This is a genomic window from Pseudoalteromonas rubra, from assembly GCF_000967655.1.
Classification (GTDB): Bacteria; Pseudomonadota; Gammaproteobacteria; order Enterobacterales; family Alteromonadaceae; genus Pseudoalteromonas; species Pseudoalteromonas rubra_A.
Genome location: NZ_JXYA01000049.1, coordinates 1 through 42,597, shown reverse-complemented (window position 1 = coordinate 42,597; position 42,597 = coordinate 1). Strand labels below are relative to the sequence as shown.

General features: G+C 50.5%; 34 protein-coding genes and 13 tRNA genes. 26 read left to right on the top strand and 21 right to left on the bottom strand.

Features of this window, described 5'->3' with window-relative positions; genetic code table 11:
* Window positions 1–24 precede the first annotated feature (24 nt).
* The 10 genes from TW77_RS19340 to lolB all read right to left on the bottom strand — a co-directional run bounded on the left by TW77_RS19340 (window position 25) and on the right by lolB (window position 5,890).
* Window positions 25–101, bottom strand: a tRNA-Met gene (locus TW77_RS19340).
* 2 nt (window positions 102–103) lie between these two features.
* Window positions 104–178: transfer RNA gene (locus TW77_RS19335), tRNA-Gln, on the bottom strand.
* 152 nt (window positions 179–330) lie between these two features.
* Window positions 331–415: transfer RNA gene (locus TW77_RS19330), tRNA-Leu, on the bottom strand.
* Between the two features lie 123 nt (window positions 416–538).
* Window positions 539–615, bottom strand: a tRNA-Met gene (locus tag TW77_RS19325).
* Window positions 616–860: 245 nt separating this feature from the next.
* Window positions 861–1,952, bottom strand: a complete 1,092-nt coding sequence (ychF, locus tag TW77_RS19320; RefSeq protein ID WP_046006618.1) for a redox-regulated ATPase YchF — start codon at window positions 1,950–1,952, stop codon at window positions 861–863.
* A 58-nt stretch (window positions 1,953–2,010) separates the two neighbouring features.
* Window positions 2,011–2,595 carry an aminoacyl-tRNA hydrolase gene (gene pth, locus TW77_RS19315; protein WP_046006617.1) on the bottom strand — a complete coding sequence of 195 codons (585 nt, stop codon included), beginning with the start codon at window positions 2,593–2,595 and terminating at the stop codon, window positions 2,011–2,013.
* Between the two features lie 19 nt (window positions 2,596–2,614).
* Window positions 2,615–3,223, bottom strand: a complete 609-nt coding sequence (locus tag TW77_RS19310) for a 50S ribosomal protein L25/general stress protein Ctc (RefSeq protein ID WP_046006616.1) — start codon at window positions 3,221–3,223, stop codon at window positions 2,615–2,617.
* Window positions 3,224–3,422: 199 nt separating this feature from the next.
* Complete coding sequence (locus tag TW77_RS19305) at window positions 3,423–4,370, bottom strand: ribose-phosphate pyrophosphokinase (RefSeq protein ID WP_010386544.1); 948 nt, start codon at window positions 4,368–4,370, stop codon at window positions 3,423–3,425.
* A gap of 78 nt (window positions 4,371–4,448) precedes the next feature.
* Entirely contained in the window at window positions 4,449–5,306 is an 858-nt protein-coding gene (gene ispE, locus TW77_RS19300; RefSeq protein ID WP_046006615.1) for a 4-(cytidine 5'-diphospho)-2-C-methyl-D-erythritol kinase, read from the bottom strand.
* Window positions 5,303–5,890 carry a lipoprotein insertase outer membrane protein LolB gene (gene lolB, locus TW77_RS19295; protein WP_082078982.1) on the bottom strand — a complete coding sequence of 196 codons (588 nt, stop codon included), beginning with the start codon at window positions 5,888–5,890 and terminating at the stop codon, window positions 5,303–5,305. Before lolB ends, ispE begins: the two co-directional genes overlap by 4 nt.
* Window positions 5,891–5,973: 83 nt before the next feature.
* Here lolB and hemA point away from each other — a divergent pair, with 83 nt between their 5' ends.
* The 15 genes from hemA to TW77_RS19220 all read left to right on the top strand — a co-directional run bounded on the left by hemA (window position 5,974) and on the right by TW77_RS19220 (window position 20,646).
* On the top strand, window positions 5,974–7,230 hold the full coding sequence (gene hemA, locus TW77_RS19290) for a glutamyl-tRNA reductase (RefSeq protein WP_046006613.1): 1,257 nt from the start codon (window positions 5,974–5,976) through the stop codon (window positions 7,228–7,230).
* A 7-nt stretch (window positions 7,231–7,237) separates the two neighbouring features.
* Window positions 7,238–8,323, top strand: a complete 1,086-nt coding sequence (gene prfA, locus TW77_RS19285; RefSeq protein ID WP_046006612.1) for a peptide chain release factor 1 — start codon at window positions 7,238–7,240, stop codon at window positions 8,321–8,323.
* A complete protein-coding gene (gene prmC, locus TW77_RS19280) occupies window positions 8,323–9,171 on the top strand; it encodes a peptide chain release factor N(5)-glutamine methyltransferase (RefSeq protein ID WP_046006611.1) in 849 nt (282 codons plus the stop codon). Before prfA ends, prmC begins: the two co-directional genes overlap by 1 nt.
* Window positions 9,172–9,312: 141 nt before the next feature.
* A complete protein-coding gene (locus tag TW77_RS19275) occupies window positions 9,313–10,854 on the top strand; it encodes a response regulator (protein ID WP_046006610.1) in 1,542 nt (513 codons plus the stop codon).
* A gap of 29 nt (window positions 10,855–10,883) precedes the next feature.
* The gene (locus tag TW77_RS19270; RefSeq protein WP_046006609.1) at window positions 10,884–11,258 is read left to right on the top strand and encodes a SirB2 family protein; all 375 of its coding nucleotides are present in this window, start codon (window positions 10,884–10,886) and stop codon (window positions 11,256–11,258) included.
* Window positions 11,259–11,402: 144 nt separating this feature from the next.
* Window positions 11,403–12,206: a tetratricopeptide repeat protein gene (locus TW77_RS19265; protein ID WP_046006608.1), complete on the top strand. Its 804-nt coding sequence runs from the start codon at window positions 11,403–11,405 to the stop codon at window positions 12,204–12,206.
* A 110-nt stretch (window positions 12,207–12,316) separates the two neighbouring features.
* Complete coding sequence (locus TW77_RS19260) at window positions 12,317–13,567, top strand: DUF819 domain-containing protein (RefSeq protein WP_046006607.1); 1,251 nt, start codon at window positions 12,317–12,319, stop codon at window positions 13,565–13,567.
* Between the two features lie 33 nt (window positions 13,568–13,600).
* Entirely contained in the window at window positions 13,601–14,455 is an 855-nt protein-coding gene (gene kdsA / locus TW77_RS19255; RefSeq protein WP_046006606.1) for a 3-deoxy-8-phosphooctulonate synthase, read from the top strand.
* Between the two features lie 62 nt (window positions 14,456–14,517).
* A complete protein-coding gene (locus tag TW77_RS19250; RefSeq protein ID WP_046006605.1) occupies window positions 14,518–15,411 on the top strand; it encodes a transcriptional regulator GcvA in 894 nt (297 codons plus the stop codon).
* The gene (locus TW77_RS19245) at window positions 15,408–16,070 is read left to right on the top strand and encodes an alpha/beta family hydrolase (RefSeq protein ID WP_046006604.1); all 663 of its coding nucleotides are present in this window, start codon (window positions 15,408–15,410) and stop codon (window positions 16,068–16,070) included. Before TW77_RS19250 ends, TW77_RS19245 begins: the two co-directional genes overlap by 4 nt.
* Window positions 16,063–16,431: a DUF423 domain-containing protein gene (locus tag TW77_RS19240; protein ID WP_046006603.1), complete on the top strand. Its 369-nt coding sequence runs from the start codon at window positions 16,063–16,065 to the stop codon at window positions 16,429–16,431. Before TW77_RS19245 ends, TW77_RS19240 begins: the two co-directional genes overlap by 8 nt.
* A gap of 23 nt (window positions 16,432–16,454) precedes the next feature.
* Window positions 16,455–17,540, top strand: a complete 1,086-nt coding sequence (gene rlmM, locus TW77_RS19235; RefSeq protein WP_046006602.1) for a 23S rRNA (cytidine(2498)-2'-O)-methyltransferase RlmM — start codon at window positions 16,455–16,457, stop codon at window positions 17,538–17,540.
* 134 nt (window positions 17,541–17,674) lie between these two features.
* Entirely contained in the window at window positions 17,675–18,490 is an 816-nt protein-coding gene (locus tag TW77_RS19230) for an AraC family transcriptional regulator (RefSeq protein WP_046006601.1), read from the top strand.
* Between the two features lie 35 nt (window positions 18,491–18,525).
* Window positions 18,526–20,034, top strand: coding sequence for a serine hydrolase (locus TW77_RS19225; protein ID WP_046006600.1), 1,509 nt, complete (start codon window positions 18,526–18,528; stop codon window positions 20,032–20,034).
* A 99-nt stretch (window positions 20,035–20,133) separates the two neighbouring features.
* A complete protein-coding gene (locus TW77_RS19220; RefSeq protein WP_082078981.1) occupies window positions 20,134–20,646 on the top strand; it encodes an AAA family ATPase in 513 nt (170 codons plus the stop codon).
* On the opposite strand, the gene TW77_RS24465 is transcribed toward TW77_RS19220, so the two are convergent.
* Window positions 20,632–26,100, bottom strand: a complete 5,469-nt coding sequence (locus tag TW77_RS24465; RefSeq protein WP_052713279.1) for a response regulator — start codon at window positions 26,098–26,100, stop codon at window positions 20,632–20,634. The two genes, TW77_RS19220 and TW77_RS24465, sit on opposite strands and share 15 nt — an antisense overlap.
* A gap of 251 nt (window positions 26,101–26,351) precedes the next feature.
* On the opposite strand from TW77_RS24465, the gene TW77_RS19210 reads away from it, so the two are divergent.
* Window positions 26,352–27,881 (top strand): response regulator, encoded by a 1,530-nt coding sequence (locus tag TW77_RS19210; protein WP_046006598.1) that lies wholly within the window; start codon window positions 26,352–26,354, stop codon window positions 27,879–27,881.
* Window positions 27,882–27,923: 42 nt separating this feature from the next.
* Here the strand turns inward: TW77_RS19210 and cysZ are convergent, their stop codons facing one another.
* Entirely contained in the window at window positions 27,924–28,652 is a 729-nt protein-coding gene (gene cysZ / locus TW77_RS19205; protein ID WP_046006597.1) for a sulfate transporter CysZ, read from the bottom strand.
* A gap of 253 nt (window positions 28,653–28,905) precedes the next feature.
* On the opposite strand from cysZ, the gene TW77_RS19200 reads away from it, so the two are divergent.
* On the top strand, window positions 28,906–29,190 hold the full coding sequence (locus TW77_RS19200; protein WP_046006596.1) for a hypothetical protein: 285 nt from the start codon (window positions 28,906–28,908) through the stop codon (window positions 29,188–29,190).
* Window positions 29,191–29,321: 131 nt separating this feature from the next.
* On the top strand, window positions 29,322–29,924 hold the full coding sequence (locus TW77_RS19195; protein ID WP_046006595.1) for a CBS domain-containing protein: 603 nt from the start codon (window positions 29,322–29,324) through the stop codon (window positions 29,922–29,924).
* 98 nt (window positions 29,925–30,022) lie between these two features.
* On the opposite strand, the gene TW77_RS19190 is transcribed toward TW77_RS19195, so the two are convergent.
* Complete coding sequence (locus TW77_RS19190; protein ID WP_046006594.1) at window positions 30,023–30,319, bottom strand: hypothetical protein; 297 nt, start codon at window positions 30,317–30,319, stop codon at window positions 30,023–30,025.
* A 134-nt stretch (window positions 30,320–30,453) separates the two neighbouring features.
* Between TW77_RS19190 and TW77_RS19185 the strand changes: the two genes are divergently transcribed.
* The 6 genes from TW77_RS19185 (at window position 30,454) to msrB (ending at window position 38,716) form a co-directional block, all read left to right on the top strand.
* Entirely contained in the window at window positions 30,454–31,185 is a 732-nt protein-coding gene (locus tag TW77_RS19185; RefSeq protein ID WP_046006593.1) for a TrmH family RNA methyltransferase, read from the top strand.
* Between the two features lie 46 nt (window positions 31,186–31,231).
* Complete coding sequence (locus TW77_RS19180; RefSeq protein ID WP_046006592.1) at window positions 31,232–34,639, top strand: chromosome segregation SMC family protein; 3,408 nt, start codon at window positions 31,232–31,234, stop codon at window positions 34,637–34,639.
* Between the two features lie 16 nt (window positions 34,640–34,655).
* Window positions 34,656–35,384, top strand: a complete 729-nt coding sequence (gene zipA, locus TW77_RS19175; RefSeq protein WP_046006591.1) for a cell division protein ZipA — start codon at window positions 34,656–34,658, stop codon at window positions 35,382–35,384.
* Between the two features lie 81 nt (window positions 35,385–35,465).
* Window positions 35,466–37,487 (top strand): NAD-dependent DNA ligase LigA, encoded by a 2,022-nt coding sequence (gene ligA, locus TW77_RS19170; RefSeq protein WP_046006590.1) that lies wholly within the window; start codon window positions 35,466–35,468, stop codon window positions 37,485–37,487.
* Between the two features lie 116 nt (window positions 37,488–37,603).
* Window positions 37,604–38,089 carry a DUF2919 family protein gene (locus tag TW77_RS19165; RefSeq protein WP_046006589.1) on the top strand — a complete coding sequence of 162 codons (486 nt, stop codon included), beginning with the start codon at window positions 37,604–37,606 and terminating at the stop codon, window positions 38,087–38,089.
* A gap of 171 nt (window positions 38,090–38,260) precedes the next feature.
* Entirely contained in the window at window positions 38,261–38,716 is a 456-nt protein-coding gene (gene msrB, locus TW77_RS19160) for a peptide-methionine (R)-S-oxide reductase MsrB (RefSeq protein ID WP_046006588.1), read from the top strand.
* A gap of 17 nt (window positions 38,717–38,733) precedes the next feature.
* On the opposite strand, the gene TW77_RS19155 is transcribed toward msrB, so the two are convergent.
* From TW77_RS19155 to TW77_RS19120, 8 genes are all read right to left on the bottom strand, one after another.
* A complete protein-coding gene (locus tag TW77_RS19155) occupies window positions 38,734–40,368 on the bottom strand; it encodes a response regulator (protein ID WP_046006587.1) in 1,635 nt (544 codons plus the stop codon).
* Between the two features lie 416 nt (window positions 40,369–40,784).
* A tRNA-Val gene (locus tag TW77_RS19150) sits at window positions 40,785–40,860 on the bottom strand.
* 40 nt (window positions 40,861–40,900) lie between these two features.
* A tRNA-Val gene (locus tag TW77_RS19145) sits at window positions 40,901–40,976 on the bottom strand.
* 40 nt (window positions 40,977–41,016) lie between these two features.
* Window positions 41,017–41,092: transfer RNA gene (locus tag TW77_RS19140), tRNA-Val, on the bottom strand.
* A gap of 28 nt (window positions 41,093–41,120) precedes the next feature.
* Window positions 41,121–41,196: transfer RNA gene (locus tag TW77_RS19135), tRNA-Val, on the bottom strand.
* A 107-nt stretch (window positions 41,197–41,303) separates the two neighbouring features.
* Window positions 41,304–41,379 (bottom strand) — tRNA-Val (locus TW77_RS19130).
* Window positions 41,380–41,526: 147 nt separating this feature from the next.
* Window positions 41,527–41,602, bottom strand: a tRNA-Val gene (locus TW77_RS19125).
* Between the two features lie 49 nt (window positions 41,603–41,651).
* A tRNA-Val gene (locus tag TW77_RS19120) sits at window positions 41,652–41,727 on the bottom strand.
* A 599-nt stretch (window positions 41,728–42,326) separates the two neighbouring features.
* Between TW77_RS19120 and TW77_RS19115 the strand changes: the two genes are divergently transcribed.
* Window positions 42,327–42,402: transfer RNA gene (locus tag TW77_RS19115), tRNA-Ala, on the top strand.
* A 71-nt stretch (window positions 42,403–42,473) separates the two neighbouring features.
* Window positions 42,474–42,549, top strand: a tRNA-Glu gene (locus TW77_RS19110).
* The last annotated feature ends 48 nt before the right edge of the window (window positions 42,550–42,597 follow it).

Sequence of the window (42,597 nt, the reverse complement as noted above, 5' to 3'; positions counted from 1 at the left end):
ACCAATTCCGCCACTTCCGCAACGTGGTGGCTATGCCCTGATTTGAACAGGGGACCCCATCATTATGAGTGATGTGCTCTAACCAGCTGAGCTACATAGCCAATGGCTGGAGTACCAGGATTTGAACCTGGGAATGGCGGGATCAAAACCCGCTGCCTTACCGCTTGGCGATACTCCAACGAAAACTCAAACCTAAATGTTGGTCCCAGGATTTGAATCTGGGGGTGGATGAGTGAGGGGTTAAAACCTCTCTCTTCTGTCCTTACCGCTTATCCATTATGGGGCGATACTCCAACGAAAAGTCGATTATTTTAGTTCTTATCGAGAACATGGTGCGGAAGGAGAGACTTGAACTCTCACATCCGAAGATACTGGAACCTAAATCCAGCGCGTCTACCAATTCCGCCACTTCCGCACATCTTTTGCTTCTATGTGGAACCTAAATCCAGCGTCTATTTCTAAACATCTGCCCAATTCCGCCACTTCCGCATTTATTTGCAATTCAACTATACAATGAGTTTTGGTAGTAATTAAAGCATGGTGGCTATGCCCTGATTTGAACAGGGGACCCCATCATTATGAGTGATGTGCTCTAACCAGCTGAGCTACATAGCCATCTCTTTAATTTCTCATCATCGCTGATGCGGGGCGTATTATGCGTATATGCCCGTATGTCGTCAACACCTTTTTTGCAAAAAAATACCTAACACAGTTTGTTTGCAGATAAATTAAGCGAAGCGGGCTGTTTTTAGCGCAATTCAGCCAATAATTCCTCATACAGTGTAAGAGAAAGACAAAAAAAGCGCCATCAGGCGCTTTTTGTCAGACCAATAAACTTGGTCAATATTGAATGCAGTTACTTAGACATTGAACAAGAAGTTCATCACATCGCCGTCTTTAACGATGTAATCTTTACCTTCCTGGCGCATTTTACCTGCGTCTTTCGCACCGCTTTCACCTTGGTATTCAATGTAATCATTAAAACCAATGGTTTGTGCACGAATAAAGCCACGCTCAAAGTCGGTGTGGATCTTACCCGCTGCCTGTGGCGCAGTCGCACCAACAGGAATAGTCCATGCGCGCACTTCTTTAACACCTGCCGTAAAGTAGGTTTGTAGTTTCAGTAGCTCGTAACCGCCACGGATCACCAGGTTAAGCCCTGGCTCTTCCAGACCAAGGTCAGCCATGAATTCAAGCTTGTCTTCTTCTTCTAGTTCAGACAGTTCAGATTCAATTGCAGCACAGACCGGGATCACAACGGCTTCTTCCGCTGCGGCAATCTCACGTACCTGGTCTAAGAATGGGTTATTTTCGAAACCATCTTCAGTCACGTTTGCGATGTACATGGTCGGCTTAATCGTTAAGAAGTTAAGCGGCTTAATCGCAGCCAGTTCTTCTTTTGTCAGCTCCAGTGAACGCAGTGTTAACCCTTCATCCAGATGTGCTTTGACCTTTTCCAGTACTTCGTTTTGGAATTTAGCGTCTTTATCGCCACCTTTGGCTTTTTTAGCGTTACGTTGTGCTGCGCGATCGGCCGCTTCCATATCTGCTAAAACCAGCTCAGTGTTGATAACATCAATATCGTCTGCCGGGTTTACCTGGCCAGATACGTGGACGATGTTTTCGTCTTCAAAGCAGCGAACAACATGACCAATGGCATCTGTTTCGCGAATGTTTGCTAAGAACTGGTTACCCAGGCCTTCACCTTTAGATGCGCCCTTTACCAGGCCTGCGATATCAACAAACTCCATCGTGGTTGCGATGGTTTTTTGTGGATTCACAATCGCAGCCAATTGGTCCAGACGCTGATCCGGAACGGCAACTACGCCGGTGTTTGGCTCGATAGTACAAAAAGGGAAGTTCGCGGCTTCGATGCCCGCTTTGGTTAATGCATTGAATAGGGTTGACTTACCTACGTTAGGTAGGCCAACAATGCCACATTTAAAACCCATAGTTTAAAACCTTTAGTTTGCCATCAATCACAGCTGTAACGGGACGGGAGCGTCGGTGTTACGGCTTAAAAGAATGTAGTCTATTTTGTGCTTTTAACACACCGTCTTTGGCCAGAATTTCCATACAACGCACGGCTTCATCTACCACAGCATCGATTTTTTCCTGATCTGCCTGAGGGGCTTTGCCCAGCACCCAACCTGTTACTTTGTCTCTGTGTCCAGGGTGGCCAATACCTATACGCAGGCGCATAAACTCTTTGTTATTGCCCAGCTTGGCGATTATGTCTTTGAGACCATTGTGCCCACCGTGACCGCCGCCTTTTTTGATTTTGGCGACACCAGGTTCCATATCCATCTCATCATGCGCAACCAGGATCTGCTCTGGCGGGATCTTATAGAAGTTTGCCAGGCTACCTACGGCTTTACCGCTTAGGTTCATAAAGGTGGTTGGGATCAGTAGCTTAAATTCCTGATTGTTCAGGATAAGCTTGCCACTAAGGCCATGGTGTTTTGAGTCAGGTTTGAGGGGGACGTTGTAGCGCTTGGCCAGTTCTTCGATAAACCAGGCACCGGCATTGTGACGGGTGTTTGCGTATTCGGGGCCTGGATTAGCCAGGCCCACTAGCATTTGAATAGTATTCAAGGTGCTAACACCTTAGAAATTATTCAGCAGCTTCTTCAGCTGTTTCTTCAGCAGCGCCGCCTTTAGGTGCGTTTACAGTTACAACCGCTTGGTCGTGGTCTGCACCTTTAGCTAGCTCAACAGAAACTACACCAGCTGGAAGAGTGATGTCTGAAAGGTGTACAGTTGCGCCAACTTCGATAGCTGCTACGTCAACTTCTACGAACTCAGGAAGCTGAGCTGGCAGACACGTGATTTCGATTTCAGTTACGTGGTGAGCAACAGTGTTGCCGCCTTTAGTTGCTGCTTCTTCGTTCAGGAAGTGAACAGGCACTTTAGTGTGAAGCTTTTGAGAAGCGTCAACGCGTTGGAAGTCAAGGTGAGTTACCTTAGGCTTGTACGGGTGACGTTGGATGTCTTTCAGGATAGCTTCAACAGACTCACCACCGATGTTCAGAGTCAGGATGTGCGTGTAGAAACCCTCGTCTTCTTGCATCTGGATAACTTTGTTGTGCTCAAGAGTAAGCGAAACAGCGTCTTTGCCTGCACCGTAAAGGATAGCAGGAACTTTTTCTTCGCGACGTAGGCGGCGGCTCGCACCAGTACCCAGAGTTTCGCGTACTTCAGCGTTTAATACGTATTGTGACATGAGTGTCTCCAATTATTTTAGTTAATACTTCGAAGGGCTCGCGACCAAGCACTTCGGTAAATCACTGTACTCGCCATGGTTGTATCCAAAGCAAGCCCAGTAAAAAGGCGCGCTAATATACCACTAACCAGCAGCCTTGCAAACCTTTGGATATAAAAAAAGCACCCTAAGGTGCTTTTTCTTTGCCAGTGAACACGGATTAGTGTTCAAACATCGCAGAGATAGACTCTTCGTTGCTGATGCGGCGAATGGTTTCAGCCAGCATATCAGCCAGTGTCAGTACTTTGATCTTATCAACAGACTTTAGCTCGTCCGACAGCGTAATTGAGTCAGTGACAATCACTTCGTCGATCACTGAGTTGCGCAGGTTCTCTGCGGCATTACCAGACAGAACCGGGTGTGTGGCATAAGCAAATACGCGCTTAGCACCGTGCTCTTTCAGTGCAGCAGCGGCTTTACACAGCGTACCACCGGTATCAATCATATCGTCGACGATGATACAGTCACGGCCTTCCACGTCACCAATGATGTGCATGACCTGAGAAACGTTAGCCTGTGGGCGACGTTTGTCGATGATAGCCAGGTCTTTGTCATCCAGCAGTTTGGCGATTGCACGCGCACGTACGACACCACCAATATCTGGCGACACGACCACAACATCGTCAAAATCGCGCTCTTTCATGTCTTCAAGCAGCACCGGGCTACCAAACACATTGTCTACAGGCACATCGAAGAAGCCCTGGATCTGTTCAGCGTGCAGGTCTACCGTCAAAACGCGGTCAACACCAACGCTTGATAAGAAGTCCGCAACAACTTTTGCAGTGATTGGCACACGCGCAGAACGTACACGACGATCCTGACGGGCATAGCCGAAGTATGGAATAACGGCGGTAATACGACCTGCAGAAGCACGACGTAAAGCATCCACCATCACAATGAGTTCCATCAGGTTGTCATTGGTTGGTGCACAAGTGGATTGGACGATGAATACATCAGAACCACGAACATTTTCATTGATTTGAACGCTGATCTCGCCGTCGCTAAAACGGCCTACAACGGCATCACCTAATTCGATAAACAAACGTTTTGCAACTTTTTGAGCTAGCTCAGGTGTTGCGTTACCAGCGAAGAGCTTCATGTCGGGCACGGTAGGGTTCCTCAGGCACTGTAATATATATTTTGCAATGACGGCGTCTGTGACAGTGTCAAAACAGGCTAACTTAAACTATTTTACTTCATCTTTACGCCATGCAGCCAGTTGCCGATGGGCAATTGACTCGCTTGCGCTTTGGGTAACAAAGCCGGTCCAGTGAGACGGGAGTTGTTCGAGTACACGCTGTGCCGCCTGTGCTGAATCAAATTCTGCAAAGCAACATCCTCCGGTTCCCGTCATTCTGGACGGCGCATATTTTAGCAACCAGCTCAGGGTTTTTTCAACCTCGGGGTAGAGCTTTTTGACTAATGCCTGACAGTCGTTGTGTGTCTGATCAATGGTCCAGCCCTCAGGCAGCTTGGGGGTATTTCGCGGCAGCTCTGGGTGTGTGAATACTTCCACAGTGCCAACATGGACATTGGGGAAGACCACCAGATAGTGTTTTTTTGCCAGAGTATAGGGGCTCAGCTTCTCTCCAACCCCTTGCGCCAGCGCTGTTTTCCCACGTACAAAGACGGGGACATCCGCACCGAGTGATAATCCGATATCTGCAAGCTGGTCAAGTGACAAGTCACATTGCCACAATGTGTTTAAGGCAAGCAAGGTGGTTGCAGCGTCTGATGAACCGCCCCCCACGCCGCCACCCATAGGAAGCTTTTTAACCAGCTGAACATGGGCACCGAATGGTGATTTTTTATGGGGCCTGAGCGCTTCGGCAGCACGGTAAATCAAATTCTCTTGCAACGGAATGCCTGCGACATCGCCCCCGATCTCCACAATATCTTGCTTGATAAGCGAGAAAGTCAGTTCATCGCCATACTCCAGCATAGTGAACAGGGTTTCCAGTTCATGGTAGCCATCCGCACGACGGCCATTGATGTGCAAAAACAGGTTCAGTTTGGCCGGGGCTGTTAATGTCAGTGTCTTCATAAGGTCTCAAAGTGCCAGTTGCTGATACGGATCTTAATAGTGATGTCTTTGTGCGTAAGCGTTAGCCGGGTTGGTAGTGTCAGTCCGTTAACGCGTTGATAGGTTTGGTAAGCAACCTGCCAGCGCAGGCCTTGCTCGTCTTGCCAGGTGGCCTGAGTTAATTGTTGTTTATCATTATATTGATTGCCAGGCGCGTCTATATTACCGGTTAACCATTGAGGGGCCTGCGAAACAGGCAGTTGCCAGCCGCTCAGGCGGTACACCAAATCGCTGCTATCTTCACTGGTATAGGTGTTATCTTTGAGCGTCAGCACACTGTGCTGATCGAATTCTTGCAACTTGAGGACCTGAGTCCCGATAAAGGTATTGAGCGTCAGGGTTTGTTTTTGTTCACGATACTGCCAGTTAAAGTTGGCAGACTGACGCTCTTCGGGAGAGATAAAAGCCAGCTTACCTGTGGCCCGCCAGTTGTTATATTTTTCGGGACGATTTTGCTGTGCATGCTCGTCAGGGAGCGTAATACGCTGCGCACATCCGCCCAGAAACAATAAAAACATGAGCAAAATCAAATGAAACTGTTTCAAACTGAGTTCCTTACTTTCCATATTCGATTGATTTTTGGTAAAATTAGCGGCTTTAAAGCAGGGCTTGAGCAATACTGGCAGTTATGACCATCATCGCACTTGGGATCAATCACAAAACCGCGTCCGTCGAATTGAGGGAAAAAGTCGCTTTTTCTCCGCAACAGCTATCGGATGCGCTACAGCAGCTGTCTGAGTTACCGCAGTTTAATGAGTCCGTGATTGTTTCTACCTGCAATCGGACCGAAATCTATTGTAGCCTTGGGGACTCGAATTCCCAAGCGCTTCTGGGCTGGCTGGCTGAATTTCACCGGATAGAAGAGCAAGAGCTGGCCGAAAACGTCTATGTGCATCACAATCAGGATGCCGTCAATCACCTGATGCGCGTGGCCTGTGGACTGGATTCACTGGTGCTGGGCGAGCCACAGATTCTGGGTCAAATAAAGCAAGCTTATAACAGTGCCAAAGCGCATAACGGCATTCAGCCAGTGTTTGAACGCTTGTTTCAAAAAACGTTTTCTGTGGCCAAGCAAGTGCGCACCGAGACTGAAATTGGTGCCAGCGCCGTCTCTGTGGCGTATGCGGCCGTCAATCTGGCCAAGCATATTTATGGTCAACTGGAAAAAACCAATGTGTTATTAATCGGCGCGGGTGAAACCATAGAGCTGGTAGCCAAGCACCTGTCTCAGCACAACCCCAAGGCTATCACAGTAGCCAACCGCACTATTGAGCGGGCGCAAACGCTGGCAGATGAAATAAACGCCAGTGTCATTTCTTTGGCCCAGCTGCCCGAGCAATTACACCAGGCAGACATAGTGATCAGTTCTACCGCCAGCACTTTGCCCATCATAGGTAAAGGGGTGGTTGAGCAGGCCCTGAAAAAACGCAAGCATAAGCCGATGCTGTTCGTGGATATTGCGGTGCCACGTGATATCGAAAGCCAGGTCAATGATTTAGATGCGGCCTACCTTTATACGGTGGACGACCTGCAGGCGATCGTGAATGAAAACATGGCGTCGCGGGAGCAGGCAGCACGCGAAGCCCAGCATATCATTGATGACAAAACCCACGAGTTTGCACAGTGGCAACGTTCTTTGACCTCGGTGGATGTGATCCGTGACTATCGTGATTCGGCCCAGACGATTAAATTAGAGCTCGTGGAAAAGGCGTTAAATCAGCTACAATCGGGTAAGAATTCAGAAAAGGTCTTGTTAGAGCTGGCAAATAAGCTTACCAATCGACTCACTCATGCACCGACCCGGGCCATTCAGGCGGCGGCAAAAGAGGGTGATATAGAGCGCATTGCAGTATTAAAACAAGCATTAGGTATTGAGCAGGAATAAAAATTAAATGAAAGAGTCCGTCTATCGTAAGTTGGAAACGCTGGTAGAGCGCCACGAAGAAGTGGAAGCCATGCTGGGGGATCCGGAAGTTATCGGCGATCAAAATCGTTTTCGCGCGTTATCAAAAGAATACTCAGAGCTGGAAGACGTCGTGAAGGCATTTACGGCTTATCAGCAGGCGCAAGAAAACGTGGCTGCGGCTGAAGAAATGCTTAAGGAACCAGATCCTGATATGCGCGAAATGGCGCAGGAAGAATATAAAGAAGCAAAAGAACAAATCAGTGAGCTTGAAGATCAGCTCCAGATCCTGATGCTACCGAAAGACCCCAAAGACGACAACAACGTATTTTTGGAAGTCCGTGCCGGTACGGGCGGTGACGAAGCGGCTATCTTTGCCGGTGACTTGTTCCGTATGTACAGCCGTTATGCCGAAACCCAGAAGTGGCAAGTGGAAGTGGTCAGTGCCAACGAAGGTGAACACGGTGGTTACAAAGAGATCATTGCTAACATCAAAGGAGATGGGGTTTACGGAAAGCTCAAGTTTGAGTCGGGCGCACACCGTGTACAGCGTGTACCAGAGACCGAATCTCAGGGCCGTGTTCACACTTCAGCGTGTACCGTAGCAGTCATGGCAGAGATCCCGGAAGCGGAAGCCATCGAAATTAACCCAGCCGACCTGAAAGTCGACACCTTCCGTGCCTCGGGCGCCGGTGGTCAGCACGTTAACAAAACCGACTCTGCCATTCGTATTACCCACATCCCAACGGGCGTTGTGGTTGAATGTCAGGACGAGCGTTCGCAGCACAAAAACCGCGCTAAAGCGCTGTCGGTACTGGGCGCGCGCTTGCAACAGGCAGAAGATGAAAAACGTCAGGCTGCTGAGGCAAGCGAACGTCGTAACCTGGTAGGTAGCGGTGACCGCTCTGAGCGGATCCGGACTTACAACTATCCACAGGGCCGTATTACGGATCACCGTATTAACCTGACGCTTTATCGTCTGAATGAAGTTGTAGCCGGTGATCTGGGTGCGGTTATCGACCCGTTAGTATTGGAGTATCAGGCTGACTTGTTGGCAGCCATGGGCGACGACTAATGACGCAACATTCAACCCTTGCCCAGGCGATTGCCTGGGCGAGCGGGCAACTTCAGAGCAGTTCAGAGTCAGCGAAACTCGATGCCGAAGTGCTGCTTTTGCATATCCTTCAGAAAAACCGTAGCTATTTATTTGCCTGGCCCGAAGCTGAACTAAACGCCGAGCAACAGCAGCGTTTTGCAACCCTGGTCGAACGTCGACAAGCGGGTGAGCCAGTTGCCCACCTTACCGGAGAGCGGGAATTCTGGAGCCTGCCTTTATACGTCAATAACAGTACACTGATCCCTCGTCCGGATACCGAAACCCTGGTTGAGCAGGCGCTTGCATTGCCTTTGTCTGCGCAGGCCAAAGTGCTCGACCTGGGCACCGGGACGGGCGCCATTGTGCTGGCACTGGCATCGGAGCAGCCCGGCTGGCAACTAATTGGTGTCGACTTCTCACATGATGCGGTAGCACTGGCAGAGAAAAACCGTCAGCGCCTTGGCTTTGAACATGTTGAGATCTACCACAGTGACTGGTTTTCAGCATTAGCAGATCAGCGTTTTGATCTGATTGTCAGCAATCCGCCTTATATCTGTGAGCAAGATGAACACCTGAGCCAGGGCGATGTGCGTTTTGAGCCATTATCGGCTTTGGTGGCCCCGGAGCAAGGTTATGCCGATATCCGTCATATCATTGAGCAGGCTCAGGCCTATCTGGCGCCAGATGGCTATCTGATGTTTGAGCACGGTTATCAGCAAGCTGCTGGCGTTCAGCAGATTTTTGCACAAATGAACTATCGCAATATACTTACAATAAAAGATATGGCAGGCTGTGATAGGGTGACGATGGCGCAAAAGCCGCAATAATCCCACCTGGTTAAATCGCAGCAGTATGCCTAGCCTGGACTTCTGTTCTGGATAAACATGCGCATACAGTGTCGGCTTTAAGTCCGCCAGCGGAGCATTGCTGGCGAGATATATGTATATAAGAGTGTTAAGGACTCTCCAATGGATGATTTTTTGTTTTCAGACGATCCGGGTGAAGTAGAAGTACAGGAAAAAAGTGGCACCTGGAAGGTCATCATTGTTGATGATGAACCAGAAGTGCATGCGGTAACTAAACTCGCGCTCAGCGACTTTGAATTTCAGAAAAAGCGCCTGGAATTTCTCAGCGCCTATTCCGGTGAGGAAGCAAAAAAGGTGGTTATGGACCACCCCGATGCAGCCATTGTACTGCTTGATGTGGTGATGGAAACGGATGATGCGGGCCTGCGAGTCGCGCAGTTTATTCGTGAAACAGCAAAGAATAACAACATTCGCATTATTTTGCGTACCGGCCAGCCTGGCCAGGCACCGGAGCGTCAGGTTATCGTCAATTATGATATCAATGACTACAAGTCCAAAACAGAACTGACGGCGCAAAAGCTGTTTACTGTGGTGATGTCGAGTCTGCGCTCTTACCGGGATATCTTGTCCATTGATCAATCTCGCCAGGGGCTGGAAAAAATCATCACAGCCTCACGTAATATCTTTGCCTCACACTCCATTGATCAATTTATAGAAGGCGTTATCCAGCAGCTTACCTCGTTACTGGGGACTGTGGATGAAGCCATTTATGCCACCTCTTTGGTGGCCAGTAACGACCCCAGTGACAGCAGCGATAAACTGGTGGTGTTTACCGGTCGGGGCGAATTTGCCAGAAGCGAAGGCAAACCAATAGAAGAGGTACTGGCGCCGGAACAAATGGAAGCCTGCCGGCAGGCCTTGCAGGACCGCGGGATTGTCTACAAGGACAACTACCTGTTTGCTTACTGCTCCAGCGAATATAATCACGCGTCTATGTTGTTTGTATCAGGGATCCCTGAGTTTTTGACCGACACACAAAAACACCTGATCAAAATATTCTCGCAAAACGTACAACTGGCTTATGAAAATGTTCAGCTGCAGGCGGAAATTGAAGACACCCAGCAGGAGCTGGTATATCGCCTGAGTGAAGCGCTGGAGCAACGCTCGACTGAATCGGGTAATCACGTAAAACGTGTGGCTAACATCTGTTATGTGCTGGCCAAGCGCTATGGGCTGAGTTATCGCGAAGCCGAGTTGGTGCGACTGGCGTCTCCACTGCACGATGTGGGCAATGTGGGCATTCCCGATGCCATTTTGAACAAACCCAATAAGCTTGCGGACGAAGAGTGGGAGGTGATGAAGTCTCATACTCAAAAAGGCTATCAGATCCTGCGCGATTCACGCCGTGAAATCGTCAATGCTGGCGCTATGATCGCCCGTGACCACCACGAGCGCTGGGATGGCAGCGGCTACCCGAGCGGTAAAAAAGGCGAAGAAATCCATATTTTTGGTCGTATTGCAGCGATTGCGGATGTGTACGACTCAATGCGTCATGAACGCTGTTACCGTCCGGCTTATAATCTGGAAGAAGTGGTAGCAGAAATTAACAGCCAAAAGGGCAAGCATTTTGACCCCAAACTGGTTGATGTGTTTAATGACGCAATTGATGAGCTGGAGCAGATCCTGGCTCGCCTGGAAGATTAATTTAATCGTTTATTTATTAAGGGGCAATTTTGGACTACATGGCACTTAAACACACGCATGTGATGTTTGCAGTTTTGAGTATTATTTTGTTTTACACCCGGGCAATCTCGCGCCTGGCTAGTGGTAAACTGGCAGCCAACAAAGGGGTATTCATCGCCAGCCACAGTATCGATACTGTGCTGCTTATCTCGGCGGTGTCACTGGCGGTGATGGCCAGTCTCAATCCGGCGCAGCAGCCCTGGTTGATGGAAAAAATTATCCTGGTTATTGCCTACATTGCACTGGGTTTTGTAATTGCAAAATCAACCACCAAAGCCAAACAGGCAGGCGCTCTGGTGCTAGCCACACTGACCTTACTGGCTGTTGGCTACCTCGCCAGCGCCAAAAATGCCCTGATATTATAATGCTCAGGCCGGGCAGCCTTGCTGCCCGCTAACCTCCCGCAACCGGGCCTTGCTGCCCGCGCATAAAAATCCCCTTGGGAATGTGTTGAAAAATGTTACACTAGTCCATTATGACTATAGACAGTAGAAAATAGTTCGTTATTTATGACTGATATCTGGTTCGATGAACACGACACAAGTACGGATCATTTCTCGACGCCTGCCTTGTTACGTTGTATCTGGGCTGAGCCACACTGGGATGCGCAGGCCGATACCTCACACACGCTATGTTTGCTGGCCGAGCTGGAGCAGGCTGTTGACGACATTTGTCATCAAAATGATGATAAGCACAAGTGTGTGGATGCACTGCTCGATACGTTTTATACCCAATGGTTGTTTAGCGGCACGGACCAAAAAGTGCCGGAGCATTTGCTAAACAACGTCTGCTATGTGTTAAAAATGCGCAGCGGCACCAGCATGGCGCTGGCCTTGATCTTAGTGCACTTACTGGAGCGCGCTAAGCTGACCGCAAGTCTGGCCATCAACCAGGGAGATGTGCTGGTTCACATCGCACTGAGTGACGAGGAAGGTTATATCATAGATCCCAGCTCTGGCCACCAGTCCTGGTATGTGATCCCGGAAAATGGCGATGATAAAGAGCAGGAGCCCATGGAGCTGGTATTTGGTGAAGAAGCCTTCAAGCTTTACCTTGCCCAGCAAAAATGGTCGTTTATTGCTGCCGAAAAATTTGGTCATGCACTGAGCTGCGTTGAAATGCTGATGGAATTACTGGGTGATGATCCTTATGAGCGTCGCGACAGGGGCTATTTGCTAAATCAACTTAACTGCCCGAAAATGGCCAAAGACGATCTACAGTTCTTTGTGGATGAATGTCCGGACGACCCGACCATAGAGCTCATTCAAAATCAAATCGCAGAGCTGGCCGATCACAATAATATCCTGCATTAAGTGAGGCCAGCAGGCACTGCATGTTAGGGAGCTTCGCCGTTTTGTTCACTTGCATACCCGGCATGGCTTCCCAAGCGGTTTTTGTATAATCAAGGAAACAGAGAGATCCCATGCAAGAGAGTAGTGTACTCATTACCAATAATGCCGTTGTGCTTGGCCTGTTAGCCATCATTCTGGGTTTTGTATTCTATACCTCCAATCTGAAAACCGGGTTCTGGGCCAAGTTTTATCGCTATGTGCCGGCCCTGTTAATGTGCTACTTCCTGCCTTCCCTATTGAATACCTTCGGTATTGTAGATGGTAGCGGTAATGATGTGTATACGGTTGCTAAGTACTTTTTACTGCCAGCCTGTCTGGTGTTGTTGACCTTAAGTATCGATCTTAAGTCCATTATGGGGCTCGGCAAGCGCGCCATCATTATGTTTCTGACCGGTACGGTTGGCGTGGTGCTTGGCGGGCCGATAGCATTGCTGATCACGGCCACTTTTATGCCGGAATTACTCGGTGTAGCCGGGCCAGAAGCCGTCTGGCGTGGAATGGCGGCACTGGCCGGTAGCTGGATTGGCGGTGGTGCCAACATGGTGGCGATGAAGGAAATTTACGGCGCCGGGGGCGAGATCTTCACTATTATGGTGACCGTGGACATAGTGGTTGCCAACCTGTGGATGGCTGGCCTGTTATTTTTGGCCGCCAGACATAAAGACATCGATGCACGAACCGGTGCTGACACGGCCTCGATTGAGCGCCTGATTGACAAAGTACAGGCCTTTGAAGCCGAGCACGCAAGACGGCCTGAATTAAAAGACTTAATGCTGCTGATCGCCTTTGCCTTTGGTGCAACCGGCCTGGCGCATTTTGCCGCCGATCTGCTGGTGCCTTACTTTGCCAGTAATTTCCCTGAGCTGAAGAAGTTTTCTCTGCATTCCAAACTGTTCTGGATCATCGTCCTGGTCACCACCATCGGCCTGGCGCTGTCTTTCACCAAAGCCCGCAACTTTGAGGCGGTAGGTGCGTCCAAAGTGGGTAGTAGCTTTTTATACATCCTGGTGGCAACCATAGGCTTGCACATGGATATCACTAAAATCGTCGAGGCCCCCAAGTATGTGGTCATTGGTCTGATCTGGATGGCAGTGCATGTGGGGTTATTATTTTTGGTGGCTAAACTCATTAAAGCGCCCGTGTTTTACGTGGCGGTTGGCAGCAAGGCCAATATTGGTGGCGCGGCGTCTGCGCCTGTGGTTGCGTCAGCGTTCCACCCGGCGCTGGCACCGGTGGGCGTACTTTTAGCCGTATTGGGCTATGCGCTGGGCACCTACGCGGCCTGGCTATGCGGACAACTTTTACGTGTGATTGGCAGTTAGCGCTGCCAGTTAGCGACTATTTTAGGAAAAACAATGAATACACAGATTATCAAAGTAGCAGACATCGAAGTTGCTAACGACAAACCTTTTGTGCTGTTTGGTGGCATGAATGTGCTGGAGTCTCGCGACCTGGCCATGCGTATTGCCGAGCACTATGTTGAAGTGACCAGCAAGCTGGGCATTCCTTATGTGTTTAAAGCCTCGTTCGACAAAGCCAACCGTTCTTCTATTAACTCATACCGTGGTCCGGGTATGGAAGAAGGGCTTAAAATCTTTGAAGAAATCAAAAGCACCTTTAACGTGCCGCTTATTACCGACGTGCATGAGCCACATCAGGCGGCACCGGTTGCAGAAGTGGTTGATGTGATCCAGCTTCCGGCCTTTTTGGCGCGTCAGACTGACCTGGTGGTGGCCATGGCAAAAACCGGCAATGTGATTAACGTGAAGAAACCTCAGTTTCTGGCACCACACGAGATGCGCCACATCATCAAAAAGATGAGCGAAGCGGGCAACGAGCAAGTGATCTTGTGTGAACGTGGTACCAGCTTTGGTTATAACAACCTGGTGGTCGACATGCTGGGTATGGATGACATGAAGCACATGGCACCGGTGATCTTTGATGCCACGCATGCCCTGCAGCGCCCGGGTGGCCGCAGCGATTCGGCCGATGGTCGTCGTGCGCAGGCGGCTGAGCTGGCTCGCAGCGGCATGGCCCTGGGTCTGGCAGGCTTGTTTATTGAAGCGCACCCCAATCCAAACGAAGCCAAGTGCGATGGTCCTTGTGCACTGCCGCTGGCAAAGCTTGAAGGCTATTTGCAACAGATGAAAGCTGTGGACGATTTGGTCAAGAGCTTTGCACCGTTAGATACCAGCGCTGCCGATCTGTAACATGACACTTACTGGCGGAGGAGACTCCGCCATTTTTATCAGCCTGGTTTGGAATTCCCGCCATGTCACGACGATTACCCCCATTAAATGCACTGAAAGCTTTTGAGGCCGCAGCCCGGCATCTGAGTTTTACCAAGGCCGCAGAAGAGCTGTTTGTCACTCAGGCGGCCATCAGCCACCAGATCAAAATTCTGGAAGAGCACCTCGGGGTTAAACTCTTTTTACGTAAAAACCGCTCCTTGCTGTTAACGGAAGAAGGGCAGGGTTATTTCCTGGATATCAAGGAGCTGTTTTCTCAGCTCATCGATGCCACCGAAAGGCTATTAGCACGTGGTGCAAAAGGGTCGCTTACAGTGAGCCTGACGCCCAGTTTTGCCATTCAGTGGCTGGTGCCCAGGCTGAGTCTGTTTAATGAATTGCACCCCGACATTGATGTGCGAATAAAAGCACAGGATCTGGATGAAAACTCATTAACCGATGACGTGGACGTAGCCATTTATTATGGCCGGGGTAACTGGAGCGGCGTACAAACCCACAAGCTGCATACCGAATACCTGGTGCCCATGTGTAGCCCTTTGCTGCTCAATGGTCCAAAACCGCTGGATCAGCCCAGCGACCTGGCGAATCACACCCTGCTGCACGATACTACCCGACGTGCCTGGAAAGCCTGGCTTAAAACCGCTGGGGTGCGCAACGTGCCGGCTAACACCGGACCAATTTTCAGTCACTCGTCTATGGTGACTCAGGCAGCGGTGCATGGTCAGGGGATCGCACTGGGCAACAGCGTATTGGCTAAACCCGACCTGGACGCGGGCCGTTTGATCATTCCATTTAGCCATCACCTGGAAAGTAAAAATGCTTACTATCTGGTGTGTCGTGAATCTCAGGCTGAATTAGGTAAAATAGTGTCCTTCAAAAACTGGATGCTGGAAATGGTAGAACAGGAACAACAATGACGCACAGCGAAGTAAAGATTGATATCGAGTGGCATCAGGCTGGTGCACCTCTGGCGCAACTTATCCTGGCCCATGGCGCAGGAGCGGGCCGCGACAGCGACTTTATGCAGGACATGGCAAACCGCGTGAGCGCGTTGGGAGTCACCGTCGGGCTGTTTGATTTTGGCTATATGCAGATGGCAAAGGCACTGGATAAACGTCGCCCGCCGGAGCGTGCCCCTAAACTGCTGGCCCATTATCGCGATGTGCTGAGCGCGCAGCTCGACGACTTACCTGTGTTTATCGGTGGTAAGTCTATGGGCGGGCGTATGGCATCTATGCTGGTCTGTGAAGACGATATTCAGGTACAGGGCGTGTTTGCGCTGGGTTATCCGTTCCACCCACCGGGCAAACCTGAGAAACTGCGTACCGAGCACTTTGCCGATATCCCTTGCCCGTTTGTGGTGCTGCAAGGAGAGCGCGATACGTTTGGTAATCACGCCGAGGTAACCGCTTTGGCAGCGCAAGCCGAAGATCAGGGTTGGCCTGAGCTGGTATGGCTTAAAGATGGCGACCATTCGTTGAAGCCGCGCAAAGCCAGCGGCCTGACAGAAGCGCAAAACCGCCAGCTGGCAGCAGAGGCCATTGCCGCTAAAATTGCGGAGATACTCAATGGCTAAGCTATTCTTACTGCTGGGCGGGGCATTTTGTATGCTGTCGGTCATGCTGGGGGCCTTTGCCGCCCATGGCCTGAAAAGCCGTTTGAACGACTATGCCATTGGCATATTTAAAACCGGCGCTGAATATCAGATGACCCACGGTCTGGCACTGCTGGCCGTGGCCTTGCTCCTGAAATGGGGCGTGAAAGTGCAGCTCTCGGGCTATTTATTTGCGACCGGGATTGTCCTGTTCAGCGGTAGCTTGTACTTGCTGGCGCTGACCGGTGCCAAGTGGCTGGGACCGATTACGCCACTGGGCGGACTGTGTTTTATTCTTGGCTGGGCCTGGCTGCTGTTTCAGGTTGCCCGCCAGCCCTTTTAATTGATTAGAGACTTTTTATCACTATGTCTAGTGTGGTTATTTATTGCCGAAGCGGCTTTGAAAGCGATGCGGCGGCCGAAATTACGCATCACGCCGCGTTACATAATGTCGCCGGTTACGTGAAAGCTAAGCCCAATACGGGCTATGTGACCTTTGAGTGTTTTGACCCGGCTCAGAGTGAGCTGCTACTCAAGCAGGTTGATTTTTCCAGCCTGGTGTTTGCCCGCCAGTGGTTTGCGGGTGTGCTGTTAAGCAAAATGCCCGTTGAAGACCGCGTATCTGAGATAAAACAGGTGGTTGGGGGTTTCCCTTTGTGTGGCGATCTGCGGGTAGAAACCCCGGATACCAATGAAGGCAAAGAGCTGTCGAAGTTCTGTAAAAAATTCTCGACGCCACTGGCCAAAGCGCTGGAGAAGCAAAATAAGCTGACCCGCGACCACAAAGCCCATAAACCGGTGCTGCATGTGCTGTTTCTGGCTAACGATACCGCCTACGTCGGTTACTCATTCAGTCATAACAACTCGCCGTTCTTTATGGGGATCCCGAGGCTGAAAATGCCGGCCGATGCCCCGAGTCGCTCAACGCTGAAGCTGGATGAAGCCTTCAATGTGTTTGTTGGTAAAGAAAACGAGCCTGAACGGGTTCGCTCTGGCATGCGCGGCGTGGATCTGGGCGCCTGTCCGGGTGGCTGGACCTATCAGCTGGTACGCCGCGGGTTGTTTGTGGCGGCAATCGACAATGGCCCGATGAACGATGATTTGATGGAAACCGGGCAGGTAAAGCACTTCCGTGAAGACGGCTTTAAATATCGCCCCGAAAAGCGCAACATCGACTGGCTGGTGTGTGACATGGTCGAAAAACCAACCCGCGTCAGCGAGCTGATGGTCGACTGGATAGTCAACGGCTTTGTCCGTGAGTTGATCTTTAACCTCAAACTGCCCATGAAGAAGCGCTTTGATACGGTTTATGAGTGTTTAACGCTGATCCGCGATGAGTTGAAAAAGTACGGCGTAGGCTACGAGCTACAGGCCAAACACCTCTACCACGACCGCGAAGAAGTAACAGTGCACATTCAGGTGCTGAAAGTCCCGCAAAACCTCTACAGCTAAGCATTGTTTCGGTGGCTGCCAGGTATGGTAGCCGCCATCACTATACGTGATGCTTTTTCCCGCAATATTTTCTTACGCTCTTGTTTTTACACTTTGCTGTTATTTAAATAAAATCAGCAGCAAAGGAGTAACTGATGACAAGACTACTGCAGCACACTGTGTCTCCTCAGCTAAAGGCAACGCTGAGCTATTATACGCCAGGCAGCATGATGCCAGCACATCGACACGATCATGCACAGTTATCCGTGCTGCTCAGTGGTGGCTTGCGTGAGCAAACTGAGCAGTCGGCTTTCGATATAGCAACGCCGGGATTATGTTTTAAGCCGCTGCATATTTTGCACAGTGATCAGTACGGTGCTCAAGGAACGCTGATCTTCTCGTTTTCCTTGTCACCTGAGCTGCTTACCCGGTTTGATAAAATAACTTCACCTCGATATCAATGGCAGTCTCGGCTGACTGCAGGTCCCCGGGCAGGGCAGGCATCTTATTTACAGGCGTTGTATCATGGTCAGTTAGATACGTTGCACGACCTTTTTTGGGACACACTGAGTGAATGTGGTATCCCTCAACATACCGTCAGAGAGCGGCAGCGACCCGATTGGCTGGTGCGAGCTAAAAAGTTGCTGGAAGAGGCCGAACAGCCAGTGTCACTTAGCGAACTGGCAACACAGCAAGGGATCCATCCGGTGTACTTTTCCCGTGCATTTAAACAATACTTTCATATTTCTGCCAGCGCTTATCAACAACAGCTGCAGCTGAGCAAAGCACTGCGCTCGATGACTCAAGGTCTGCCCCTGAGTGATAGTGCATTTCATGCAGGCTTTTCCGATCAGAGTCATATGAGCAGAGCTATGAAGAGTAGATTAGGTCTGTCACCCGGGAAACTTCAAAAGTTGTTTCAGGCAAAGCAGGTTAAATCTGTTCAATACAGTACTAAATCAGCAAGCTAGGATATGCACACAATAATAACCATCCGGAAATCATTATGAAATTACACGCACTACTCACTTTGGCTTGTGCACTGACGCTGAATCCTCTCTGTGCATTGGCAGCCACACCGCAACAGGCTGCAGATTATATCGCCGATTATATCGAGCGTACACCGGAGCTTGGCCCGGGACTTGGTATGGTGGTGGTTAATCAGGATAAGGTGTTGCTCAATAAAGTATGGGGGAAGCGCAGGGCTGGTACCAATTTACCTGTCACGCCACAGACACCGCTTTACATTGCTTCTCAGACAAAAGCCTATATGGGGCTGGTTGCCGCTCACCTGCATCATCAAAAGGTGCTTGATCTGTACGCACCTCTTAGTCAGTTTTGGCCTGCCAGCAGTTTTCCCGAAGGAGTTGATGCCAAACAGTGGCGTTTAATTGATTTGCTCTCTCACCAGGTACCTGTCAGTGCGGATTTTGTAACGGAAATGGAAGCCTATATGACGCAAGTAGCGGTCGATGACTATCCGTGGCTTATTAAACGGTATGGTAAAAAACGCGATGAAGGATTTGAGTATGACAATCTTGGTTACAATATTTACGGGGCAATCTTACAACAGGTAACTGGTCGCAGCTGGCAGGACTGGCTGGCAAAGGTGCTTTTTAAGCCATTTATTATGCCACACAGTTCAGCCCGTACATCAGACTTTGCGGCTGACGAGGTTGCCTGGAACCATATCTGGCAGGGAAGTGAAGCAGGGTGGAAACCGGTACCGCCTAAAACTGATGCAATGATGCACTCTGCCGGTGGCATAGTCACTTCTACCTCAGACATAGCAAAATGGTTGCAACTGAATTTGTCCGCGGGTCAGGGCAATATTTCGGCTGCGGATCTGGCGCTGTCACATCAGCAGGCGGTAGCGCTTGACCCACAAGCGCGCAATGTTTACCGGATCCCCTGTCAAGGTTATTCACTTGGATGGAATATCTGCACCTTTAAAGGTTACTCTGTGCTGATCCATGGTGGTGGCTATACCGGCTCACGTTCTTTGATGGCCATTGTGCCAGAGCTAAAAATAGGGTTGGCGACTTTTTCGAACTCAGACAACATGACTGGTCGTTATACCATTCAGACGATTAAGCAGTATTTGTTGTATTTGCTGGATGCACCTGAATATAAAGCCGCTGAGCGGGAAAATCTGAGCACCTATCAGGACAAAGTCGCCAAACTGCTTAATCGACGTCAACAACGTCTGAATGATGCCGAGCAAGCTGAACACTGGCAGCAGTGGCGTTATGCGCCTTCAAAAAAAGAGCTAGCAAACTATGCCGGGCACTATCGCGGCGACAATGCCTATCTGGATCTGACATTGACAGTAAACAAGGACCACCTGAGCGGGCACAGTTTTGACTATCGCTTTACGCTCAAGCCAGCTACTCAATCTCGGTTTGCGCTCTACGATGTGCCGTTAGCTCAACCTCAGCTTGTCGAATTTAAACTGAATGAAGAAGGGAAGCCTGTCAGCCTGGAATGGGCTGGTCGGGTTTATCAGCGTCAGTAGTCAAAACGAGCGTGTTGCGGTTTGATGCCACAGTAATTGACCCAGGTGTGTAATGTGTTAAAACTGACCTTTCGATGACATTACTACAGGGACGGCACAGTGGCGCAACACGGCACACTCTATTATTTATGCGGCAAGATGGGCGCGGGTAAATCCACCCTGTCGCGCAAGCTGGCTCAGGAGCATCAGGCGGTGATGTTGTCTGAGGATGACTGGCTGGCGGCGCATTACCCGGGCCAAATCCAAACTTTTGATGATTACATCGAGAAGTCCCGGTTAATCAAACCTTTTATTAAAGCGCATGTGCAAAGTCTGTTGCGGCAGGGGCTGAATGTGGTGATGGATTTTCCGGCCAACACTTGTCGACAGCGTGCCTGGTTTGTGGAGCTGAGCGAAGCGGTACGAGCTACGCATCAGCTCTATTATTTGGATGTCAGTGATGAGCAATGCCTTTCCCAGCTGGCAAAGCGTCGTGTTGAACAGCCTGCGCGGGCACACTTTGATAATGAAGTGGTGTTTTATCAGGTGAGCCAGTATTTTGAGCCACCTGAGGAAAGTGAAAACCTGACTTTAGTACAAGTAACGGACGTCAGCGGCTCAGGCCTCCAGTGAGGATGCCAGCTGTTGCTCAAGTGTCGTCAAAGTCTCACCTGCGCCATCAAAATCAAAATCTTCAATCTGGGTAAACAGCTGCTCAGCGAGTGGCTGCTGGGGTGTGCCGCTTAGCGCCTCCAGTAATGTATCAGCCTGGTCACTGGCATCCATATCTGAATCACTGATCAGGACTTTGAGCTGTGCAAGTAAGGCCGTTATATCAATGTCCTTATGTGCGCTTGCTGAGTGACTTGTTTCGTCGCTATGTTCAATGATTTGCTGCTCATTCAGTGCCTGCGAAATTGCATCAATCAGCGCATTCAGGCTGGTTAGCAACTCGTCCATTATGGCCTGTATCGGTGCATTGTTGGCACAGGCTGTTTCTAATTCACCAGCCAGTTGGGCCACCAAAACAGCCCCGATATTACCGGCGCTGCCTTTGAGTGTATGGGCGCACCGCATTGGACCCTGTGGATCTGTGTCGGTATGTGTCTGGGCCTCGGCAAAGGCCTGTTCAAATTGTGCCTGTTTCTCACAAAATCGCCCCAACAGTTTTTTGTACAGGGCTGTGTCGCCTTCGCTGATGGCGAGCCCCGCCTGGGTATCCAGCCCGGCTATCGCAGCTAAGTTCTCCGATGCATCCGTTGATGCTGGCAATGGCTGTTCGCTGGTGGTGGAACTATTCGCTGGCTGTGCCGGGACAATCCAGCGGGCGAGCGTAGCAAACATTTTGCGCGGGTTCAGGGGTTTTTCGATAATGTCATTCATGCCGCATTCCAGCGCTTTTTGACGATTATCCAGCATCACACTGGCGGTCATGGCGATGACCGGCAGGTCCTGCCATTTGGGTTGCTGGCGGATAGCTTCGGTAGCGCTGTAACCGTCCATCACCGGCATCTGGCAGTCCATCAGTACGCCATCATAGTGGCGCTGTTGCAGCATCTCCAGTGCCTGCTGACCCTGTTCGGCTACATCGACCCGAATGCCGTTTTTCTCCAGTAAGGCCATGGCCAGCTCCTGGTTCAGGTCATTGTCTTCAACCAGCAGTAAATGCGCACCGGCGACCGCGTGAGATGGCTCCTCGGTATTCGTCTCGCGGTGTTCTCCGATATTTGGGTCGCCAAACAGGCTGAGCAGGCAGGCAGCAAGTGGCTTGGGGAAAACCGGTTTACTAAGGGTATAGCTGACATCGGCTTCTGCGCTGTCGCCGCTATGGTTTAGCAGGACGACGGGCAGCGTTGCACGCAGTGAGTCGGGTAAGATAGCCAGGCAGCGACTGTCTGCCAGAATACACTGGGCACTTTTGATGGCTGGCGCATCCGGGTCGAAGGCGTCCCGGCCGATGACCTCGGCGCTGACTCCAAAAACATGCAGGTAGCGTTTGAGCGTGCTTGCGGCATACTGGTTGTCATCGAGGATCACCGCATGTTGCATGGATAGTTCAGGTAAACGGGTATCGCTGTTGTCACACAATTTCACAACGATATCAAAGGCAAAGGTACTGCCTTCACCGGCAATACTCTGGCAGCTGATCTGGCCACCCATCAGCTCCACCAGTTTTTTGCAAATCGCCAGCCCCAGCCCGGTACCGCCGTACTTGCGGGTTGTTGAGGTATCTGCCTGGCTAAAAGATTTAAAGAGTTTCTGCTGTTGTTCATCGGTCATGCCGATGCCGGTGTCTATGACCGCAAACGCCAGTGTCAGCGTCTCTTTGTCGCCCGCCTGCGGCGACACATCAATGATCACATCGCCGCCCTGGTCGGTAAACTTAATCGCATTACTGCCCAGGTTTAGCAGCACCTGTGAGATCCGCAGCGGATCGCCTGTCAGGCGCGGTGGGATCCCCGGGTCAAGCATCACACACAGCTCTATGTCTTTTTCCCGAGCTTTAATGGCGAGCAGGTCAATGCTCTGGGTCAGGGTTTCTTCCAGGTCAAACTCAATGGCTTCAATATCGAGCCGGCCCGCCTCAATTTTAGAAAAGTCGAGAATGTCGTTAATGATCCCAAGGAGCGACTCGGCACTGCGATTGATTTTCTCGACATAATTGCGCTGCTGACGGTTCAGGGCGGTTTGCAGGGCCAGGTAGCTCATGCCTATGATGGCATTCATGGGGGTGCGAATTTCATGGGACATATTGGATAAAAAGTCGGACTTGGCCTGGGTGGCACTTTCGGCTTTATCTTTGGCTTTTTGCAGCGCCACTTGAAGGGCTTTGGCATCGCTGATATCCATATGAATACCAAACACTTCCTTGCCTCCCGGACCATGTTTAGCGACCACGCTGCGGCCAATACTGAGGATCCATTTCCAGCTGCCATCGGCACACTTCATACGCATTTCATGGCGAAAGGTATCGCTGTCACCGCGCGCATGGGCCAGTAAGGCATCTTCGGTTGCACTCAGGTCTTCCGGATGAATGAGCTGATGCCAGCGGCTAATGCTTGGGCCGTATCTTTGTTCCAGCTCGTCGCACTGATAGCCCAGCATTTCTGACCACACATCGTTGGTGATCAGCTGGCCACTGCTGATATCCCACTCCCAGGTACCGGCATTGGCCCCCGACATGGCCAGCTCCAGCCGTTGCTCCGCCTCTTTGAGTTCACCATAAGACAAGGTATTGGCCAAAGCCACCGCCAGGTGATTGGCGACAACCCGTAAGATTGCACGCTGAGCCCGGGTCAGCGCGTGCTCATGGTTAAATTGTAGGGTAAACACACCGAGCACTTCGCCGTCGACCACCAGCGGGGCACAAAACACACTTTGCGTGGCCGTGCCGTGCAGGTTATCGGCGGCCGCTAATGCCAGTTTCTGCCAGTCCTGTGGGCTGGCGGCATACACGGGGGTGGCTTCTTTGACACAGTACACATCGGCACCCCGGCTGGTGCTCAGTTTGCTGATCAGCGCTGAAAACGGCTCGTCATCTTGCACGGCGTAGATGTAGTCTATGTACTGTTGCTCACGATGATAAATGCCCACCGCACAAAACTCGCAGGGCAGAGTTTGCTTAAGGTGCTGATAAATGGTTTCACAAATGACCTTCATGTCATAGGTGGCAGCTACTTCTTTACCCACTTCGCCCAGTACCACCAGCTCCTGAGTACGCTGCGCCACTTTTTGTTCCAGCTTTAAGCTGGCCAGACGCAGCCTGCGCTCTCTGATATGTACTATGGTAACAATCGCAATAATAAGGACCGCGGGTAATAAAATTTTAAACCACAGGGTTTCATACCAGGCGGGCAGTGAAATGATAGGTAAGCCAATTGGTGTATCATTCCACACACCATGGTTATTGCTGCCCAGCACTTGCAGTACATACTCGCCCGGTGGCAATGAGCGGTAACTGGCGCGAGGTGTATCTGTGATTGCACTCCAGTCGGCATCGTGCCCCAGCAACTTGTAACGATAGCGGTTATCTTCCGTGGCATGATAATCCAGGGCGGCAAAATAGACCGCCAGGTTTCTGTCTCTGTGGGTAAACTCAATGCCGTTATCAAGCTTATCGATGCGTACCCCATCGCGCTCAGCATAGGTGAAAACCAAAGGCGGCGCAGAGATATTGACGTAGACCGTCAGCGGATTAAACCCGGTGATGCCATCTATGCTGCCAAATAAAATTTGTTCGTCATAGGTCACAAAAGAGCGTGCCAGAAAGTGGTTATTCCCCAGTCCGTCGTGGGTGGTAAACTGATGAAAAATACCACTGAGCGGGTCGAGCTGAAACACTCCACCCGAGGTGGCCAGCCACAATAATCCCAGCTCGTCGGCAACGATGGATTTAACGGCAAAATTGGCTTGTGAGGTGGTGTTACTGAACCGCACAAACCGTTTTTCATCCAGTGCATAGCGGGTCACGCCATTATTGCTGGCAAACCACAGGTAGCGGCCGCTCTGAATACCTTGATTAATATGACGGCCATCCAGGCTGGTGGCGGTATTGTCGGGCAGATAGTGCTGTGTTTGGGTTAAATCCGGGCTAAGACGAAACAGACCGTCCCCGTCGCTGCCTATCCAGACTTGCGAATCACTGTCGATCAGTATAAAAGTCGGATCGGTATTGGGCACGAAGTGCTGAACTTCACCGCTAGGCGGGTGCCAGCGTGTGACCCTGCGCTCACCGGCAACGATCAGCCACACCCATCCCTGTGCATCAAAATTGACATAATCAACGGGGGAGCCGTCCCGCACGCCTTCAGGCATAAAGGGCGTTAAAGTGCGGTTTAGCTCATCAACCTTAAACAGCCCAAAATTAGTTCCTGCATAGAGCTGGCCATCGGCATCCCGATTTAGGTGATGCACTCTGAGCCGGTAGTCACCGGTTAGCTCCTCGGGCGAGGCAAATGGAATAAATTGCCCGTGTCCATCAAAATGCACCAGGCCCCGACCGGTGCCAAGCCACACCCCCCCTTCAATGGCCTTTGCCATACTCAGCACCTGATTAAATAACCCGGAGAGCTGCTGATCTTCTAAAAAGTGGTGCCAGGCTTTAAAAGCAGGCGGGTGGGGGAATACTTTAATGACTCCGGAGTAGCGCGTCGCCGCCCACATCAGCCCGGTCTGATCAATTAAAACCTGGCGAACATCGCGGTTTTGCAGTAATGCCAGCTTACCGTCCTGTGCCGTGGGAATAAATTTCTCCTGTAGAGGAGAGAAGCGGTAGATACCGGCAAAGGTCGACAGCAGAATATCGCCCTGATGGTGCAGCAGGCTGGATACACTGGGCAGGCTCTGTTCATTGAGCTGATAGGTATGAAAGCGCTGAGTATCCGGATCAAAGCGGCCAAAGCTGGTACGGGTGGCCACCCAGAGTCGGCCATCGGCGGCAACGGAGACCTGCCGGACTTCCGGGTGGTCGAGTGACTGTGGCGCAACCTTAAATGCACTGAACTGGCCACTTTGGCGGTCAAGCCGGTAGAGCCCATCCGAGGTGGCGCACCAGATATTACCGGCTTGATCTTCGGCAATACTCCATACCCGGTTGTTGCCCAGGCTGGTGGGGTTATTCGGCTCGTGGGTAAAACGCTCGAATCCGCGACCATCGGCTTTGAGACGATTGAGCCCGCCACCATTGGTGCCAACCCACAGGCTGCCATCCTGGCTTTCGAATAGCGCCTGCACTTTGTCCGCCCCCAGCGACTGCGCATTTGCCGGGTCATGACGAAAATGCTGAAACCCTTGCTGAGCGCCCAAAAACAGATTCAGGCCACCGCCCCAGGTACCGGCCCACAACCGGCCACGAGTGTCGAACAGCAACACACTGACACTGTCGGCAGACAGCGAGCTGGGATCGCCCGGAACGTGTCTGAAATTACTAAACTGATAGCCATCGTAGCGTTTTATGCCATCGGCACTGCCAAACCACATAAAGCCCTGCTGATCTTTGCTGACGGCATAGATCTGCGGGGTATTCAGGCCGTTATAGGTGGCGATATTTTCAATTTTGAGCGTGGTGGCCAGCACTTTTTGTGTCAATACAGCACATAACAGCCATATCACCGCTAAACTAACAGTGAGTGCTAAGCCCCGGCGCCGTGGTCGGGTTGTGCATAAGACAGAAATGACTGGCATAACGTTGGCCTGTTGGCGGGTTTATTGATTCGTTGTACAAAGGTTAGACAGATATTAGAAACCTGTGCACAATAACAGCAAATAAATTTTCCGGCGCTGTAACCCCTTAACTGTGCCAGGCCCGATTTTGGGACGGCTGGCTTTAGGAGAGAAGAATGGACAATGGCAGTGCAGTAACCACTATGACTATCCTGGTTGTTGAACCGCACGAGACCATACGCTCCATGGTGGCCAATATCGTCACCGGACTTGGACGAGTTAATGTGTTGCAAAGCCCCAATGGTGCCGACGCCCTCGACAAGCTGCAATATCAGGATATCCACCTCATAATTGCCGACTGGATGCTGCCCAAGCTGGCGGGGATCGACTTGTTAAAAGAAGTGCGAAAGAATCCGCGCACGGCGGCTATCCCGTTTGTGATGACCGCTACGTCGATACAACAATCTCAGGTCCTGCAGGCCATTAAATGTGGTGTGTCTGAATATGTGGTTAAGCCGTTTTCCAGCAAAATTATGCTGGAGCGACTGCGCCGTGCGCTCAACAAACCGGTCAGGCCATATCACGGCGAAGTGGCTGAAGAAGAAGCGGTGGTGGAGCAGCCTATTCAGGTGCTGGTGGTCGATGATGTGGCAGACAACATCAAGATCATCGGTGATGTGCTGCGCAAGGAATATAAGGTGAAAGCGGCGCTAAGCGGTGCCAAGGCATTGCAGATCTGCGCCGCAGAGCCGCAACCCGATCTGGTCCTGCTGGATATCATGATGCCAGGCATGGACGGGCTGGAAGTCTGCCGGCGTCTAAAAGATGACCCCCACACCCAGCATATTACGGTGATTTTTTTAACCGCGCTGGAGCAAACGGAGCACGTAGTGCGAGGGCTGGAACTTGGGGCGGTCGACTATATAACAAAGCCCGCTAACCCGTCGGTGGTTAAATCGAGGGTACGTGCGCATTGTCGCAACATTGAATCGAACCGCCTGATGCGTGCGCAGATTGATGCCATGATCGACAATGCCAGATTGCGCGACGAATTTGACAGCCTAACGCAGACTAACCTGGCAAAACCCGTGTCGGATATTCGCAGTTCAACGGCGCTGCTGGCACGGCATATTAAAGAGCCGGAGCGGGCACGGCGTTATCTCAATTTTATTCAGCACAGCTGTTTGCGGCTTCAACATGCCATGGACAGCATGTCGGCCATGGCTAAAATCGAAGCGAATGAGTATCAGCTAAATCCCATCAGCCACCCGATACACAAAATCATTGAAGCCGTGCTGGAAGATTTGGCCCCGTTGGTTGAAGCCTCAAAAATCCAGCTGCGCACTGTGGTCTCTAAAGATTTACTGTTTTTTGGTGAACCGGCCTTGTGTTACACCTTATTCCACAACCTTATCAGCAATGCGCTGGAAGCGGTTAAGACCAAGCCCCTGGTGACCATCAGTGCACAGCCTGCGGAGCAACAGCTGACGGTGATCATTCAAAACCCCGATCCGGTGCCGGACGGTGTCAGAACCCGTTTTTTCGAGAAATTTGTGACTTTTGGTAAGCCTGACCGCGCTGGTGTTGGTACTTACACCGCCAAATTGCTCACAGAAGCGCAGCAGGGACAGATAGATTTTAATACCGATGAGCAGCGCGGCACCGAGGTCACGGTCAGTCTGCCGTTAGGAGAAAAAGCCAGTTAGCCTGGCGGGCAGCACCTGAGCCCGGCAGGCTGGCATCAGCGGTTAGCTGCGAAATTGTGTGCGATAATTCTCTACCCACAATTTGGTTGCACCACACACTGCCGCTGGCATCACAATCAGGTTAACAATCGGAATGCTGGTCAGCACCATAACCGCAAACCCAAAGCCATAGGACAGCCCCTGGTGTGCTTTTAAGGTGTCTTTCATCTCTTTAAAAGAGATTTTGTGGTTATCAAAGGGATAGTCGTTATATTGCACGTTATACATCCAGCACGAAAACAACACCCAGAGTATCTGGCCAATGAAAGGCAGCATCCACAGCAGGATGAAAAAGCCAATGGCGCGTGGCAGATAGTAAACCAGCTTGCTCCATTCGCGGCCCAGCATACGGGGCACATCTTTCACCAAATCGGCAAAGCCATCGTCGTTAATTGGCTGTCCGGTCAGATGCAGTTCGACTTTTTCAGATAGCAAGCCATTAAACGGCGCTGCAATAAAGTTGGTGATCACCGTAAACACCATGCTGTAACTGAATAAAATGACTAAGATGGCAATGGGCCACATCAGCCATTCCAGCCAGCTTAGCCAGTCCGGCAGTAAGCCATTCAGGTAGGCAAAGCCCTGTGTCAGCCAGTCATACAGGAAAAATAACGAGCCGCCAAATAGCAACACATTGATAAGCAGTGGAATAAACACAAAGCGTTTTAGTCCTTTCTGGCTTAACAGTGAAAAGCCAGCGACAAAATACTCCATACCTTTGGTCAGTTGCATTGAAATACCTCTGTACTGAAAGTTCTGTCCTCATTATAAAACTGCACAACGCAAAAAGGGCAGTCTAATCAGTAACAAATTGTACATACCATGCCATCTTCTTGTGTTTTCGAGGGTTTCTGGAAGCGCCGACACAACACGTCAGTCATGAGCTAAAGCAAGGGAAAATTAATTTTCAGATTATTGCACTTTGTTGGTTGAAACCATACCAGCTTGCCTATACATTGAAAATATCGGCTTTGGGAGTTTGTTCATGCAATCGCGTTACTGGGTTTTAGTATTGTGCCTTATGGTGTCACTGACAGTGAACGCCAGCGGCGGCAATGTGTCAGTACATACCACGCAATTGAGCCAATTTCTGACTGACAACGATGACGATGATAACGGTAAACTCGACAGCGATCCGGTCATTGTTTTATACAGTGTGCACGATGAAGCCACAGTGCTGCCATTGTGTTTGCGCGCCGAAGCTTGCACCCATTACCCCACTCTTACCTATTACCAGCAGGGGATCCGTGCCCCGCCTGTTTTGTCTTAAGTTCACTTTAAAACTTTAATAGTTATTTTTGTGCGCCTGTCATTTTAAGGCGGCGCGCGTTGTGTGCTTAAAGTCATGGCGAGCCTTGATACAGGCTAACCACTGACGCGACTCTGAAGTAGAGGTGCAATATGAATACGTTTAACCGACTGAATACGCTGGATGTAACCACCGAGCTGGCCGTGCAAGCCAATCCCTTGTCCGTAACTGGTGATAACGACGGGCTTGATCGCCTGACGGTTTTGGCACAAAAGTATATGCATAACCTGGATGGTCAGACAGCCATTTATCTGGACCCGGACACCAGCATTGACGATGCCACGCTGGTGCTAAATAAAACCCATGTAGCGTCTATGTTTGTGGCACAAAAAGGGCAGTTACAGGGGATTATCTCTCAGGCTCGGCTGGGCAGCCGACATATATTAAAAGAAGCACAGTTACGCGGATGTCAGCGTAATGAGCTGGTGGTGAGCGATGTGATGTTGCCGTTGCAAACCCTCAAGCAGGTTAATCTGAACAAATTACGAGATGCAAGCGCCGGGGATGTGCTGGTGACTATGGAATCGCATGGTCTGGATTATCTGCTGGTGACTGAGCCAGAGACTAACCAGATCTGCGGGTATTTTGATTTGGTCGAGCTGATTAAAGTAGGTGGTCGTCCGGTAAATCAGCTGCGCCCCGCGGAGCATTTTAACGACATTGTGGTGTCTGTACTGCACCACGCAGAGCGCTGATATCCATTGGCAGCGTACTGCCCAACCGATTTATTTCCTAAAGTTAATGTAAATTAACGCCAAGGCACCTGAGGGTGCCTTTTTTATCGCAAGCTCTGTTACTCTGGAAATTTTACGCCATGGCGCTTGGCGTACCAGTAGCACAAGGGCAGCTCAATCAGGGTAAAGGTTATGACCGTAAACCAGGCCCAGTTAACCTCAAACAAGACCAAAGAAAAAGCCAATCCGGAACCATAATAGACCGAACCGACTATTGCGAGTGACACCAAAGTGGCGATCAGATCCTGAATGGACACCTTTTTCAGGTCACTGCCAGCGTAACGCGGGTAAATGACAAAATAGGCCAAACACAAAATAATGACGTTGAGCAGGATAACCTGAAGTTCAATGGACATAAATACAGCTTATAGATACGAATGAGTGACTATTTTACGGCCCACAAAGGGACTTTGGCAAGCAAGCGGGTGGATGGCGCTGCCTTTTCCCTGCTATTGCGGTTATACTTTGCAGGTAAACCAATGAGGTAGGTATGCTGTCGAAAAATCAACAAAAGCTGCTCCGTGCGCTGGCGCAAAAAAAATATCGTAAACAATATGGCCAATACCTGGTACAGGGGGCCAAAAATGTGCAGGAGCTGCTGAGCGCTGGCAAGCCGGTGAAACAGATCTTTGCCACTGCCGAGTTTATTGCCGACCACCAGTTGCTGTTGAATAATCATGAAGTAGTGACGTGTGATGAGGCCGAGCTGAGTAAAGTCAGTACTCTGGTCAGTAACAATGCGGCCATTGCCATTGCTGAGACAGAGCCGCAAGCTGAGTTGAATACCCAAGGGCTGGTCCTGGCGCTGGACGGCGTATCCGACCCCGGCAACCTGGGCACCATTATTCGTGTTGCGGACTGGTATGGTTTGCGCCAGATTGTGCTAAGCGAGCACTGTGCCGACCACCTAAACCCCAAAGTGATCAGTGCAACTATGGGCTCTTTTGCCCGGGTTGATGTGATCAGAACCGATTTATGCGCGTTGCTAAAAACCTACGATGGGCCAATTTACGGGGCTTTCCTGGAAGGTCAAAGCGTGCATACTACGTCGTTTACAGCGCAAGGTATTTTGGTGATGGGCAGCGAGTCGCACGGGATCAGTGATGCGGTGGCACAGCATATCAACCAGCCTGTCACCATTCCGGCATTTGGCGGCGCGGAGTCGTTGAATGTGGCGATGGCCACGGGGATCATCCTCGATAACATCAAGCGCCACGGTTAAGGTGGTGGCTTTGAACCTGTGTGATTGCACTTAAGCTTTTGTTTCTATGCGCCTGAGTAGCATTAAACTGGCCGGCTTTAAATCTTTTGTCGAGCCTACCAAAATCCCTTTCCCGGAGCCGATGACCTGTGTTGTTGGTCCCAACGGGTGTGGTAAATCTAACGTGATTGATGCGGTGCGCTGGGTATTGGGTGAAAGCTCTGCCAAAAACCTCCGTGGCGATGCCATGACCGACGTGATCTTTAACGGTTCAACCCACCGCAAACCCGTCTCTCAGGCTTCCGTTGAGCTGCTGTTCGATAATACTCAAGGGCGTTTGCCCGGGTCTATGGCCGACCGTACCCAGGTTGCGATAAAACGTTTGGTGACTCGCGATGGCCAGTCGCTGTATTTTCTCAATGGCAGTAAATGTCGCAAACGTGACATCACCGATATCTTTCTTGGCACCGGCCTTGGCCCGCGCAGTTATGCCATCATAGAGCAGGGGATGATCTCGCGACTGATCGAGAGTAAACCGCAGGAACTGCGTATTTTTTTGGAAGAAGCCGCGGGGGTGTCCAAGTATAAAGAGCGTCGCCGGGAAACCCAGACGCGGATCAAAAGCACCCGGGAGAACCTGGAACGATTGCTGGATATGCGTCAGGAGCTGCAAAATCAGCTCGACAGACTGGCCAAACAGGCCGAAGCCGCACGCCAGTACCGAGATCTCAAGGCCCAGGAGCGTACCCTGAAAGGCCAGCTGGCGGTGTTAAAGTGGCAGGAACTACATGCCAAACAACAGGAAAAAACCACTCAGATCGCTAAGCTGAACGAGCAGCTGACCTTTTTAGAGCAGGCCCACGGCGGTCATGACGATGTACTGGCAAGCTTTGAGCAGCAGGTGACCCACTTCAGTGATGCGCAGGCAGCATTACAACAGCAGCTGCACAGTACACAAACCCAGCTAACCCGCATTGAACAACAAAAGATCCACCTGAGTGAGAAACGTCGTGAACTGGCAGATAAACATACCCAGTTGAATGAAGAAATTGCGCAGGCTCAGGCGCTTTATGAACAACAACAGCAGCATTGTGCAGAGCTCGTAGAGCTGTGTGAAGCGCATCAGGAAGCAACTCAAATCAGTGCCGAAAAGCTCGCTGAAGCTGAGCTGCTCATTGATGAGAAAATGCAGCAGTTACAAACATATGAAGCAAGCAGCCAGACGGCACAACGGGCGCTGGAAAAAGTACGCCAGCATACTCAGCAGTGTCAGCTGGCCTTGCAACGCCTGACACAACAACAACAGCATCAGAGCCAGCGGCAGGCGCAACTGGTGCAGCAACAAGCCCAGCACAGTGCGCAAAACCCGGCTGAGATGCTCGCCGAGCAACAAAAGGCGCATCAGGAGCTGGTTCATGCAATGGCCATTTCGCAACAAGAAAATCAGCGTCTGAGCGCAGAACTGCAACGCCTGAGCGAAGCCAGAACAGCACTACAGAATAAATGTCAGGCGCAACAAGTCAGGCTCGGGCAGGCGCAGGCTCAGGTTCAGGCGCTGGAAAAACTTACCCGTGCCCAGCAAGGCGACAGCCAGGATGCGCCAGGCGAGCCACTGCTTAGTGTACTGAGAGCTGAGCCAGGGCTTGAAGCGATTGTAGAGCGTGCAATGTTTGGGCTGGGGTCATTGCGGATCACTGAACAAGACTACGCCAGCCGTATCTGGCCTGCGCCTGAGGGCGAAAAAACGCCGGGCAGTGTGGCAACGCTTGTGCAGTCCGAGATTTACCCGGACTTTCTTAACCAGATTGAATGGCTGGGGCAGGCTCGCCATTTTAGCGCCCGTGGGGCGTTTTTTGCCGCTATCGATGACGAAGGCACCCTGTATGGTGGCAACTGGCAGGCGCAGGAGGAAGATGCACAGTCGGGTAGCCTGCTTGCCCATTACAGCGAACTGCGCGGTCACAAGACTGCATTGCCACAAATCGAAGCACAGCTGAGTGAGCTGGAAGCGTCACTGACGCCTTTGGAGAGCGCTGTGACAACGTGCTCACAACAGCTTGAAGCGAATAAGCAAGCAGTCCATGAGGCGGCTAAACAGGTGGCCAGCAGCCAGACCCGGGTCGACATGTTACTCGCTCAGCAAGCCAGCTGGCAGCAACAAAGCAGTCAGCTTGAGCGCAGCCAGCGCGAGCTGGACGAGCAGGGTGAATTGCTGGTGGCGCAGCTTGAAGAAAGCGAGCAGGCCCTGTGGCAGGCAGAAGAAGCACAAGAGCAGTTGCAACAGCAAATGAACCAGGCGGGCGAAGCACTCGAAGCACTCAAGCGGGCACATCAACAGCAGCAACAGCAGCAGCGTGATATTCAGCAACAGCACCATCAGGCCAAAATGAAGCTCCAGCAGGCGCAAAGTGACGCACAACTGGGTCAGACCAAACTCAGCCATCTGGCGCAAAGTTTGAAGCTGGGCACTGAAGCGCTGGATCAGGTGCAGCAGCAACTAAGCAGCTGCGATGAGCCCGGAGTTGAGCTGGAACAACAGCAAACCGAGCTGCTGATCCGTCATACTGAACTGGAGCAGGCTGCAAAGGAAACGGCAGCAAAGCTGAGTGACGCAAAACAGCAACTCGCCGACAAACAGCTGGCACTCAAAGATGCCCAGGCAAAAAGCACCCAGCTTAAAGAGCAACGCCAGCAGTTAGCACTTCAGGAGCAAAGTCTGATGGTCAAGGCGCAGGCCGTGCTTGAACCTTTAACAGAGCTTCGTCAGACACTTAAAGACGTATTAGCGCAGTTACCGGAAGATGCACAGGCCAGCAGTCATCAGGGCAAGCTGACCCGGATTGGACAGCTGCTGAGTTTGCTCGGTGCCGTTAACCTGGCGGCGATTGAAGAATTTGATGAGGCGCAGCAGCGCAAGCGTTACCTTGATGAACAGCTGGATGACCTCAGTGCAGCACTAGAAACGCTCGAAGGCGCCATTCGTAAGATTGACCGCGAAACACGCAGCCGCTTTAAAACCACCTTTGATCAGGTTAATCAGGGGCTGGCAGAGCTGTTTCCCAAAGTATTTGGCGGCGGTAGCGCCTATCTGGAACTGACCAGTGATGACCTGTTGGAGAGTGGGGTAAGCATCATGGCAAGACCACCGGGTAAGAAAAACTCGACAATTCATCTGTTAAGTGGTGGAGAAAAAGCCCTGACCGCATTATCATTGGTATTTTCAATATTTAGACTAAATCCAGCCCCGTTTTGTATGCTGGATGAAGTAGATGCACCGCTGGACGATGCGAACGTTGGACGCTTCTGCCGACTGGTCGAAGAAATGTCGCAAACGGTGCAGTTTATTTACATCAGCCACAACAAGGTCGCAATGGAAATGGCGGGCCGGCTGACGGGGGTAACCATGGCGGAACCCGGGGTTTCACGTATGGTTGCCGTAGACATAGAACAAGCAGTGCAAATGGCGCATGCATAATAAGTAAAGGTGAGCAATGGCCACAGAATTAAGATGGGCATTAATCGTGATCAGTGCACTGATCATTGGTGGATTATTGATACATGGCTTATGGTCGGTGAGAAAAAAAGAGAACCAGGACACCGATAACCCCGCAGCCAACAAGAAACCCGCAGCTGCGTCTCAGCCGCAGCGCGAGGAAGAGCCACAGCTGGATGAAATGAGCTTTTCAGCCGTCGATGAAGACAAAGAGTCTGCACTGGCCCAAAGTCAAAGCGAAGCGGCAGAAATACCTGCAGACTCTGCTGAGCAACAGGAAGAAGCACCGCAGGAGGCTGCTTCACAGGAAGCAGCGCCGCAGGACTTTATTATTCTCCATATCGAGATGCCAGAAGGCCTGACAATGGCGGGCTCTAAGCTGTTGCCATGTGTATTGAGTCTTGGCTTTAAGTACTCGGATGAAGGCTTTTTCAATCGTCATGTCGAGTCATCCGGCAATGGCCCGGTCTTGTTCCGGTTAGTGAATATGTATAACCCGGGCACGTTCGATATCGATAATATGGAGCAGTTCAGCACCGGTGGCGTCAGCCTGTTTATGACGTTGCCGTGCGAAGGCGACAGCATGGCGGCGTTCAATATGCTGCACAGCGCCGCGAAAAAGCTTGCCGATGAATTTGGTGCCAGTGTGCTGGACAGCAGTCGTGAGCCACTCACTGTGAATACCACCCGTGCCTATGTTGAAAAGGTGCGTGAATATACCGTTTAAGCGTTAATACTGCCTGCGGGCATAGACGCGACAGAGCCACGGACTTAGGTCCGTGGCTTTTTGTGTTATTAAGAGGTTGTAATGTCAGAAACTATCAGCAAACAAATCAATGAATTAAGACAGCAGTTGGAAAGTTATAACTACCAGTACTATGTCTTGGATCAGCCCACGGTACCCGATGCCGAATATGACCGGGTAATGCGCGCTCTGATTGAGCTGGAAACCCAGCATCCTGACTATCTAACCCCGGATTCGCCCTCACAAAAAGTGGGTGGTGCTGCGCTAAGCAAATTTGAGCAGGTAACGCATCAGGTGCCTATGTTGTCTCTGGACAATGCGTTCGATGAGGCTGAGTTCAATGCCTTTAATCGTCGCATTAAAGAGCGCCTGCTGCACAACGACGAGCTGGATTTTTGTTGCGAGCCAAAGCTGGATGGGCTGGCCGTGTCGATTCTCTACCGTGATGGGGTGCTGGTTCAGGCCGCAACTCGCGGTGATGGTCAGGTAGGTGAAAATATCACCGAAAACGTGAAAACCATACGTAATATTCCGCTGCGTTTGCGTGGTGACAATATTCCGGCTGAGCTGGAAGTACGTGGTGAAGTTTTTATGGACAAGGCCGGATTTGCACGACTGAACGAAACCGCAGCAAAGCGCGATGAAAAAACCTTTGCGAACCCGCGCAATGCGGCGGCGGGCAGCCTGCGTCAGCTGGACCCTAAAATTACTGCCAAACGTCCACTGATGTTTTACGCCTATTCAATGGGCGTAGTGCAGGGCGCTGAGCTGGCTGATACCCATTATGCGCAGTTGCAGCAGTTAAAAGACTGGGGCTTGCCTATGTGCCCGCAAACTAAGCGGGTAACGGGTGCCAGCGCGGCTTATCAATACTACGAAGCCATTATGGCCGAGCGCGACGCGTTGCTGTATGAAATTGATGGCGTGGTTATCAAGGTTGATAATAAACCGTTTCAGGAGCAGCTGGGCTTTGTTGCGCGTGCTCCGCGCTGGGCCATTGCATTTAAATTCCCGGCTCAGGAAGAATTAACGCAGTTGCTGGATGTGGAGTTTCAGGTGGGCCGGACCGGCGCCATCACGCCAGTTGCACGGCTGGAGCCGGTGTTTGTTGGCGGCGTGACCGTCTCGAATGCGACTTTACACAATCGTGACGAAATCGACCGTCTGGGTGTCAAAGTCGGTGATACCGTGATCATCCGACGCGCTGGTGATGTGATCCCACAGATCACTCAGGTGGTGCTGGAAAAAAGGCCTGATGATGCGCGCGATATCACTTTCCCGGATACCTGTCCGGTATGTGATTCCCACGTTGAGCGTGTGGAAGGTGAAGCCGTTGCGCGTTGCACCGGTGGCCTGGTGTGCCGCGCACAACGCAAAGAAGCGATTAAACACTTTGCGTCGCGTAAGGCGTTGGACATCGACGGCCTGGGCGACAAGATTGTTGAGCAACTGGTTGAGCGGGAACTGATCACCACGCCGGCGGAATTATTTACCCTGCGTCAGGGCCATTTTGAGTCACTGGAGCGCATGGGCCCTAAATCAGCCAAGAACCTGGTGGGCGCGCTTGAAGAGGCCAAACAAACGACCTTGGCCAAGTTTTTATATGCCCTTGGGATCCGCGAAGTGGGCGAAGCCACGGCACAAAACCTGGCAAATCACTATCTGACGCTTGAAAAGGTGATGAATGCCTCCATTGAGAGTTTACAGGAAGTAAGTGATGTGGGTGTTGTGGTTGCTCAGCATATTCACGCGTTTTTCAGTGAACCACACAATCAAAAAGTGGTGAGCGATCTACTTGAGCAAGGGTTGCACTGGCCTGAAATTGCTGCAAAAGCAGAAAGTGAGCAGCCACTTGCTGGCCTGACTTACGTATTGACGGGTACGCTGAGCCAGCTTAACCGCAACGACGCTAAAGCGCGATTACAGGCACTGGGAGCTAAAGTGTCCGGGAGTGTCTCTAAGAACACGCACGCACTGGTGGCAGGCGAAAAAGCAGGCTCTAAGCTAACCAAGGCGCAGGATCTGGGGATCGATATCCTGGATGAAGCAGCACTGATTGCATTGCTTGACTCACATCAGGGGTAATACCAATTTCACTTAATACCTGTTCAATTTGAAGGAGCAAATAGAACACTTAATCAAGCAAATTGGTATAAACAATAGGCGGGCTGATTAGCCCGCCATCAAATGAGAGAAGTGGTATGAGCAAGTTACAGGCGGGGTACGGGCCCGAGTACTGGGATAAATACGGGGTATATCGCACGCCTGTTGGATTTAATCTGACCTTACTGGTGTTGCTCAGACCCTTGTTCCTGTGGCTGGTTTCAGCCTTGACCTGGCGTCCAGACCTGGATCTCATGTCCTTATTTTTCCATTCAAAGCAGCATTTTTTTGTGGCAGTGATGATAGCCAGTCTGGCCCTGATCCCAACGGTATTGTTTTCCTTGCGCAGGCCAACCAGCTCACCTAAGTTAGCCCGCTACTGGCGTCATATGCGCTGGCCATTGCTGATAGCCGCCAGTCTGGATCTGGCCTGGTTGGGGATGCAAATTGTTCAGGCACACTATCAATTCTCTTTCTATTTAGCCATTCAGGCTGTACTGGTCTGCTGGGTTATTTTGTATTTGCTCAAAAGTCGATACTTAACGTGTTTTTTTGGGGATTGGCCGGAACCAGAAAATAATTGACTTGACGCTGGAGGGCAGACAACTAAACATAAGGGCGATTGTGGTTTTCATATTGGCGTAAAAATATCACGCTAGTCTGATCCGGACTGGCTTGTGTCACTCTATAACAATAAGACAAAATGCTTGTGTTTGCCGATATGGAGTCACCCAATATCAACCGGAGAAAGAGACATGTTAACTTGGCGAGATATTCTGCAGTTCGCAGACAACGGCAACCCACAGCCACCCAGGCGGGTTGAAAAAAACCTGATGCAGTGGCAGGCGCTGCTTGAACCTTCCGTATTTCATATCACACGTAACCGGGGCACTGAGCGTCCGTTCAGCTCGCAAAGCTGTAGTGTATTTTCACCGGGTAAATACCACTGTGCCTGCTGTGACCAACTGTTGTTTGATGCAGAAGAAAAGTATGACAGTGGCTCTGGTTGGCCTGCATTTACTCAACCTTACAGCGCTGACTCTGTGGCCTATAAACTGGACAGATCGCACGGTATGGACAGGGTAGAGATAGTGTGTAATGTGTGTGATGCCCACCTGGGCCATGTGTTTCCGGATGGCCCTAAGCCCAGCGGCTTGCGCTATTGTGTGAACGCACTGGCGCTGAAAAAGCACGAAGAAGGCACGCATTGAGTAGCACTTCTGCCTGATTAAGGCTTAAAATCCAGGTTCATTTCTGCAAGCTGTGCCTGCAGTTTCTCAAATCGCTCCTGCTGTTCAGGCTCTAGGTGCGCGGCGCTGAGTGTTTTGTAGCATTTGGCAGCCAGATTTGAGTTGAACGTGGTGGCTTTCTTCCCTGTTGCGTCGGCAAGACACTGAAGCAAATTGAGCGCAATACTGGCGTTTTTGGGCATGACCCGAAATGCCTGTGTAAAGGCTTCTAGTGCGACATCCAACTGCCCCTTCTGAAATTGCTTTACGGCATGATTGTTTAACTCTTTTGGTCCCATAGTGATATTGCGACGTTCATCCTGCTGTTGTTGTAGCAGGTGCATAAAGGCGGGATCGTTTTGTTGCTGGTGACGTTCGCAGTGCGTGATGATCTGACCAAATAAGGCCTCTACTTTGTGCTGAAACCCTAGCTCATGAAATGCTTTTGCTTTATCTAATGCGGCATCAACCGAGCGGATCTGAGGCTCATCTTCCAGTTGCTCCATCAGTTGTCGCGCTTTGCTGTGCTCATCTTTAAGATAATGCAGCCGCGCGTTCAGCACATCAATTTGAGTCTGGTTATTCGCATTGGGAAACTGCTTTTTGAGATCGCTCAGATATTGTTGGGTTTGCCGGGTGAGGCGGGTGATCTGATCGTGTTGATCTGTGCTCAGTGCAAAATCAATTCCGGCGCGGGCGGCGTTTAAATAGACCTCAGGGCTGTCGTGCATCGAAAACCGCGCAAAATTGGCGATTTCTTTTTGTGCGTTGTAACTGCATTCATAATCGTGATTGATCCGAGCTACTGTGCTGAGTGATTTCTGTCTTTCAATATTACGAGGTGCAATCTGGGAGGCCTGCACTAAAGAGACCTGAGCTTCCTCAAATTGATTGAGCTTTAGCTCCAGACGAGACAACAAATCCAACGCGGCCAGGCGAGTTTCACTTTTTTCTATCAAAGACTTAAGCATCTTCTGCGCCATGATGTCTTCGTTATTGGCGATCAAGGTTTCCACCAGACCGAGCTTGGCCCAGGTAAACTTTTGCAATTCGAGTACAGAGCGGTAGAACTGTTTGGCCTCGTCATATTGCTTGAGCTGCAATAGGGTCTCACCTTTTAGCTTGAGCAATATCGGGCTGTAAGCGTGCTCACCGCTTTCAAGCTCCGAATTAATCAGTTTTAGCGCCTTCGAGTAGTTTTCATCGTCAATCAGGTTGTAGAGCGTTTTAAGGCTACGTTTACGTTTTAGTACACGCTCGATGCGTGATTTGAGTTCTTTAATACTGAAAGGCTTTACCAGGAAGTCATCAGGCTGTAACTCAACAATACTGTGTACCAGTTCGGGGCTGGTTTCGGCTGAGGTGAAAATAAACCCGGTACTTTGACGGATCAGGCGCTTTTTAAGTAGCTCTTCGTAAAGCTGATACCCATTCTGGCGTTTGCTCAGGTCAAATGAGCAGATAATCAAATCAAACTTATGATGGATACAGCTTTCCTTTGCCAATTGGGCATTTTCGGCAAACTGGACGTTTTTATATGCCAGCTGGTCCAGCGACTGTTTAATGTAGCTCAGCGCCAGTTGCTGTTCTTCCACGATCAAAATTTTTGCATTTACAAAGGGTTGAACAGACATAAAGTGAAAGCTAAAGGAATAAACTCGGAATGCTTTTAGTCTAGTCGTTTATCTTTTCTTTTGAAACATAAGGATTAAAAAGCTTGGTAAGAATACAGAGAAAGTAGGGGGCCAGGCATTGTTTTGGATGAGCACGATATAGCATTGACCAAATCATGGATAATAGAATAAAGAGAGTTTGACTGACTATTTTTGAAGTGATGGTGGGTTGTACTGGACTTACACCTGTGACCCTCGCCTTGGTAAGAATGAGCGCGATGCCGCATCGACCAATAATTATATCATTTGAAATGATGGTGGGTTGTACTGGACTTGAACCAGTGACCCTCGCCTTGATTAGGTATGAACGCGATGCCGCATTGACCAAGTCATGGATAACAGAATAAAGAGAGTTTGACTGACTATTTTTGAAATGATGGTGGGTTGTACTGGACTTGAACCAGTGACCCTCGCCTTGTAAGGGCGATGCTCTCCCAACTGAGCTAACAACCCATGCATAGATGCAGGTACATACTCTGTATTTCCGAAGAAATGGTGGGTTGTACTGGACTTGAACCAGTGACCCTCGCCTTGTAAGGGCGATGCTCTCCCAACTGAGCTAACAACCCATGCATAGATGCAGGTACATACTCTGTATTTCCGAAGAAATGGTGGGTTGTACTGGACTTGAACCAGTGACCCTCGCCTTGTAAGGGCGATGCTCTCCCAACTGAGCTAACAACCCAGAGTATTTTTTTATTAAACATTTAAGATGGTGGGTTGTACTGGACTTGAACCAGTGACCCTCGCCTTGTAAGGGCGATGCTCTCCCAACTGAGCTAACAACCCATCTTAAATTTTGTCTTTAGTTATGGTGGGTTGTACTGACCTAAATCAGACCCCTCGTCTTGGTAAGAATGAGCGCGATGCTGCATCGACCAAGTTCACCAAATTAATGGTGGGTTGTACTGGACTTGAACCAGTGACCCTCGCCTTGTAAGGGCGATGCTCTCCCAACTGAGCTAACAACCCATAACTATTCTGACTTTTGCGTATTGAGCCATAATTTTTTCTTCTTTTTAGACAAAAAGATTATGGTGGGTTGTACTGACTTTAATTCAGAACCCTTGCCTTGGTAAGAATGAGCGCGATGCTGCATCGACCAAGTTTACCAAATTATGGTGGGTTGTACTGGACTTGAACCAGTGACCCTCGCCTTGTAAGGGCGATGCTCTCCCAACTGAGCTAACAACCCAATACGCTGTTTCAAATGTGAATGTCTATATTAACTTTCACCAAATTAGTGGTGGGTTGTACTGGACTTGAACCAGTGACCCTCGCCTTGTAAGGGCGATGCTCTCCCAACTGAGCTAACAACCCACATTCGAAACACAAGACACATTGCCGTGTCGTTGTGGGGCGCTATTATATGTTTCCTTTCAAAGGAGTCAACACAAAATCCTGATTTTTTATCTGTGTGCTTCTTTTGTGTTCAGGTGTTCGTTTTTTAGGTATTTCTCTTCATTATATGTCTAAGCAATATATTGTCCGCCAGGTAAAGTGAGCGGCGGGGTGGTGGAGATGTTGAGTGCTGTTTTTAGGCAGGAAGGTTGGGCGGGGGGAGTTAAAAGCATTTGTTTCGAGGTGGAAATCCGCTTGCAAAAGAAATGAGTTGCCCAATGGATATCCCAGGGCTTTTATCTGTGTCCAATTGAATGGCAGTCTGTGCCTGCTCGTTCAAAATACTGAGAGATCAAGTACAAGGATATGCATAATCGAGAATAGCTGGTGTTAAATTAAGCAAAAACAGGCACTTCTATTGATTGAACCGCTCAATTCGCTTATATTCTGTGCTCTTGGGGCGTTTTTGCAGCAGTTAGAAAAAACTTGCAGAAAAGGTGTTGACTTTGTTTTCTGTGATGCATAGAATGCGCCCCGCACTCAGCGATGCAGCGTTACAGTTTCATTGCTACTGGTGAGGGGCTATAGCTCAGCTGGGAGAGCGCTTGCATGGCATGCAAGAGGTCGGCGGTTCGATCCCGCCTAGCTCCACCAAATTCAGTGCATAAATGTCCTAGTGATATAATATTTGGAACTGGCTTCGAATGCTGTTTCTGAATGATTGTGTCCCCTTCGTCTAGAGGCCTAGGACACCGCCCTTTCACGGCGGTAACAGGGGTTCGAATCCCCTAGGGGACGCCACTTACTTTTAGTAAGTACCAAACTCGTATGGTAAGAGTCTAAATAACC

Bases quoted from the DNA above. Each gene is read 5' to 3' on its own strand.
- TW77_RS19185 (WP_046006593.1), top strand. From the start codon at position 30,454: ATGCTGTCGAAAAATCAACAAAAGCTGCTCCGTGCGCTGGCGCAAAAA.
- TW77_RS19180 (WP_046006592.1), top strand. From the start codon at position 31,232: ATGCGCCTGAGTAGCATTAAACTGGCCGGCTTTAAATCTTTTGTCGAG.
- TW77_RS19275 (WP_046006610.1), top strand. From the start codon at position 9,313: ATGGATGATTTTTTGTTTTCAGACGATCCGGGTGAAGTAGAAGTACAG.
- TW77_RS19230 (WP_046006601.1), top strand. From the start codon at position 17,675: ATGACAAGACTACTGCAGCACACTGTGTCTCCTCAGCTAAAGGCAACG.
- kdsA (WP_046006606.1), top strand. From the start codon at position 13,601: ATGAATACACAGATTATCAAAGTAGCAGACATCGAAGTTGCTAACGAC.
- TW77_RS19240 (WP_046006603.1), top strand. From the start codon at position 16,063: ATGGCTAAGCTATTCTTACTGCTGGGCGGGGCATTTTGTATGCTGTCG.
- TW77_RS19260 (WP_046006607.1), top strand. From the start codon at position 12,317: ATGCAAGAGAGTAGTGTACTCATTACCAATAATGCCGTTGTGCTTGGC.
- TW77_RS19165 (WP_046006589.1), top strand. From the start codon at position 37,604: ATGAGCAAGTTACAGGCGGGGTACGGGCCCGAGTACTGGGATAAATAC.
- ispE (WP_046006615.1), bottom strand. From the start codon at position 5,306: ATGAAGACACTGACATTAACAGCCCCGGCCAAACTGAACCTGTTTTTG.
- TW77_RS19265 (WP_046006608.1), top strand. From the start codon at position 11,403: ATGACTGATATCTGGTTCGATGAACACGACACAAGTACGGATCATTTC.
- TW77_RS19210 (WP_046006598.1), top strand. From the start codon at position 26,352: ATGGACAATGGCAGTGCAGTAACCACTATGACTATCCTGGTTGTTGAA.
- TW77_RS19200 (WP_046006596.1), top strand. From the start codon at position 28,906: ATGCAATCGCGTTACTGGGTTTTAGTATTGTGCCTTATGGTGTCACTG.
- cysZ (WP_046006597.1), bottom strand. From the start codon at position 28,652: ATGCAACTGACCAAAGGTATGGAGTATTTTGTCGCTGGCTTTTCACTG.
- TW77_RS19190 (WP_046006594.1), bottom strand. From the start codon at position 30,319: ATGTCCATTGAACTTCAGGTTATCCTGCTCAACGTCATTATTTTGTGT.
- prfA (WP_046006612.1), top strand. From the start codon at position 7,238: ATGAAAGAGTCCGTCTATCGTAAGTTGGAAACGCTGGTAGAGCGCCAC.
- TW77_RS19195 (WP_046006595.1), top strand. From the start codon at position 29,322: ATGAATACGTTTAACCGACTGAATACGCTGGATGTAACCACCGAGCTG.
- msrB (WP_046006588.1), top strand. From the start codon at position 38,261: ATGTTAACTTGGCGAGATATTCTGCAGTTCGCAGACAACGGCAACCCA.
- ychF (WP_046006618.1), bottom strand. From the start codon at position 1,952: ATGGGTTTTAAATGTGGCATTGTTGGCCTACCTAACGTAGGTAAGTCA.
- TW77_RS19155 (WP_046006587.1), bottom strand. From the start codon at position 40,368: ATGTCTGTTCAACCCTTTGTAAATGCAAAAATTTTGATCGTGGAAGAA.
- prmC (WP_046006611.1), top strand. From the start codon at position 8,323: ATGACGCAACATTCAACCCTTGCCCAGGCGATTGCCTGGGCGAGCGGG.
- ligA (WP_046006590.1), top strand. From the start codon at position 35,466: ATGTCAGAAACTATCAGCAAACAAATCAATGAATTAAGACAGCAGTTG.
- TW77_RS19245 (WP_046006604.1), top strand. From the start codon at position 15,408: ATGACGCACAGCGAAGTAAAGATTGATATCGAGTGGCATCAGGCTGGT.
- TW77_RS19310 (WP_046006616.1), bottom strand. From the start codon at position 3,223: ATGTCACAATACGTATTAAACGCTGAAGTACGCGAAACTCTGGGTACT.
- zipA (WP_046006591.1), top strand. From the start codon at position 34,656: ATGGCCACAGAATTAAGATGGGCATTAATCGTGATCAGTGCACTGATC.
- rlmM (WP_046006602.1), top strand. From the start codon at position 16,455: ATGTCTAGTGTGGTTATTTATTGCCGAAGCGGCTTTGAAAGCGATGCG.
- TW77_RS19250 (WP_046006605.1), top strand. From the start codon at position 14,518: ATGTCACGACGATTACCCCCATTAAATGCACTGAAAGCTTTTGAGGCC.
- hemA (WP_046006613.1), top strand. From the start codon at position 5,974: ATGACCATCATCGCACTTGGGATCAATCACAAAACCGCGTCCGTCGAA.
- TW77_RS19225 (WP_046006600.1), top strand. From the start codon at position 18,526: ATGAAATTACACGCACTACTCACTTTGGCTTGTGCACTGACGCTGAAT.